The organism is Achromobacter sp. SIMBA_011 (genome assembly GCF_046535435.1).
GTDB lineage: Bacteria > Pseudomonadota > Gammaproteobacteria > Burkholderiales > Burkholderiaceae_B > Achromobacter > Achromobacter dolens.
Window position 1 is genome coordinate 1 of record NZ_JAWRWN010000004.1, and the last position, 54,041, is coordinate 54,041.

The 54,041-nt window shown below is 66.2% G+C and carries 56 protein-coding genes and 4 tRNA genes (1 of these 60 running past the window's edge); 29 read left to right on the top strand and 31 right to left on the bottom strand.

What is annotated here, in order from left to right:
• A partial coding sequence (locus SB816_RS15765) for an AzlC family ABC transporter permease (protein ID WP_410547269.1) occupies positions 1–676 on the top strand: 676 nt, incomplete at its 5' end.
• The gene (locus SB816_RS15770; RefSeq protein ID WP_006393180.1) at positions 673–1,008 is read left to right on the top strand and encodes an AzlD domain-containing protein; all 336 of its coding nucleotides are present in this window, start codon (positions 673–675) and stop codon (positions 1,006–1,008) included. The genes SB816_RS15765 and SB816_RS15770, both read left to right, overlap by 4 nt.
• Positions 1,009–1,014: 6 nt before the next feature.
• Here SB816_RS15770 and SB816_RS15775 read toward each other — a convergent pair whose 3' ends face one another.
• The 3 genes from SB816_RS15775 to SB816_RS15785 are packed head-to-tail and all read right to left on the bottom strand — an operon-like array spanning position 1,015 to position 5,516.
• Complete coding sequence (locus SB816_RS15775; RefSeq protein ID WP_410547270.1) at positions 1,015–2,181, bottom strand: FAD-dependent monooxygenase; 1,167 nt, start codon at positions 2,179–2,181, stop codon at positions 1,015–1,017.
• Positions 2,174–3,430, bottom strand: coding sequence for an MFS transporter (locus tag SB816_RS15780; protein ID WP_144655817.1), 1,257 nt, complete (start codon positions 3,428–3,430; stop codon positions 2,174–2,176). The genes SB816_RS15775 and SB816_RS15780 overlap by 8 nt, the downstream gene beginning before the upstream one ends.
• A 10-nt stretch (positions 3,431–3,440) precedes the next feature.
• Complete coding sequence (locus SB816_RS15785; RefSeq protein ID WP_410547271.1) at positions 3,441–5,516, bottom strand: TonB-dependent receptor; 2,076 nt, start codon at positions 5,514–5,516, stop codon at positions 3,441–3,443.
• A 107-nt stretch (positions 5,517–5,623) separates the two neighbouring features.
• On the opposite strand from SB816_RS15785, the gene SB816_RS15790 reads away from it, so the two are divergent.
• Both SB816_RS15790 and SB816_RS15795 read left to right on the top strand, forming a co-directional pair.
• Positions 5,624–6,598 carry a helix-turn-helix transcriptional regulator gene (locus tag SB816_RS15790; protein ID WP_231132886.1) on the top strand — a complete coding sequence of 325 codons (975 nt, stop codon included), beginning with the start codon at positions 5,624–5,626 and terminating at the stop codon, positions 6,596–6,598.
• A 242-nt stretch (positions 6,599–6,840) separates the two neighbouring features.
• The gene (locus SB816_RS15795) at positions 6,841–8,301 is read left to right on the top strand and encodes a DEAD/DEAH box helicase (RefSeq protein WP_155755479.1); all 1,461 of its coding nucleotides are present in this window, start codon (positions 6,841–6,843) and stop codon (positions 8,299–8,301) included.
• Positions 8,302–8,385: 84 nt separating this feature from the next.
• On the opposite strand, the gene SB816_RS15800 is transcribed toward SB816_RS15795, so the two are convergent.
• The gene (locus SB816_RS15800) at positions 8,386–8,769 is read right to left on the bottom strand and encodes a thioredoxin family protein (RefSeq protein ID WP_054501761.1); all 384 of its coding nucleotides are present in this window, start codon (positions 8,767–8,769) and stop codon (positions 8,386–8,388) included.
• 63 nt (positions 8,770–8,832) lie between these two features.
• On the opposite strand from SB816_RS15800, the gene SB816_RS15805 reads away from it, so the two are divergent.
• The 3 genes from SB816_RS15805 (at position 8,833) to SB816_RS15815 (ending at position 11,518) form a co-directional block, all read left to right on the top strand.
• Positions 8,833–9,636 carry an EI24 domain-containing protein gene (locus SB816_RS15805; RefSeq protein WP_064523861.1) on the top strand — a complete coding sequence of 268 codons (804 nt, stop codon included), beginning with the start codon at positions 8,833–8,835 and terminating at the stop codon, positions 9,634–9,636.
• A 46-nt stretch (positions 9,637–9,682) separates the two neighbouring features.
• Positions 9,683–10,495 (top strand): competence/damage-inducible protein A, encoded by an 813-nt coding sequence (locus SB816_RS15810; RefSeq protein ID WP_054501759.1) that lies wholly within the window; start codon positions 9,683–9,685, stop codon positions 10,493–10,495.
• A 159-nt stretch (positions 10,496–10,654) separates the two neighbouring features.
• Complete coding sequence (locus SB816_RS15815) at positions 10,655–11,518, top strand: IclR family transcriptional regulator (protein ID WP_054501758.1); 864 nt, start codon at positions 10,655–10,657, stop codon at positions 11,516–11,518.
• A gap of 133 nt (positions 11,519–11,651) precedes the next feature.
• Here SB816_RS15815 and SB816_RS15820 read toward each other — a convergent pair whose 3' ends face one another.
• A complete protein-coding gene (locus SB816_RS15820; RefSeq protein ID WP_049071679.1) occupies positions 11,652–12,629 on the bottom strand; it encodes a tripartite tricarboxylate transporter substrate binding protein BugD in 978 nt (325 codons plus the stop codon).
• 383 nt (positions 12,630–13,012) lie between these two features.
• On the opposite strand from SB816_RS15820, the gene phaP reads away from it, so the two are divergent.
• Positions 13,013–13,591 carry a TIGR01841 family phasin gene (gene phaP, locus SB816_RS15825; RefSeq protein WP_054501756.1) on the top strand — a complete coding sequence of 193 codons (579 nt, stop codon included), beginning with the start codon at positions 13,013–13,015 and terminating at the stop codon, positions 13,589–13,591.
• Between the two features lie 127 nt (positions 13,592–13,718).
• Here the strand turns inward: phaP and SB816_RS15830 are convergent, their stop codons facing one another.
• The 5 genes from SB816_RS15830 to SB816_RS15850 all read right to left on the bottom strand — a co-directional run bounded on the left by SB816_RS15830 (position 13,719) and on the right by SB816_RS15850 (position 17,961).
• A complete protein-coding gene (locus tag SB816_RS15830) occupies positions 13,719–14,759 on the bottom strand; it encodes a quinone-dependent dihydroorotate dehydrogenase (RefSeq protein WP_064523864.1) in 1,041 nt (346 codons plus the stop codon).
• 56 nt (positions 14,760–14,815) lie between these two features.
• Entirely contained in the window at positions 14,816–15,565 is a 750-nt protein-coding gene (locus SB816_RS15835) for an arginyltransferase (protein WP_054501754.1), read from the bottom strand.
• 116 nt (positions 15,566–15,681) lie between these two features.
• Positions 15,682–16,440 (bottom strand): leucyl/phenylalanyl-tRNA--protein transferase, encoded by a 759-nt coding sequence (aat, locus tag SB816_RS15840; RefSeq protein WP_054501753.1) that lies wholly within the window; start codon positions 16,438–16,440, stop codon positions 15,682–15,684.
• Positions 16,437–17,018 carry an NUDIX hydrolase gene (locus SB816_RS15845; RefSeq protein ID WP_054501752.1) on the bottom strand — a complete coding sequence of 194 codons (582 nt, stop codon included), beginning with the start codon at positions 17,016–17,018 and terminating at the stop codon, positions 16,437–16,439. Before SB816_RS15845 ends, aat begins: the two co-directional genes overlap by 4 nt.
• 10 nt (positions 17,019–17,028) lie before the next feature.
• Positions 17,029–17,961, bottom strand: a complete 933-nt coding sequence (locus SB816_RS15850; protein WP_054501751.1) for a LysR family transcriptional regulator — start codon at positions 17,959–17,961, stop codon at positions 17,029–17,031.
• Between the two features lie 123 nt (positions 17,962–18,084).
• Between SB816_RS15850 and SB816_RS15855 the strand changes: the two genes are divergently transcribed.
• Both SB816_RS15855 and SB816_RS15860 read left to right on the top strand, forming a co-directional pair.
• Positions 18,085–18,486 carry a DoxX family protein gene (locus SB816_RS15855; protein ID WP_054501750.1) on the top strand — a complete coding sequence of 134 codons (402 nt, stop codon included), beginning with the start codon at positions 18,085–18,087 and terminating at the stop codon, positions 18,484–18,486.
• Positions 18,487–18,583: 97 nt separating this feature from the next.
• Positions 18,584–19,036, top strand: a complete 453-nt coding sequence (locus SB816_RS15860; RefSeq protein WP_064523871.1) for a nuclear transport factor 2 family protein — start codon at positions 18,584–18,586, stop codon at positions 19,034–19,036.
• A 47-nt stretch (positions 19,037–19,083) separates the two neighbouring features.
• On the opposite strand, the gene SB816_RS15865 is transcribed toward SB816_RS15860, so the two are convergent.
• The 6 genes from SB816_RS15865 to SB816_RS15890 form a co-directional block, all read right to left on the bottom strand.
• Positions 19,084–19,674 (bottom strand): DUF2946 family protein, encoded by a 591-nt coding sequence (locus SB816_RS15865; RefSeq protein WP_116793593.1) that lies wholly within the window; start codon positions 19,672–19,674, stop codon positions 19,084–19,086.
• A 2-nt stretch (positions 19,675–19,676) separates the two neighbouring features.
• Positions 19,677–20,012: a hypothetical protein gene (locus tag SB816_RS15870; protein ID WP_054501964.1), complete on the bottom strand. Its 336-nt coding sequence runs from the start codon at positions 20,010–20,012 to the stop codon at positions 19,677–19,679.
• A gap of 92 nt (positions 20,013–20,104) precedes the next feature.
• A tRNA-Cys gene (locus SB816_RS15875) sits at positions 20,105–20,178 on the bottom strand.
• A gap of 54 nt (positions 20,179–20,232) precedes the next feature.
• Positions 20,233–20,308 (bottom strand) — tRNA-Gly (locus tag SB816_RS15880).
• Between the two features lie 85 nt (positions 20,309–20,393).
• Positions 20,394–20,672, bottom strand: a complete 279-nt coding sequence (locus tag SB816_RS15885; protein ID WP_175167764.1) for a hypothetical protein — start codon at positions 20,670–20,672, stop codon at positions 20,394–20,396.
• 4 nt (positions 20,673–20,676) lie between these two features.
• Positions 20,677–20,752, bottom strand: a tRNA-Gly gene (locus tag SB816_RS15890).
• A 207-nt stretch (positions 20,753–20,959) separates the two neighbouring features.
• Between SB816_RS15890 and SB816_RS15895 the strand changes: the two genes are divergently transcribed.
• Entirely contained in the window at positions 20,960–21,439 is a 480-nt protein-coding gene (locus SB816_RS15895) for a carboxymuconolactone decarboxylase family protein (protein WP_054501747.1), read from the top strand.
• A 57-nt stretch (positions 21,440–21,496) separates the two neighbouring features.
• On the opposite strand, the gene SB816_RS15900 is transcribed toward SB816_RS15895, so the two are convergent.
• The gene (locus SB816_RS15900; protein ID WP_054501746.1) at positions 21,497–22,912 is read right to left on the bottom strand and encodes a PLP-dependent aminotransferase family protein; all 1,416 of its coding nucleotides are present in this window, start codon (positions 22,910–22,912) and stop codon (positions 21,497–21,499) included.
• A 110-nt stretch (positions 22,913–23,022) separates the two neighbouring features.
• Between SB816_RS15900 and SB816_RS15905 the strand changes: the two genes are divergently transcribed.
• Together SB816_RS15905 and SB816_RS15910 are read left to right on the top strand one after the other, a co-directional pair.
• A complete protein-coding gene (locus tag SB816_RS15905; RefSeq protein WP_343719938.1) occupies positions 23,023–23,469 on the top strand; it encodes a GNAT family N-acetyltransferase in 447 nt (148 codons plus the stop codon).
• A complete protein-coding gene (locus tag SB816_RS15910; protein ID WP_410547272.1) occupies positions 23,466–24,146 on the top strand; it encodes an FMN-dependent NADH-azoreductase in 681 nt (226 codons plus the stop codon). The genes SB816_RS15905 and SB816_RS15910 overlap by 4 nt, the downstream gene beginning before the upstream one ends.
• Here the strand turns inward: SB816_RS15910 and SB816_RS15915 are convergent.
• Together SB816_RS15915 and SB816_RS15920 are read right to left on the bottom strand one after the other, a co-directional pair.
• Positions 24,143–24,475, bottom strand: coding sequence for a hypothetical protein (locus SB816_RS15915; RefSeq protein ID WP_410547273.1), 333 nt, complete (start codon positions 24,473–24,475; stop codon positions 24,143–24,145). The two genes, SB816_RS15910 and SB816_RS15915, sit on opposite strands and share 4 nt — an antisense overlap.
• 127 nt (positions 24,476–24,602) lie before the next feature.
• Positions 24,603–24,678: transfer RNA gene (locus SB816_RS15920), tRNA-Gly, on the bottom strand.
• A gap of 285 nt (positions 24,679–24,963) precedes the next feature.
• Here SB816_RS15920 and murB point away from each other — a divergent pair.
• Positions 24,964–25,998: a UDP-N-acetylmuramate dehydrogenase gene (gene murB, locus SB816_RS15925; protein WP_410547274.1), complete on the top strand. Its 1,035-nt coding sequence runs from the start codon at positions 24,964–24,966 to the stop codon at positions 25,996–25,998.
• Between the two features lie 58 nt (positions 25,999–26,056).
• Here murB and dapB read toward each other — a convergent pair whose 3' ends face one another.
• Together dapB and SB816_RS15935 are read right to left on the bottom strand one after the other, a co-directional pair.
• Positions 26,057–26,848, bottom strand: a complete 792-nt coding sequence (gene dapB, locus SB816_RS15930) for a 4-hydroxy-tetrahydrodipicolinate reductase (protein WP_054501741.1) — start codon at positions 26,846–26,848, stop codon at positions 26,057–26,059.
• A 16-nt stretch (positions 26,849–26,864) separates the two neighbouring features.
• Complete coding sequence (locus SB816_RS15935; RefSeq protein WP_006389038.1) at positions 26,865–27,401, bottom strand: outer membrane protein assembly factor BamE; 537 nt, start codon at positions 27,399–27,401, stop codon at positions 26,865–26,867.
• 156 nt (positions 27,402–27,557) lie between these two features.
• Between SB816_RS15935 and fur the strand changes: the two genes are divergently transcribed.
• Positions 27,558–27,977, top strand: coding sequence for a ferric iron uptake transcriptional regulator (gene fur / locus SB816_RS15940; RefSeq protein WP_006223539.1), 420 nt, complete (start codon positions 27,558–27,560; stop codon positions 27,975–27,977).
• A gap of 237 nt (positions 27,978–28,214) precedes the next feature.
• Here fur and recN read toward each other — a convergent pair whose 3' ends face one another.
• Together recN and SB816_RS15950 are read right to left on the bottom strand one after the other, a co-directional pair.
• Positions 28,215–29,876 carry a DNA repair protein RecN gene (recN, locus tag SB816_RS15945; RefSeq protein ID WP_144655831.1) on the bottom strand — a complete coding sequence of 554 codons (1,662 nt, stop codon included), beginning with the start codon at positions 29,874–29,876 and terminating at the stop codon, positions 28,215–28,217.
• A 13-nt stretch (positions 29,877–29,889) separates the two neighbouring features.
• Entirely contained in the window at positions 29,890–30,789 is a 900-nt protein-coding gene (locus tag SB816_RS15950) for an NAD kinase (RefSeq protein ID WP_054501739.1), read from the bottom strand.
• Between the two features lie 130 nt (positions 30,790–30,919).
• Between SB816_RS15950 and hrcA the strand changes: the two genes are divergently transcribed.
• From hrcA to dnaJ, 7 genes are all read left to right on the top strand, one after another.
• Positions 30,920–31,924: a heat-inducible transcriptional repressor HrcA gene (gene hrcA / locus SB816_RS15955; protein WP_049071722.1), complete on the top strand. Its 1,005-nt coding sequence runs from the start codon at positions 30,920–30,922 to the stop codon at positions 31,922–31,924.
• Positions 31,925–31,969: 45 nt separating this feature from the next.
• Positions 31,970–33,061 carry a ferrochelatase gene (hemH, locus tag SB816_RS15960; RefSeq protein WP_410547275.1) on the top strand — a complete coding sequence of 364 codons (1,092 nt, stop codon included), beginning with the start codon at positions 31,970–31,972 and terminating at the stop codon, positions 33,059–33,061.
• 12 nt (positions 33,062–33,073) lie between these two features.
• Complete coding sequence (locus tag SB816_RS15965; RefSeq protein WP_175188570.1) at positions 33,074–33,307, top strand: hypothetical protein; 234 nt, start codon at positions 33,074–33,076, stop codon at positions 33,305–33,307.
• Between the two features lie 214 nt (positions 33,308–33,521).
• The gene (grpE, locus tag SB816_RS15970) at positions 33,522–34,079 is read left to right on the top strand and encodes a nucleotide exchange factor GrpE (protein ID WP_049071727.1); all 558 of its coding nucleotides are present in this window, start codon (positions 33,522–33,524) and stop codon (positions 34,077–34,079) included.
• Between the two features lie 14 nt (positions 34,080–34,093).
• On the top strand, positions 34,094–34,498 hold the full coding sequence (locus tag SB816_RS15975; RefSeq protein ID WP_054419543.1) for a thioredoxin family protein: 405 nt from the start codon (positions 34,094–34,096) through the stop codon (positions 34,496–34,498).
• Between the two features lie 81 nt (positions 34,499–34,579).
• Positions 34,580–36,505, top strand: a complete 1,926-nt coding sequence (dnaK, locus tag SB816_RS15980; protein WP_020924906.1) for a molecular chaperone DnaK — start codon at positions 34,580–34,582, stop codon at positions 36,503–36,505.
• A gap of 109 nt (positions 36,506–36,614) precedes the next feature.
• Positions 36,615–37,745, top strand: a complete 1,131-nt coding sequence (gene dnaJ / locus SB816_RS15985; RefSeq protein WP_006389047.1) for a molecular chaperone DnaJ — start codon at positions 36,615–36,617, stop codon at positions 37,743–37,745.
• A gap of 130 nt (positions 37,746–37,875) precedes the next feature.
• Here the strand turns inward: dnaJ and SB816_RS15990 are convergent, their stop codons facing one another.
• The 5 genes from SB816_RS15990 to SB816_RS16010 form a co-directional block, all read right to left on the bottom strand.
• Positions 37,876–40,386: a TonB-dependent siderophore receptor gene (locus SB816_RS15990; protein WP_144655840.1), complete on the bottom strand. Its 2,511-nt coding sequence runs from the start codon at positions 40,384–40,386 to the stop codon at positions 37,876–37,878.
• Positions 40,387–40,521: 135 nt separating this feature from the next.
• A complete protein-coding gene (locus tag SB816_RS15995; protein ID WP_410547276.1) occupies positions 40,522–41,526 on the bottom strand; it encodes a FecR domain-containing protein in 1,005 nt (334 codons plus the stop codon).
• A 15-nt stretch (positions 41,527–41,541) separates the two neighbouring features.
• Positions 41,542–42,054: a sigma-70 family RNA polymerase sigma factor gene (locus SB816_RS16000; protein WP_196767524.1), complete on the bottom strand. Its 513-nt coding sequence runs from the start codon at positions 42,052–42,054 to the stop codon at positions 41,542–41,544.
• Positions 42,055–42,363: 309 nt separating this feature from the next.
• The gene (locus SB816_RS16005; protein WP_049071739.1) at positions 42,364–42,753 is read right to left on the bottom strand and encodes a DUF4148 domain-containing protein; all 390 of its coding nucleotides are present in this window, start codon (positions 42,751–42,753) and stop codon (positions 42,364–42,366) included.
• A gap of 285 nt (positions 42,754–43,038) precedes the next feature.
• Positions 43,039–45,792, bottom strand: a complete 2,754-nt coding sequence (locus SB816_RS16010; protein WP_116793601.1) for a M16 family metallopeptidase — start codon at positions 45,790–45,792, stop codon at positions 43,039–43,041.
• A gap of 110 nt (positions 45,793–45,902) precedes the next feature.
• Here SB816_RS16010 and SB816_RS16015 point away from each other — a divergent pair, with 110 nt between their 5' ends.
• The 3 genes from SB816_RS16015 (at position 45,903) to SB816_RS16025 (ending at position 47,826) form a co-directional block, all read left to right on the top strand.
• Positions 45,903–46,502 carry a GNAT family N-acetyltransferase gene (locus SB816_RS16015; protein ID WP_410547277.1) on the top strand — a complete coding sequence of 200 codons (600 nt, stop codon included), beginning with the start codon at positions 45,903–45,905 and terminating at the stop codon, positions 46,500–46,502.
• Between the two features lie 293 nt (positions 46,503–46,795).
• On the top strand, positions 46,796–47,176 hold the full coding sequence (locus SB816_RS16020) for a hypothetical protein (RefSeq protein WP_144655844.1): 381 nt from the start codon (positions 46,796–46,798) through the stop codon (positions 47,174–47,176).
• Between the two features lie 92 nt (positions 47,177–47,268).
• Positions 47,269–47,826 (top strand): GNAT family N-acetyltransferase, encoded by a 558-nt coding sequence (locus tag SB816_RS16025; protein ID WP_144655846.1) that lies wholly within the window; start codon positions 47,269–47,271, stop codon positions 47,824–47,826.
• Between the two features lie 66 nt (positions 47,827–47,892).
• Here SB816_RS16025 and SB816_RS16030 read toward each other — a convergent pair whose 3' ends face one another.
• Together SB816_RS16030 and SB816_RS16035 are read right to left on the bottom strand one after the other, a co-directional pair.
• Complete coding sequence (locus tag SB816_RS16030) at positions 47,893–49,065, bottom strand: vWA domain-containing protein (RefSeq protein WP_144655848.1); 1,173 nt, start codon at positions 49,063–49,065, stop codon at positions 47,893–47,895.
• Between the two features lie 19 nt (positions 49,066–49,084).
• Positions 49,085–49,966 (bottom strand): AAA family ATPase, encoded by an 882-nt coding sequence (locus SB816_RS16035; protein ID WP_064523891.1) that lies wholly within the window; start codon positions 49,964–49,966, stop codon positions 49,085–49,087.
• 178 nt (positions 49,967–50,144) lie between these two features.
• On the opposite strand from SB816_RS16035, the gene SB816_RS16040 reads away from it, so the two are divergent.
• Positions 50,145–50,498: a c-type cytochrome gene (locus tag SB816_RS16040; protein WP_054501729.1), complete on the top strand. Its 354-nt coding sequence runs from the start codon at positions 50,145–50,147 to the stop codon at positions 50,496–50,498.
• 15 nt (positions 50,499–50,513) lie between these two features.
• Positions 50,514–50,876 (top strand): c-type cytochrome, encoded by a 363-nt coding sequence (locus SB816_RS16045; RefSeq protein WP_054501728.1) that lies wholly within the window; start codon positions 50,514–50,516, stop codon positions 50,874–50,876.
• 77 nt (positions 50,877–50,953) lie between these two features.
• Here the strand turns inward: SB816_RS16045 and SB816_RS16050 are convergent, their stop codons facing one another.
• Complete coding sequence (locus SB816_RS16050) at positions 50,954–51,379, bottom strand: DUF1841 family protein (RefSeq protein ID WP_054501727.1); 426 nt, start codon at positions 51,377–51,379, stop codon at positions 50,954–50,956.
• Positions 51,380–51,584: 205 nt separating this feature from the next.
• Between SB816_RS16050 and icd the strand changes: the two genes are divergently transcribed.
• Together icd and SB816_RS16060 are read left to right on the top strand one after the other, a co-directional pair.
• On the top strand, positions 51,585–52,841 hold the full coding sequence (icd, locus tag SB816_RS16055) for an NADP-dependent isocitrate dehydrogenase (RefSeq protein ID WP_054501726.1): 1,257 nt from the start codon (positions 51,585–51,587) through the stop codon (positions 52,839–52,841).
• A 254-nt stretch (positions 52,842–53,095) separates the two neighbouring features.
• Positions 53,096–54,041, top strand: the 5' portion of a protein-coding gene (locus tag SB816_RS16060) for a glycosyltransferase family 9 protein (protein ID WP_144655850.1). Its footprint extends 32 nt past the window's final position; the window shows 946 of its 978 coding nt (coding positions 1–946); the start codon lies at positions 53,096–53,098; the stop codon falls past the right edge of the window.

A 54,041-nucleotide genomic window follows, 5' to 3' on the forward strand; every position in this document is an offset into this window, starting at 1 on the left:
CGCCGGCGTGCATGCCATCGTGCCCGCCCTCATCGCCACGGCGACGTGGGGCCTGGTGACCGGCGTGGCCATGGTCAAGTCGGGCCTGACCGAATCCATGGCGCTGGCGATGACCCTGTTGCTGTACGCCGGATCGGCCCAGCTCACGTCCCTGCCGCTGATCGCCACCGGTGCGCCGTTGTGGCTGATCTTCGCCGCCGGCTGCGTGGTCAACCTGCGCTTCCTGATCTTCGGCGCGGCGTTGCAACCCTATTTCCGCCACTTGTCCTGGCCCAAGCGCCTGGGGTTGGGCTATTTCACCACCGACATGGGCTTCGTGTTGTTCATGCCGCGCTTCGGCGATGCCGCCGAGCGTGGCACCCGTGAACAGCTCTGGTACTTCATCGGCACCATTGCCCCGGGCTGGTTCGTCTGGCAGACCTCGTCGATCGTCGGCATCTACCTGGGCACCATGGTGCCCACCGGCTGGTCGCTGGATTTCGCGGCGGTGCTGGCGCTGCTGGCCATCACGGTGCCGCTGGCCAATTCCAAGCCCATGCTGGTCTCGATGCTGGCCGCGGGCGTGGTCGCCTGGACCGGCCAGGTGCTGCCGCTGCGGCTGGGCCTGGCGGCGGCGGTCATCGCCGGCGTGGTGGCCGGCATGTGGGCCGAACGCTTCTTCAAGGCGCGCGCATGACCCTCTGGCCTTCCGAAATCTATGTCTACTCCGCCATTCTGCTGCTGGCGTTGTGCAGCGTGCTGACGCGCGCCGGCTTCATGCTGTTCGGCGACTATATTCCGCTGCCCGATGGCGTGCGGCGCGCCCTGCGCTATGCGCCGGCCGCCGCGCTCACCGCCATCGTGGTGCCCGATCTGCTGCCCTGGAAGGCGGGGCTGGGCCCCATTTTTGACTACAAGCTGGTGGCGGGCATCGTGGCCATCCTGGTCTTTCTGCGCACCCGCAGCGCCGTGCTGGTCATCGTGGTCGGCATGCTGGTGCTGTGGGGCCTGCGCTGGCTGGCGGGTTGAGGCCGGTCAGCCCAGCGCGGCGGCCGCTTCCATTTCGGACTTCAGGCCACTGAGGAAATAGCGCTTCAGGATCAGTCGGGGCAGCAGCCGCAGGGCCGTATTGCGCAGGCCGAAAGCGAATGCCGAGGTCGGCACGTAGACGGGCGCCAGCTTGCGGCTGCGCTGCTGCAGGCTGTTGATCACGGGCCGCAGCCGCCGTTCGTGGGCCGCCAGCGCCTCTTCAAGCGGCAGCCGGCCCAGTTCCTGGGCCAGCACGTAAGCGCCAGCCAATGCCATCCCCGCGCCTTGCCCAGAAATAAGGGACAGACTGTGCGCGGCGTCACCCGCCAGCAGGATGCGGCCCCGATGCCAACAGGGCACCTCGACCAGCGCCAGGTCGTCCATGACGATGGGGGTGTCCTGCGCCAGCATGGCCAGTTGCCGGCCGACTTCCGCGTGCGTGCCGCGGGACAGTTCGCGCAGCAGGCCAAGCCGCTGCGGCGCCTCGACCCAGCCGTGTTCATGGCTGCGCCAGACGTGCAAGGCCGCTTTGCGGCCGCCGCCGAGCCCGTGGTATTCCACCTGGTGGCCGGGCGCCGCGTAGGACACGAAGTCCCGCGCCATGCCGGTGTCGTCCTCGGTGTCGTAGGCGGCGTAGCGATAGCCCAGCGTGGACAGCGTGGGATCGTCGGCGCCGAACACCTGGGCGCGCAGCGCCGAGCGCACGCCGTCCGCTCCGATCAGGAGGGCGGCGCGCAATTGGCTGCCGTCCGACAGCGTGATGTCGACGCCGCCGAGGTCCTGGGCACAGTGGGCGACAGTGGTCGCCAGGCGGATCTCGGCGTGATCGCGCACCGCCTCATGCAGGACCTGCACCAGGTCCGTGCGGCGCAAGGTGATCCAGTCCAGATCCTTCAACAATTCGCGATAGCGGATCCGCATGACTTCGCGGCCCCGGCGATCGCGGTAGATGTTTTCGCCGATCTCGCGCTCCACCGCGCGCAGCGCCGGTACCAGGTCCATGCGGCGCGCGGTCAGCAGGCCCGGGCCGGACAGGCCCATCATGTAGCCGCCGTCGCGCAGATGCGCGGCGCGTTCCGCGATGACGGCGCGCCAGCCGTGCCGCGTCAGCCACCAGGCGCAGGCCAGCCCGGCAATACCGGCGCCGGCGATAACCACGGTGCGTTCAGACATGTTCGTTCTCCGGGGAAAAAGGCGGCGCCAGGCGCCGCATCAGGGCAGGGAGGGCGAGCACCCCGGCAGCGCCGAAGGCCGCCGCCGCGCCGAAGCAGACGCCATAGCCCCAGTGCTGCGCCAGCCAGCCGGCGGCCACGCCGCCGATCGTGGCGATCATGGCGTCCGCGCACTGGAACAGGGTGAAGTCGACGCCGGCCTGCGCTGGCGAGGCCCGGCCCATGAGGAACGCGTACAAGGCCACGAAGCCGGTTGCCGCCGTCGCCGCTTTCAGCAACGCCAGCGCCACCAGCCACTGCGTGCCGGCATGCGGCAGCCAGGATGACGCCAGCACGGCGGCCAGGAAGATGGCCAGCGCCGTGGTCTGCAGGGCCAGGGCCACGACTACCGCCCGCGCCGCCGCGAGGTGCTGCAGGATCAAGGCGCCGAGCAGGGTGCCGGCCAGGCCCGCCACGACCGCGCCGGCGCCATTGATCCAGCCCACCGACGCCAGCGGCACGCCGCGGTCGAGCAGCAGCAGGGGCGTCATGCCATAAGCCAGCCGGGAGCCGGCCTGGAACACGATCGTGATGATCAGGCCCAGGCGCACGTCGCGACGGCCCAGCGCGTGCGTCAGGCTGGGACGGTGCGCGGACGGGTGGGCCGCGCGCGCCGGCTCGCGCACCAGCGCGAATGGCAGCGTCAACAGCAGGACAAGTCCGCCCATGGTGGCCGCCGCCACGCGCCAGCCGTGGCTGCCTGCCAGGACGACGAACAGCCCGGCGCCCAGGAACATGCCCAGGTAGCTGGAGCCGACCTGGGTGGCGTTGCCCCAGCCGCGCCGGTTCTCTGCCAACTGTTCGACGGCGAACGCGTCGCCGGCGATGTCCACCGTGGCCGCGGTCAATGAGATCAGGCCCAGGATGGCCAGCAGCACGGGCATGGAGGGCTGGCCCAGGCCCGCCAGCAGGAACAGCAGCGCGGCTAGCAACCATTGCCCGGGCAGCACGATGCGGCGGGTGCGCCGCTCGGCCTGCCCCGCCGGCAGCCGGTAGCGTTCGATCCAGGGGGACCACAGGAACTTCAATGCCCAAGGCAGGAACGCCAGGTTGGCCAGGCCGATCTGGGCCAGCGGCGCGCCGCCGTCGCGCAGCAGCGCGGGCACGCCCTGGAAGGCGATGCCGCTCACCAGGCTCTGGGCCATGCAGATGCCGCCGATGGCGGCGATCACCTGCGCCGTCGGCAGGCGCGCGGGCACGTCTGGGCGCATGAAGCCGATCCTAGTATTCGAAGGCGAGGTTCAGGCCGACCGTCCGGCCCGGGTCGAGCTGGGCGAAGTTGCCCATCGGCCCGCCGGCGAAGGCGAAGGCGCGGTAGCGCTTGTCGGTGAGGTTGTTGGCATACAGCGTCGCCTCGACCTGCGGTCGGATGCGCCAGGCCAGGCTGAGGTCGACCAGCGTGTAGGCGTCCTGGCGCAGGGTGTTGGCGATATCGAAGAACTGCGCGCCGATGCGCCGCACGGCCAGGGTCGGGGACAGCCGCCCGATGCCTGTGTCGAAGCGGCCGCGGGCGCTGGCGGTCAGGCCGTAGCCCGGCGAGAACGGCACCCGGTTGCCGTCGCAGCCCTGGCAGGCGGAGGCATCGCTGAAGCTGCGGAACGTGGTGTGGTTGACGAAGCCGTCCAGGCCCAGCGTCCACTGCGCCGAGACGTCCCAACCCAGGTCGAACTCGACGCCCGTGGCGCGGGTATTGCCGACGTTCTGCAGGTGCTGCTGCCCCAATCCGCCGACGTAGAGTTGCGCGTCGCGGATGTCGGTGCGGTAGACGGCGGCGCCCAGGCGCAGCGTGTCGCCGTCATGGCGCGTGCCGACCTCGTAGCTCAGGCCTTTTTCCCTGCCATAGGGGCGGGCATCGCTGGGGTTGGATGGCGCCAGGTTGTAGCCGCCTGGCTTGTAGCCCTGCGCGGCGTTGGCGTACACGCGCCACTCGGGCGACAGCCGGTAGCCGACCGACAGTTTGCCGAGCACGCTATTGCCCGCACTGGTGCCCGAACCGCCGAATGGCGTCTGGCCGAAGGTGGAGAAATCCAGCGTCTGGCCGTCATAGCGCGTGGCGGCCTTGTCGCGGGAATAGCGCAGGCCGGCCGACAGGTCGAGCGCGTCGGTGGCGTGCCAGGTGGCGTCGGCATAGGCGGCGAGCGATTCGCTGGTGTTGCGCGAGTCGGACTGGTGCGTGTCCAGCGGCATCGGCCCCTGCATCTGGTTGAACACTGCGCGCGATTGGGTGACGCGCTGGCGATACAGGCCCAACACGCCGTCGACGGCGCGCTTGCCGGTGGTGGACAGGCGCAGCTCCTGCACCTGCTGGCGCCAACGCTCGGGCTGACTGGTGTAGCTGGGGCCGATGGGGTAGTGGCGCTCGTAGTGCAGGGCCTGCCAGGCCGCCACCGCGTTCAAGCGCCAGCCGTCGAAGTCGTAGCGGCCGGTCAGCGACTGGCTGTTGCCGCAGCGCTTCTGGTAGAAATCCGCCAGCGACGCCGGCATGCCCGGCGCGGTGTACGCGTGGCTGGCATGGAGATCGTCGAACGGGACGTAGGCGTCCTGGCTGGCGCGGGTGCATTCGCCGCTGACGGCCAGGCCCAGTTCCCACGGACTGCCGGCGGGCGCCAGCCGCAGCCGCGCGGCGCCCGCATTGGCCGAGGCCCCGCCGACGTGGCTGGCGCCGGTGGCGGAGTTGTCCAGCCGGCCGGGCGCGTCGTTTGCCACGGCGGTGACCGACCCGTACAGCAGGTTGTCGACCAGCGGCCCGCCGCCGCTGGCCTTGAACAGGTACCCGTCCCGGCTGGCGACGCCGGCGCTGGCGCGGAAATAGGGTTCGTCGCCCGGTTGCCGCGACACGATGTTGAGGACGCCGCCCATGGCGCTCTTGCCGTAGAGCGTGCCCTGGGGGCCCTTCAGCAGCTCGATGCGGTCGACGTCGGTCAGCAGTTGCGAGGTGAACGTCGGCAATTGCGGCACGCCGTCCACGTAGACCGTCAGGGCGGGGTTGTAGAAGTCCTGCGCGGACGTGATGCCGCGTACCGAGATCACCGGGTACAGGAACGAGCCGCTGCTGGACATCTGCACGCCGGGCAGCACGCGCGACAACTGCATGGTGTTGTCGACCTGCGCGGCCTGCAGCGCCTCGGCCGGCACGACGACCACGGCGCCGTTGACGTCGCGCAGCGATTGTTCCTGCTTGCTGGCGGTGACGGTGATGGGAGCGAGCTCGCTGACGGACTGTGCCGCGGCGGGCGCCGCGAAGGCGCACAAGGCGGCCGCCAGGGCGGTGTGTCGGAAAGGGAACGCAGTCGTCATGGTGTCGGCCCGGGCTTTCGGTAGAATCATTAATGAGAATTATTGTTGTTTGATGGGCGTCGCGCTGACGTTTTCGGTGCCGCCGTTGTTCAAATCGGGGTCTAAATTTGGATTTCGCCATCGGCGCTATCGCGCCCCCCGCCGCCGGGCCTATCGCGCGCGCCGACCATCCGTTGCTGTCGGCTGTGGCCATGCCGCCCGAGTGGATGACGATGCTGCGCATGGAGTCGCGTGACGACGACCTGGCCCTGACCGTCTGGAGCGGTACGCCCGCGGTCGGGCTAAACGTCAACGCCGAAGGCCCGCCGATGTTCTGCATCGCGGTTTTCCTGGATGGCCGTGCGCGCATGTCGATCCAGGGGGGAGAGCCGTTGGCGGTGGGGCCGGGCATGGCCGTGGTGCAAACCGGCGAGCGCGGGACACGCGGCTGGTTTCACATGCCGGGCAGGCAGAATGTCCGTCTGGTGGACATTCGTTATTCACCCGCCGGGCTGCTGCGCGCCGGCGGCAGGCCGCTGGCCGCGCTGCGCGGCGCTTTCGTGCTCGATCACAGCGTGCCGGCCACGGGATCGCTGATGGCGGGCTTTCCCGCGCCGCCAGGCTTGTTGCGGTTGGCGGCGGACGTACTGGACTGCCGCCACGAAGACGCCACCGCGCGCCGCTTGTACATGCGCGCCAAGGCGCTCGAAGCCCTGGCCATCGTGCTGGAAACCATGAGCGACGCGGCCGCGGAGCCGCCGGTGGCGCCGCGCGAACGGCGCCTGCTGGCGCAGGCGCGGCGCCTGATAGAAGCCCGCTACGGCGAGGAATGGACGGTATCGCGGCTGGCGCGCGAGGTTGGCCTGAGCGAAAAGAAGCTCAAGGCCGGCTTTCGCCAGGTCGCCGGCCGTTCGGTCCATGCCTATCTGAAATCGGTCCGGCTGGACGCCGCGGCGTCCATGCTGGAGGCCGGTTACAGCGTCACCGACGCCGCGCTGGCCACCGGATTCGGCAACCTGAGCCATTTCAGCAAGAGCTTCCGCCAGGCCAAAGGAGTCGCTCCCCGGCAGTGGCTTGACCGCCCCGGCGTCCGGCTGCGCTAAAATTAAGTTATCCACAGCAATCCGGGCCTGGTACTGCCCTCATAAGTATCGAAACCAGAATGCGCCACCTGGCCTGCAAGGCAGGGTGCCGATTGCCCGCGACGCGCTTGCGCTTCGGGTGGTTCGCACGTGGCCGCGCGAGCGTGGCGCGCGTTCCGGTTGTCCCGATGCATATGCAGTGCAGTGCTTGCAGCACTCTCGTTTTGTTCTTTTTCACTGGTCCCGGTACTTGCCTAACCCTGATGACTGAATCCACTCAATCCGCAGCACCCACCGCCGAAGCGCCCGCGCCGACGCCCACGTTCTCCGACTTCGGGCTGCATCCCCTGCTGTTGCAGTCGATCGCCGAAACCGGCTACACCACGCCCACCCCGATCCAGGCGCAAGCCATTCCCGTCGTGGTCGAGGGGCGCGACGTCATGGGCGCGGCCCAGACCGGCACCGGCAAGACGGCGGCCTTCACGCTGCCGATCCTGCATCGCCTGATGCCGCTGGCCAACACCAGCGCCTCCCCCGCCCGCCATCCGGTGCGCGCGCTGATCCTCACGCCCACGCGCGAGCTGGCCGACCAGGTCTACGAAAGCGTCAAGCGCTACAGCAAGCAGACGCCGCTGCGTTCCGCGGTGGTCTTCGGCGGCGTCGATATCGGTCCGCAGAAGGAAGCGCTGCGCCGTGGCTGCGAAGTGCTGGTGGCCACGCCCGGCCGCCTGCTCGACCACGTCGAGCAGAAGAACGTGAACCTGAGCCAGGTCGGCATCCTCGTGCTGGACGAAGCCGATCGCATGCTGGACATGGGCTTCCTGCCCGATCTCGAACGCATCATCCGGCTGCTGCCCGCGCAGCGCCAGGGTCTGCTGTTCTCGGCCACCTTCAGCAACGAAATCCGCAAGCTCGGCCGTTCGTACCTGAACCACCCGGTCGAAATCGAAGTCGCGGCGCGCAATGCCACGGCCAACACCATCACGCAGATCGCCTACAAGATGTCGGGCGACCAGAAGCGCGCCGCGGTGGTGCACCTGGTGAAGTCGCGCGGCCTCAAGCAGGTCATCGTGTTCTCGAACACCAAGATCGGCACGGCGCGCCTGGCGCGCGAGCTCGAGCGCGACGGCGTCAAGGCCGAATCGATCCACGGCGACAAGACCCAGGCCGACCGCATGAAGGCGCTCGAAGCCTTCAAGGCCGGCGAACTTGAAGTGCTGGTCGCCACCGACGTGGCGGCGCGCGGCCTGGACGTGGCTGGCGTGCCTTGCGTCATCAACTACGACCTGCCGTACAACGCCGAGGATTACGTGCACCGCATCGGCCGTACCGGCCGCGCCGGCGCCACGGGCGAAGCCATCGCCCTGTTCACCGGCGACGAAGAGCGCTTCCTGCTCGACATCGAAAAGCTGATCAAGCGCGAAGTGCCGCGCGGCACGCTGGAGCTGCCCGCCGACCTGGTCGCGCGCAGCCATCATGGCCATGGCCGCCGCGAAGAGCGCGCCGCGTCGCCGCGAGAAGGCGGCCGCGAGCGTGGCCGTTCGTCGGAACGCCGTTCGAACGGCGGTTCGTCGCGCCAGCCGGTGGACGATTTCTTCCTCAAGCCCTACGAGCCGTCGACGTCGTCGGCCCCGGCCGAAGAGCCCGACGCGCCGCGCCAGGGCGGCAACTCGTCCGCGCCCAAGCGCCAGATCGCCGTCCTGCTGGGCGGCAGCCGCAAGTAGTGGCGTCGTCGCGCACCCGCATTCCGGATGCGCGACGCGCGGACAAAAAAAGCGCCCGGGGCGCTTTTTTTTTCTGCGGGCCGTTCAGGCGGCGAGCAGCCGGGGCAGGTCGGGGAGCGCCGAGGTCACTGCGGCGCTCTGCGCGTCCAGGCTTTCCAACAGACGTTCCAGATGGCCGATGTGCGGCAGCATCGGGCCGTAGAACACCACGCGGCCGCCGATCTGGATGAGCAGAGTCGGGAAGTTCTCGACGTCGACTTCCCCCAGCAATTCGGCATGATCCTCGATGTCGATCCAGGCGAAGACATGCTGCGGCAGCGCGCTGGACAGCGCCCGCAGCTTGGGTTTGTATTCCTCGCAGGTGTCGCACCAGGCGGCGCAGAAACAGGCGACCAGCCAGGCATCGGGCGAGGCCGCCAATTGGGCGCGCAGGGCGGTGAGGTCGGAGCCGGGTACAAGTAATGTCATACGAGCGCAGGGGGGCGTGTTTGACTATCATACCCGGGATGACCACCTTCCTTTCGTCCTGCGATGACCGCCTTGCGCACTGATTCCCCGCCGCCCGAAGCCGGCCGCTTCGCCCGTGCCGCCACCGGCGTCGGGTTGGCGTTCAAGCGCGCCCTGGTGTCGCAATGCCATCCAACGATGCTGTTCGCGGTGCTGCTGCCGTTCCTGATTGCGCTGGTCGGGGTGGTGCTGCTGTTCTGGCTGTTCTGGACGCCCCTGACCGACTGGCTTGCCGCCCAGGCCTCGCATTGGGACTTCATCAACCGCACCGAGGAATGGCTGCTGGCGATGGGGCTGTTCTCGCTCAAGATCTACCTGGTGCCGGTGATCGCGGTGTCGATCCTGCTGCCGCTGTCGGGCGTGCTGGGCCTGGCGATCGCCGCCGTTTTCGTCATGCCGCTGGTGCTGCGCCACGTGGGCCACCGCGAGTACGCCGGCCTCAGCCGGCAGGGCAAGCTGGCGACCTCCGTCAGCGTCTGGAACGCGATCTGGGTATCGGGCGCGTTCGTGCTTGGCTGGCTGTTCACCATGCCGTTGTGGCTGGTGCCGCCGATGGCCTTGATCCTGCCGATCTTCTGGTGGACCTTCGCCTTTTCGCGCATGATGCGGGTCGACGCCATCGTCGAACACGCCAGCCCGGCCGAGCGCAAGCTCATCCTGGAGCGCCACAACGGCGGCTTCTGGATCATCGGCCTGATCTGTTCGTTGCTGAACCTGCTGCCGCCTGCCTGGATTATCCTGCCGGTGTTCTCGGCACTGGTCTACGCGCACTACGGCCTGGACGCGCTCCAGCGGCTGCGCCAGGAACGCACCATCGACGTCGCCTGACGCGGCGCCTTCGCCTTCATTCAACCGCCAATCTCTGGAACCGGACATGGCTGCAGAATCCGCCTCCCGCCGTATCGGCCTCATCATCGTCGGCGACGAAATCCTGTCGGGCCGCCGCCAGGACAAGCACTTTTCCAAGGTCGTCGAGCTGCTCGGCGCGCGCGGCATGCAACTGGCCTGGGCGGAGTTCCTGCCCGACGACCGTGACGTGCTGGTTGCCGCCTACCGGCGCAGCTTCGCCACCGGCGACGTGGTGTTTTCCTGTGGCGGCATCGGCGGCACGCCGGACGACCATACCCGCCAGGCCGCCGCGGCGGCCCTGGACCTGCCGCTGGCCCTGCATCCCGAGGCCGAGCAGGCGATCGCGCTGCGCACCGCCGAAATGGCGGCCAAGGGGCAGGGCACGGCCGACATGAGCGCGCCCGAGAACCAGCAGCGGCTGCAGATGGGCGTGTTTCCCGAGGGCTGCGAGATTGTGCCCAATCCGTACAACAGGATTCCGGGCTTCTTCATCCGCGACCATACCTTCGTGCCAGGCTTTCCCGTGATGGCCTGGCCGATGCTCGAATGGACCCTCGATACGCGTTATCGTGCGTTGCAGCATACGCGCCGCCACGCGGAGCATTCGTTCCTGGTGTTCAGCATGCCGGAATCGCGCATCACGCCGGCCATGCAAACCGTCGAGAGCCGCTGGCCCGGGGTGCGCGCCTTCAGCCTGCCGAGCGTCGGCGAAGCCGGCGGCACGCCGCACATCGACCTGGGCGTGAAGGGCGAGCCCGAGGCGGCGGCCGAGGCATTGGCGTTCCTGCGGGCAGAAGTGCTGCGCCTGGGAGGCAAGCTGGCGCCACCCGCGGGTTGAATCGGGAGCGCTAAGGAAAACGGGGCATGTCCCCGTTTCCAAGGCCAAAAAACGATTGCCAAACGGCCCGGTAAATTTCACAATACGGGAAAGAACTGTTTGCTGCGTTGCCGCAAGTCTGGTCTCTTTCGGTGGCGCCGCGCTTGCCCTTCCTTTCCTATGTCCCGTCCTTCTTCCACCCGTAATGCCCTGGACGCCGAGGCCGATGGCGCTTCGGGCAGTCCCATCGCCATTCAGGTCATCGAGCGCGCCATGCGCCTGCTCGATGCGCTGGCCGCGCAGCCCGAACCCGTCACGCTCAAGGAATTGTCCGCGACCACCGGCCTGCATGCCTCGACCGCGCACCGCATCCTGAACGACCTGGTCGTGGGACGCTATGTCGAACGTGTCGACAACGGCCTGTATCAGTTGGGCATGCGCCTGCTGGAGCTGGGCTCGCTGGTCAAGGGGCGGCTGAATGTGCGCGAGGCGGCCATTTCGGCGATGCGGTCGCTGCACAAGCTCACGGGTCAGACGATCAACCTGTCGGTGCAGCAGGGCGACGAAATCGTCTACATCGACCGCGCCTGGAGCGAGCGCTCGGGCATGCAAGTGGTGCGCGCCATCGGCGGCCGCGCGCCCCTGCACCTGACCTCCACCGGCAAGCTGTTCCTGTCCACCGGCGACGCCCGCCAGGTGCGCGCCTACGCCTTGCGCACCGGCCTGGCCGGCCATACGCGCAACAGCCTGACCGATCTCGACCGCCTCGAACGCGAGCTGGCGCTGGTGCGTCGCCATGGCTACGCCCGCGACAACGAGGAACTGGAGCTGGGCGTGCGCTGCATCGCGGCGGGCATTTTCGATGACACCGGCAAGCTGGTCGCCGGTCTGTCGATCTCGGCGCCCGCCGAACGCTTGCAGGACGACTGGATCAAGGCCCTGGTGGACACGGCCGCCAGCATTTCCGAGGCGCTGGGCTACGAGCCCTCGGTATCCAGCGGCTTCAACGGCCTGGGTATGGCGGCGGAAGCGATGCGCACCTGATCGCCTGCGTTGCCGCGGCCATGAAAAAGCCCCCCGGTTTCAGCAACCGAGGGGGCTTTTTCATGGCCGTGGCGAAACTATCCGCCAGGCGCGATGCACAGCGCAGGCCCCGCCCGGCGGGGCCCGCCCTGAATTACTGCTGTTCGACGCCGGCCTTCTTGAACAGCTCGGCCCACTGCGGGACCTGCTGCTTGACCTTGGCGTCCAGGGCCTGCGGGTTGGCGTCGGCGGTCAACACCGTGGCGCCCAGTTGCTTCATGCGTTCCTGGAACTTCGGATCCGCCAGGCCAGCCTGCAGGCTCTTGACCAGCTTGTCGACCACCGGCTTGGGCGTGCCCTTCGGCACCCACATCCCATGCCAGATACCCACTTCGAAACCCTTGAAGCCGGACTCGTCCATGGTCGGCAGCTTGGGCAGGGTGGGCACGCGCTGCAGGCTGGTGACGGCGTAGGCCTTGACCTTGCCGCTGTCGATCTGCTGCGTGGTGTTGGTGGTCTGGTCGCACAACAGGTCGACCTGCTTGCCCAGCAGGTCGTTCATGGCTGGCGCCGTGCCCTTGTAGGGGATGGTCAGCAGTTGCACGCCCAGGGCCTCGACCAGCATGGTGCCGCACAGGTGGCTGGCGGCGCCGATGCCGGCGTTGGCCAGCGAGACCTTGTCCTTGTTCTTTTTGACGTAGTCGGCCAGTTCCTGGATGTTGTTGGGCGGGAAGTCGGAGCGCGCGATGATGGTCATGGGCACGTCGACCACCAGGCCGATCGGCTCGAAGCTCTTGTAGGGGTCGTACCCCGGGTTCTTGTAGAGCGACGGCGCGGTCGAGAAGCCGGCGTGCATCAGCAGCACGGAATAGCCGTCCGGCTGCGACCGGGCCACCTGCGTGGTGCCGATCGTGCCGCCCGCGCCGCCCTTGTTTTCGACCACGACGGTCTGGCCCAGCGAATGCCGCATGGCTTCAGCCAGCGAACGCGCGACGTTGTCCGTCGGACCGCCGGCGGCGAAAGGCACCACCATGTTGATGGGGCGTTCCGGGAATTCCGCGTGGGCGGCGCCGGCCGCGAGCATGGCGCTGGCCGCGAGCAGGGCCGAAAGCGTGCGGGGGATGAGGGTCATGAAGTCTCCAATTGCAGGGTTTTGCTTGCTGCGATGTGTTTTTGACCGCTGACTTATCGTTTGTGTTTATCTGTCATCAGCGTGCAAGCAGTGTAGAAAAGAATTGATACGCCGTCATGTCCGGTATTTCCCGAATCATGGGAAATGCTTGCGTTGGATCAATCCTGCACCGGCGCCTGCACTGTTAATGTGCAAATAGTTGTTGCGTTGCACCAATATTGCTTGACAAGGTTTTTTAGGCCCGTAGAATATCAATTGTGCAGTGCATCAAACGGGCCGGCGGTAGCTTGTAGTACCAGTTTCCGCGCACGTTCCTTATTTCGTCGCAGACACCATCCTTACTCGCCGGACAGCCTCCGGCTACCCCTAAAAGGAGCAATTCTATGAGCGCTATCCCGCAACAAGTCCTGGACCGTCAAAAAGCCAGCATCAACACTTTCGTGGCCGCCCAGTCGGCCGTGTTCGCCGGCTTCGAAAAGCTGGTCGAGCTGAATCTGAAGGTCGTGCGCGCCACCCTGGACGAAGTCGCCCAGAAGTCGCAGCAAGCCGCTGAAGTGAAGGACCCGCAGGAAGCCGCGGCGTTCGCCTCCGGCCTGCTGCAGCCGGGCGCCGAAAAGGCCCTGGCCTACACCAAGCACGTGTATGACATCGTCGCTGGCGTGCAGGGCAATCTGGTCAAGCTGACCGAAGAACAGATCGCCGAAGGCCAGCAGCAACTGAGCGAAGCCGTCGAGCAGTTCTCCAAGAACGCGCCGACGGGTTCGGAAAGCGCGGTCGCCCTGATCAAGTCCTCGCTGGCCACCGCCAACAGCGCCTACGATTCCCTGACCAAGGCCGCCAAGCAGGCCGCCGAGGTCGCCGAGTCGAACCTGAATGCCGCCGCCAACGCAACCTTCAAGGCCGCGACGGATGCCGCCGACGCCGCCACCAAGGTTGCCAGCCGTAGCCGTCGCAGCGCCTGAGTATTTGGCGCGTGATGCTGCGCAAATCGCAGTAATGTAGTACTGTTGAGTGACAGAGCAGAGCTGGAATTAGGGCCACCCTTCGGGTGGCCTCTTTTTTTGCCCGTTTTCCGGGGCGCGCCGGCGTTCAGCGGGCGACGGCCCGCACGCACTCGCCCACCAGGGCCGGGCCGCGGTAGATCAGGCCGGTATATAGCTGCACCGCGTCGGCGCCAGCCTGCATTTTCTCCAGGGCCTGGCGGCCCGACAGCACACCGCCCACGCCGATGATCGCCAGGCTGTCGCCCAGGCGTTCCTTCAGCCTGCGGATCACCGCCAGCGACAGTTCATGCACCGGCGCCCCGGACAGGCCGCCCGCTTCCTCGGCGTGCGCCAGGCCGGTGACCGCGTCGCGGGATAGCGTGGTATTGGTGGCGATGACGCCGTCGATGCCATGGCGCGGCAGCGCGTCGGCGATGGCGTCGATCTGTTCGGTGGTGAGGTCGGGGGCGATCTTGACCGCCATCGGCACACGATGCTGGTGCTGGTCTTCCAGTGCGCGGCGCTTGTCCGCCAGTTGCGCCAGCAGGGCCGACAATTCGTCGCCGCCTTGCAGGGCGCGCAGATTCTTGGTGTTGGGCGATGAGATGTTCACCGTGACGTAGTCGGCGTGCGGGTACACGCCGGCCAGGCCGATCAGGTAGTCGTCGGCCGCGCGCTCGATCGGGGTGTCGGCATTCTTGCCGATGTTCAGGCCGAGGATGCCGCCCTGCTTGCGCCACTGGCTGCGCTGCACGTTGGCCAGGAACGCGTCCAGCCCCTGGTTGTTGAAGCCCAGGCGGTTGATCAGCGCGTTGGCGCGCGGCAGGCGGAACATGCGCGGCTTGGGGTTGCCCGGCTGTGCCCGGGGAGTTACCGTGCCGACCTCGACGAAACCGAACCCCAGATTGCCGAGCGCGTCGATATAGGCGCCGTTCTTGTCCAGTCCCGCCGCCAGTCCGATGGGGTTGGCCAGCCGCATGCCCATCAAGGTGCAGGGCGCCTTGGGCTGGGCGTGCAGCAGCTTGCGCGTGGCGCCGCAGTCATAGGCCCGCTGCAGTCCCGACAAGGTGACTTCGTGGGCGGTTTCCGCGTCCATGGCGAACAGCGCCGGGCGGGCCAGGGGATAGGCGTGGAAGAGGATCGACATGGAGCGGGATTGTAAAGCGTCTTTGGCCCGCCCTGCGGGCCAGGCTCGGTCGCGGATCAGGCCTGGGGACCGGACGCGGCGGGCGCGGGCGGCTCTCCCCAGGCGCCGTCGACCAGATACTGGGCGGGATGGAAGCTGGCCTTGTACGACATTTTCTGGCTGTCGGCGATCCAGTAGCCCAGGTAGAGCCACGGGAGATTGAGCGTGCGGCATTGCTCGATCTGCCAGAGGATGCTGTAGGTGCCCAGGCTGCCCGGCACGTCGGGGTCGTAGAAGGTGTAGACGGACGACAGGCCGTCGTCCAGCACGTCGATGATCGAGACCATCATCAGCACCCCCGCGGGATCGCGGAATTCGACAAGGCGGGTGTTGACGCGGCTGGTTAGCAGGAACTGCGCGTACTGCGTGCGGCTGTCCTCGTCCATGCCGCCGCCGGGATGGCGCCCCTGCTGGTAGCGGGTATAGAGCCGATAGTGTTCTGGCGACCAGGCCAATTCGGCCACGAACGACTGCAGGTTGCGATGGTCTCGCCACGCACGGCGCTGGCTGCGGTTGGGCGCGAAGCTGGCGGTGTCGACCCGCACCGGCACACAGGCGTGGCAGTTGTCGCAGTGCGGGCGGTAGGTGAACAGGCCGCTGCGTCGAAACCCTTGCTCGACCAACTGAGAGTAGGTGCCGGCGTTGATCAGGTGGCCGGGTGCGGCGACCTGCGACCGCGCCTGGCGTCCCGGCAGATAGCTGCAAGGGTAGGGAGCGGTCGCGTAGAACTGCAGCGTGGAGAAAGGTAATTCTTTGAGCTGGCTCATGTGGAATCCCGGCGTCCGGCGCCAAGTCCGTGACGGGGACCACTACATATTAACGCCTAACACGGCCGATGATGTGCGGGGAGGGCGGCGCGCGGCGCCACCCGGCGGGGAGGCCGTCAGGCCGGGGCGCCCGGCGCCAGGGGCAGCAGCCGCCCCCCGCTGTCCAGCCGTCCCGGACCCCAGGTCAGCGGCGGTTGCGCGGTGGCGGCGCGTATGTGCTCCAGGAAGCGCGAGCGCGGCACCGGCCGCGCGCCCAGGCTGGCGAGATGGCGGGTCTGCTGCTGGCAGTCGATCCATTGCACGCCCTGCGCGCTGACGTAGCGCACCAGGTAGGCCAGCGCGACCTTGGAGGCGTTGGGCACGCGCGTGAACATCGATTCACCGAAGAACATGCGGCCCAGGTTGATGCCGTACAGGCCGCCGGCCAGTTCGCCGTCGATCCAGGTTTCGATGCTGTGGACGTAACCTGCCCGGTGCCAGTCGAGGTAGGCCTGCCGCATGGCGGCGGTGATCCAGGTGCCGGGCTGGCCATCGCGCGGCGCGGCGCAGTGCGCCATCACCGTGGCGAATGCCGTATCGACCCGCACCTCGATGCGCGGCGCGGCCTCCTGCTCTTGGCTGGCGATCTGGCGCAGCAGCTTGCGCAGCGAGTGCGAGGGCGCGAAGTCGCGACAGGCCAGCACCATGCGCGGATCCGGGCTCCACCACAGGATCGGCTCGCCCTCGGAATACCAGGGAAAGATACCGTTCGAATAGGCCTGGATCAGGCGCGGCGTGGACAGGTCGGCACCGGCCGCCAGCAGGCCGTCCGGATCCGTCAGGGCGAATTCAGCCGGTGGAAACGGCGTGTCCGCGGCAAGCCAGGGCAGCTTCAACGGTGCGATTCTAGGGTGTAGTGGTGAGGGCCGAACGTGCCGCGCCTGCGGTCCTCGAAATAGCGTTGCAACGTGGTCGCCACGGTGCGGAACGCCAGGTCGTCCCAGGGAATGTCGGCCTCGTCGTAGAAGCGGGCTTCCAGGCTTTCCGGGCCGGGATCCAGCTCGGGGCCCAGCACCTCGGCCAGATAGAAGACATGCACCTGCTCGATCTGCGGCACGTCGATGATGGTGTAGATATCGCCCAGCCGGATGCGTGCGCCGGATTCTTCCAGCGTTTCGCGGCCGGCGCCTTGCGCGGTGCTCTCGCCCAGTTCCATGAAGCCGGCCGGCAGCGTCCAGGTGTTGTAGCGTGGCTCGATGGCGCGCCGGCACAGCAGCACGCGGTTGTCCAGAACCGGCACCGTGCCCACCACTAGCCGCGGATTCTGGTAGTGGATCGCGCCGCAGTGGTCGCAGATGTCCCGTTCGCGGTTGTCGCCCTCGGGCACCCGGCGGTTCACGGGCGAGCCGCATTGGCTGCAGAAATTCGCACGGCGCGGCGCGGGGAAGTATTCGAGGGGCGATTTGGCGGTCATGGCTACGATTCTAACGGCTGTGGCGCCGGCTGGCGCGCCGCGCGGGCGCCATCGGCGCGCGGGTGCCGAAGCGTTCTTCCAGGTGTTCGACGAAGGAACGCACCTTGGGCGAGAGGAAGCGCCGGTGCGGATAGGCGGCGTACATGGAAATCGGGGTGTGGGCGTAGTCCTGTAGCAGCGCGGTCAGGCGGCCGGCGCGCACGTCCTCGCCCACCAGGAATTCCGGCTGCAGGATCACGCCGTGCCCGGCCAGCGCCGCGGTGCGGAGCACGTCGCCATTGTTGGCGCGCAGGGCGGCGTTGATCCGCACCAGGTGGGTGACCCCGTCCTTCTCGAAATGCCATTCGTTGCCGGTGCTGGCGTAGGCGTAATGCAGGCAGCGGTGCTGTTTCAGGTCGTCCGGTGTCTGTGGCACGCCATGGCGTTCCAGGTAGGCGGGCGCGGCGCACACCAGCAACTGCTGCGGCGCCAGCGGTCGCGCCACCAGCGACGAATCCTGCAGCGGGCCGATACGCACCGCGACGTCATACCCATCCTCTACCAGGTCGACGACGCGGTCGTTCAGGTCCAGGTCGATGATGACGTCGGGATAGCGCAGCAGGTATTCGGCGATGGCCGGTCCCAGGTGCAGGATGCCGAACGAGACCGGCGCGCTGACGCGCAGGCGTCCGCTGGGCGCCTGGCCCTCGGCCTGCAGCGACAGCTCGAGGTCGGCCACTTCCGCCAGGATCGGCCGCACCCGCTCGTAGAAGGCGCGGCCGGCGTCGGTCATGCTGAGCTTGCGGGTGGTGCGGTTCAGCAGCCGCACGCCGTATTTTTCTTCGAGGTATGCGATCTGGCGCGTGACCACGGAGCGCGCCTGCCCCATCTTGTCCGCGGCGGCCGCGAACGAGCCCAGTTCCACGACTCGGGCAAAGGTCTGCATGGCAGTGTGGGTGTCCATGATTGTTACCTAATGGGGAACAATAAGTTGCGATTTTGCATGTTTATCTTTGTTTTTGGAATCGCAAGAATAGCGGCCATGAAGAATCTTCCCGTTCTGGGCGATTCGCTCACGGAGAATGAAATGATCGATACCCGTACCGCGCCTTATGCCGCGCTCCTGCTCCGCATCGCGCTGGGCGTGATGTTCCTGGCCCATGGCCTGACCAAGCTGCTGGTGTTCACCCTGCCGGGCACCGCGCAGTTCTTCGCCAAGATCGGCTTTGCCGGCTGGCTGGCGTATCCGGTGACCTTCTTCGAGATCGGCGCCGGCGCGCTGCTGATCCTGGGCGTGTGGCCGCGCTGGATCGCCGTGATCGCGGCGGTGCAGTTGTTCGTCGCTTCCACCGTGCACTTCGGCAACGGCTGGGGCTTCAGCAACCCCAACGGCGGTTGGGAATATCCGGTGTTCCTGTCGGTGGCCGCGGCGGTCCTGGCGCTGCTGGGTGACGGCAAGTTCGCGCTGCTCAAGAGCGGTCGCGGCTGACCGGGTCGCGCACCAAACTGTCAACTGGATTGGGCATCGCCCGCCAGGCGGCCGGCACCTAGAATGGGCCGGCCGCCTTGGCTTTTCTGGAGATTCCATGTCGTTCATCACGCGTGTCTTCGGCGCAGTCCTGTTTGCCGCCGCCCTGTCGCCCGCCGTCCAGGCCTCGACCGAACAAGAGGCCGCCAACAAGGCGGCCGTGTTGGCCTTCTATGAGAAGGGCCTGAACCAGAAAGACGCGGACGCCGCCGTGAAGTATCTGGGCGACCGCTACATCCAGCACAATCCCAACGCGGCCGACGGGCCCGACGGGTTCCGCAAGTTCATCGCCTTCCTGCGCGACAAATATCCGCAATCGAAAAGCGAGATCAAGCGCGTCTTCACCGACGGCGATTATGTGATCCTGCATGTGCACGCGGTGCGCGAACCGGGCACGCGCGGCAACGCCATCATCGACATCTTCCGATTGGAGCGCGGCAAGATCGTCGAACACTGGGACGCGGTGCAGCCAATTCCCGAACAGTCCGCCAACAGCAACGGCATGTTCTGAGGCGTGAGGCTTGCCGCTGGCGCGCCGTCTTGCGCGAACGCGCCGGATCAGGCGGTTGGATTGGCCTGGAAACCCAGGACGTCCGGCACTTGGGCGTGTTCGATCAGGCGCAGTGGCGCCGGGCCGTAGATACCCGGCAGCGCGATCCGCAGTGCTCGCTCAGGGGCCAGGCGATCGATGGCGTCCAGCAGGGCGGCGCCGTCTTCCGTGACGAGTCGCTCCATCAGGGGCGGCAGGTCGCGGTCCAGCACCACGCCGGGGCCCTGCGGCGCCATGGCGTACAACTGGCCGGCGTCATCCAGCCACCAGCCGCTTACCGCGCTCACCGCCTGGCCGGTGTGCGTGAGCAGGGCGCGGCCGGCGTCATCGAGACGCAGCACGTATGGCGCGGCATCGAGCCGCAGGAAGACGCGCTGAGGGCCGTTCTGGAAAAACCAGCGGCCTGCGTCGTCGCGTTCGTAATTGCGGTCGATGAAACCCTGGATCTGGGCATTGGTGATGGACTCGCCGGGCCCGCCCGCGGCGGCCTGCCCTTGCGGATGCAGACGCCAGCGGCCGCGCGGATCCAGCGACAGCCAGCCGAACACCGCAGGCACGTCGGGCCAGCGGGCGATGGCGTCTTTCACCGAGGCATCCATGGTCAGGGGCGGATGATGATGGGGGGCGGGTTGATGATGATGGCGGGCGCGGGCATGGCCGGCACCAGCACGGGCTGGGGGGCGTAGCCGTAGCGGTAGTCGTCGCGGCACTTGCGCTTTTCGCGGTAGTCGCCGTTGCGTTTCCACTTGCGCTCGACTTCACAGGCGCCGTCCCAATACTTCTCTTTATACTCGCCGCGGCCATGACCATGGCCATGGCGATGGTGGTGGCGGTCGGAGTCCGCCTCCGCGGCCAGCGGCGCCAACGTCATCAGCGTGGCCGCGGACAACGCCAGCAGGGTGGAGGAAGCGCGCCGCGAGGTTTGATTGTTGTACATGGGATCGTCGTCAAATGAAAACGGCGTCACCTTAGCAATCAAACGATTGACTGGGCGTAGGGATGGGTAACGAGATGCTGGGGAGGAAATACTGGAGGCGCAAGCCGGAATCGAACCGACGTACACGGATTTGCAATCCGCTGCATAACCACTCTGCCATTGCGCCAGTACTGCAAGAAAAAAGGAAGCTCGGTATAGGCCGGTGCTTCCTTTTTGTATTTGGAGCGGGAGACGAGTCTCGAACTCGCGACCTCAACCTTGGCAAGGTTGCGCTCTACCAACTGAGCTACTCCCGCGTGGGCACTGCGTTTGATGAACCTGTTTTGTCGGTCTCTTTTGAAAGAGGCCGTGTCCACCAAAGACAGCGATTATACACAGTTTTTAGGACTTGTGCGGGTCTGTCCGGGCGTCCGAGAAAAAAAGTTGCCAGATGGTGTCGAGCGCGGCACCTTGCGGGCGGCGCGGCAGCATCGTGCACTCGGGCTGGATGCGGGGCAATGACGATGCGGGCATCGAAGCGCACATCACGGCAATGTCGGGGGAGGCGACAGGAATCTGTCGAGAAGGCAAGCGGCGCCGATCAAGCCGATGGCGATCCGTTTTGGTCGGGAGATCCGGCGGTTGTTCCAACAATGCGGCGACGTTCGTGAAACGGCGCATCTGCTGGAGCGGGAGACGAGTCTCGAACTCGCGACCTCAACCTTGGCAAGGTTGCGCTCTACCAACTGAGCTACTCCCGCGCGGATACTGCTGTACTGCGAAGAGGCGAGAGTATACCGTAATTTGCGGCCAGGGCAAGCGGACGCGGCGCGAGGGAGCGCATGGCATGCGGCATCATGGCCCAGACCCTATGGCGATTCTTGGCGCTTTTGCGCCGCGGTTGCAGGCGGCACTATGTGGGTGTGCGGCGATGTCGTCCGCAATTCCCTCTACAAGGTGTCCGTGACATGACCCAGCGTCTGAATTACTTCCAGGTTTCCGCCGAACTCTCCAAGCATTACCTCGACTTCAGCGCCGCGCTGAAGAAGAAGGCCGTCATCCGGGAATTCAATGATCTCGTGACGATCCGCGCCTCGCAGCTCAACGGCTGCGGCTTCTGCCTGGACATGCACATCAAGCAGGCCAAGATCGGCGGCGAGCGCGAGCTGCGCTTGCACCACATCGCCATTTGGCGTGAATCCACGCTGTTCAGTCCGCGCGAGCGCGCCGCGCTGGAATGGACCGAGGCGTTGACCGCGCTGCACCCGCACGGCGTGTCCGATGCGGTGTACGAGCAGGTCCGCGGCCAGTTGTCCGAAGAGGAAATCTCGGACCTCACCTTCCTGGTGGTGGGCATCAATGGCTGGAATCGTCTGAACGTCGCCTTCCGCACCGAACCGGGTTCCGCCGACGCGGCTTTCGGTCTGGATAAGGCTGGGTTGAGGTAAGCCGGATTGAAGGGGGCGGCGGCGCCTTGTCCGCGGGCGGTTGCGCGCGTGCCGTCGCTACATCAGTTCCAGGATGCGGCGGCCGAGTTGCTCGGCGCGCTCCTGGGACTCGATGTTGGTGAAGCTCATCAGCAGGCCGGCGCCGCACGGCGCGCGGGTCGTCCAGCGCGACAGGGCGTGCGCGTAGATGCCGTGCTCGACCATGCGCTGCGCCAGTGGGCGGTCCGTCTGGTGGCCCTGCATCCGCACCAGCAGGTGCATGCCGCCCGGTTGCGGATTGATCGGCATGGCGGGGCCGAAGACCTTGGCCAGCCCCGCGGCGGTGGCGTTGCGGCGCTCTGAATAGAGCCGCCGCATGCGCTGGATGTGGCGCGCGAAATGACCCTCCAGCATGAAGGCGCTGACCAGCGCCTGGGTCAGGCCCGGAATGCCGTTGCCGAGCACCCGGTTCACGTCCTCGAAGCGCCGCACCTGGGCCTCGGGCACCACCAGATAGGCGAGGCGGATGCCGGGAAACATGACCTTGCTGAACGTCCCGGCATAGAGCACGCGCCCATGGCGGTCCAGGCTCTTGAGCGCCGGCAGCGGCCGACTGACGTAGCGGTACTCGCCGTCGTAGTCGTCTTCCACGATCCAGCGCTGATTGCGCTCGGCCCATTCCAGCAGCGCCTGGCGGCGCGTCAATGACAGCGTCACGCTCAGCGGGCTCTGGTGGGCGGGCGTGACGATCGCGGCGCTCGCCTCTGGCGCCTGCGCAATGCCTTGCGACACCACGATGCCTTCGGCATCGACTTCCACCGGCGCCAGCGCCAGGCCCGAGTGCTTCAACAGTTCGCGCGTCGGCGGGTAACCAGGGTCTTCCACCCAGACCTCGTCGCCGGGCTGCAGCAGCGCCTGGATCACCAGGTTAAGGCTCTCGCGATAGCCGGACGTGATGAACACCTGTGCCGGCGAGCAGTGGATACCGCGCGCGACCTGCAGGTGCGCGGCAATCGCGGTGCGCAGCGCGGGCAGGCCATCGGCCGGCGGGTAGGACAGGTCGGCCGCCTGCGTGGCGCGCAGGTGACGGGCGCCGAGCCGCGCCCAGATCTTGCGCGGAAAGGCGTCCAGCGCCGGCAGGCCCATCTGGAACGGCAACAGCGTCGGCGGCTGGCGCCAGGTGTCGGGGTCCGCCTTGTCGGGTGGCGGCAGCGGCCGGGGCGCGGCCTGCGCCTGCAGGCCGGGGGTGACCACGGTGCCGGCCTGGCCGCGCGGCTGCACATAACCTTCCGCGTGCAGCAGCGAATAGGCCATCTCGATGGTGCCGCGCGCCACGCCCAGGTCCTTGGCCAGTGCGCGCGCGGACGGAATGCGGTCGCCCGGCTTGAGGGTGCCCTGGGCAATCGCGCCGCGAAAGCGCTCGTAGACCTGCCGGTACAGCGGTTCGTCGCCGGAAGCGGCGGGCGGCAGGCTGGCAAGGGAAGCGGGCGTCATGGCCTAGTTGAAAGGTCAATTTATGGTTCTTCAAATTATGGCATGGCTTCCCTAGCATCATGGTTGTGCCTGCCCTGGCGGCGGGTGGTTTCTTTCAAGACAGGATCCTCATGAGTCAACCGGACATCCGCTCTATCGAATCAGCCGAGGCGCTGCGCGCCTGTTTTCCAGTCATGCGCGAATTGCGCCCGCACCTGGCCGACGAGCGTGATTTCGCCGAACGCGTCGCGCGCATGCGCGACGAGCGCTACGCCTTGCTGGCGGTGTGGGAAGGCGACGCGCCCGTGGCGCTGGCCGGTTACCGTTTCCAGGAAAACCTGATCTACGGCCGCTTCCTCTATGTCGACGACCTGGTCGTCACCGAGCACAGTCGCGGCGGGCGCCATGGCGCCGCCCTGCTGCAGGCGCTCGAGCGCATGGCGCGCGAGGCTGGCTGCGCCAAGCTGGTGCTGGACACCGGGCTGGCCAACGCGCTGGCACAGCGCTTCTACTTCCGTCAGGGGTTGCTGACCGGCGCGATGCGTTTCAGCAAGGTGCTGGGGGAGCAAGCGGCATGAGCGTCCTGCGTTTGACGTGCAGCCCGCGCGGCGCGGAATCGGAAAGCCACCGGCTGTCGCAGTTCATCGTCGACGGCCTGGCGCGGGCCGATGCCGCGCGTGGCCGCGACCTTGTCGAGATCGACGCCAACCGGCTGCCGCATGTGGATGCCGAATACGCGTGGGCGCTGGGATCGCCCTCCGACCCGGACGGCGATCCCGCCGGATCGTTGCATCAGTCCGACCAACTGATCCAGTCCCTGGTCGATGCCGACTACGTCGTCATCGCCACGCCGATGCACAACTACACCGTGCCGTCGGCGTTGAAGGCGTGGATCGATCACGTGGTGCGTGTGCGCAGCACGTTCAGCGTGACGCGCGAAGGCAAGGTCGGCGTGCTGGCCGACAAGCCGGTGTTCGTGGCGGTGGCGTCGGGCGGCCTGTTTTCCGGGGGCGAGGCGCGCCAGCCGGATTTCCTGACGCCCTACCTGAAGGCGGCGCTGGCCACCATCGGCCTGAAGCGCCTGACGTTCTTTTCGGTGGAGGGCACCGCGATGGGCGGGCAGGCGCTGGAGGCGGCCCGGCTGCGGACCCAGGCGGAGATCGCGGCGTACTTCGCGGATGCGGCTGACGCCCTGGCCGCGGTTGCCGTCCAGGCGCCGCGCGGGGACTCCCTTTCCGGCACAGATAGGCCCTAGGCGTCCAACCACACGTCTTCGTAGCCCTGGTCGTCGATGATGAACTTCGCGCCTGGCGGCAGGCGCAGGTAATCGACGACCCGCGGCAGCAGCGTCGCCAGGTGCGCGGTGTGAAGGGGCTGGTAGAAGTCGTCGGCGTCCGAGTATTCGCCGGCGTGGATGAACCAACTGACGGTGCCGTCGCGCGGCAACGCGATGCGCGTGCCGTAAATCGGCATGGCGCCAAGGGTATGCAGGGCGACCGCGACCATCTCTTCCGGCGCCATGCCCTGCATGCCGTATCGGGCGCAGATCTCGTCCTGTGCCGCCGTTCGCGGGGGTGTCGTCATGGGTGTCGTCATGCAGGCCATTTCCGGTTGTTCTCGCGAATGTGTGATTGTCGCCGCGGAAATGAAAAAAGGGCCCGCAGGCCCTTTCTTGCAACATGCGCAGTGTGAAGACACTGTCCATAAAATCTGGAGCGGGAGACGAGTCTCGAACTCGCGACCTCAACCTTGGCAAGGTTGCGCTCTACCAACTGAGCTACTCCCGCATGGGTCCGCAATCTCTGGCTTGGTGAAAATTCCACGCAGTGCCAGTGCAAACCATTTCTTATTGCCAACCACTTTCGTGGTTGCCTGATCAACTTGGTTATCGATCAGAAGGCGCGCATTCTACATGATTTTTTTCGATCGTGCTTGCCGCTGGCAGATTGCCGTGGCAGGCGGATCGCGCTGAACTTCGCGTGGCCAAGGCTGCAACTGAGTGCTGTCTGGCTGCCAAGCTCAATCAAGTAATATGAGCGAAGACAGAAAATATAGCATACCCGGTAGTATCCATGTCAAATTCCTCTGCCACCGCGGCTGTCCTCACTCCCGAGGCGCGGGACCTTTCCGCCTTGAACACCCTGGGCCTGGCGTCCACGGCCCCGGCCTGCGTCACGCTCGACGATGTGGCGCAACTGCCGGCCCTGTCGGCCCTGGCCGCGCGGCACGACCGGCTGCTGGTGCTGGGCGGTGGCAGCAATGTGGTGCTGCCCGAGGCCGTGCCGGGCCTGGTGGCGCGCGTGGCGCTGCGGGGCGTGCGCCTGCTGCGGGCCGAGCCTGATGCTTGGCTGGTGGAGGCGGCAGGCGGCGAGACCTGGCACGACTTCGTCGCCGAGTGCGTGAGGCAGGGCTGGGACGGCCTGGAAAACCTGGCGTTGATCCCCGGCACGGTCGGCGCGGCGCCGGTGCAGAACATCGGCGCCTACGGGGTCGAGCTGGCCGACCGCTTCGACAGCCTGACGGCCTGGGACGTGCAGGCGGGCCGGTATGTCGACCTGAGCGCGGCCGATTGCCGCTTCGCCTACCGCGACAGCATTTTCAAGCACCAGCCGCCCGGAAGTTGGGTGATCGTGGCGGTGCGCTTGCGCTTGCCGCGGCCCTGGCGGCCGGTGTTGTCGTACCCGGACCTGCAGCGTCATCCCGGCCTTATGGAAGAGCCGTCGGCGCGCGCCATCTTCGAGGCGGTCTGCGCGATCCGGCGTGCCAAGCTGCCGGACCCGGCGGTCACCGGCAACGCCGGCAGTTTTTTCAAGAATCCCATCGTGTCCGCGGCGCAGCGCGAAGCGCTCGTCTCCCGTTATCCCGGCCTGGTGTCGTATGCGCAGCCGAACGGCAGCTACAAGCTGGCGGCCGGCTGGCTGATCGACCAGTGCGGCTGGAAGGGGCGCAGCCTGGGCGCGGCCGGGGTGCATGACCGGCAGGCGCTGGTGCTGGTGAATCGCGGGGGCGCCACCGCCGCCGACATCCTGGCGCTGGCGCGCGCGATCCAGGATGCGGTCGCCGAGCGCTACGGCGTGGCGCTGGAGCCGGAGCCCGTGGTGGTGTGACCTGGTGCTGCATGAAAAAAGGACCCTCGCGGGTCCTTTTTTTCTGGGCGCTAAAGGATCAGAGTCCCAGCACCGCCTGCATGTCGTACAGGCCGTTGTGCTTGCCTTCCAGGAAGCGGGCGGCGCGCAACGCGCCTTCGGCATAGGTGGCGCGGCTGGCCGAGCGGTGGGTGATCTCGATGCGTTCGCCGATGCCGCAGAACGACACCGTGTGATCGCCGACGATATCGCCGCCGCGCAGTACCGAGAAGCCGATGGTGCCCGGCTTGCGCACGCCGGTGTCGCCGTGGCGGCTCCAGGTGGCCACGTCGGGCAGGGCCACGTCCCAAGCCGAGGCGATGGTCTCGCCCATCTTGAGCGCGGTGCCCGAGGGGGCGTCGACCTTGTTGCGGTGGTGGGCCTCGAAGACCTCGACGTCATAGCCCGAATTGAGGATGCGGGCGGCCATGTCCAGCAGCTTGAGCGTGGCGTTCACGCCCACGCTCATGTTGGGCGCGAACACGATGGCGGTTTTCTGCGCGGCCACTTCGATGGCGGCGCGGCCATTGTCGTCGAAGCCGGTGGTGCCGATGACGGCCTTCACGCCCAGCCTGGCGCAGACCTGCAGGTGCTCCAGCGTGCCTTCGGGGCGGGTGAAGTCGATCAGGCAGTCGGCGTTGGCCAGCGCGCCCAGGTCGTCGGTGATGGCGACGCCGGTCTGCTGGCCGAGCGGGGCGCCCGCGTCCTGGCCCAGCGAGGGCGAGCCCTTGCGGTCGAGCGCGACCGCCAGTTGCAGGCCGTCGGCCTTCAGGACGGCGTCGATCAGCATCTGGCCCATACGGCCGCTGGCGCCGGCGATAGCAATACGCATAAAGAAAATCCTTGGGTTAGCGCAGCGGCTCGGGCGCGTTGCCGGGCTGGCCGGGGTATTGGTTCATCGGGCTGGTGGGGGCGGCGGCGTCGCGTTTCTTCTGCTCTTCTTCCTGCTTGAGCCGGGCCTCGTCTTCGCTCAGGCGCTTGTCGGCCTTTTCATCGGCGGCCGCGCTGGGCGTGTTGATCTGGTAGGGCTGCAGGTCGGGCTGCTTGTCGCCTTCCCAGCGGGTCAGCCGGTCGTTCTCGAACCAGACCGTGAACTTGCGTTCCTGGGCCTCACCGTAGCCGGGCTTGTAATAGTAGGGGTAGTCCCAGCGGTTGGCGTGCAGCACGCTGGTCAGGGTGGGGCTGCCCAGCGCGAAGCGGACCTGTTCGCGCGTCATGCCCGGCTGCAGCAGCGCCACCTGCTCCTGGGTGATCCAGTTGCCTTGCTGGACACCGGCCTTGTAGGGGAAGCCCCACTTGTCCCCCGTGCAGCCGGCAAGGGCGACGGCCAGGGCGGCGATGGCCAATCCGGTCTTGAGCGAGCGGGAAGGAATTCGTGCAATCATGGACACTACGCGCCCCTATTATTTGGAAGCAGACAAAACCGTTATCATAAAGGTTTCATAAGGATAGTTCTGCGGGGCGGCAGGAATTCTGGGGAGCCGGCTCGCGGTTACCGAGTATCCTTGCCCATGCCAACGCGGACGGAGAGCGATTACACCATGAGCGACCAAAGCGAACTGAAAAACATGGGTTTGAAGGCGACTTTCCCGCGCCTGAAAATTCTTGATATCTTCCGTAAGTCGGACCAGCGCCACCTCAGCGCCGAGGACGTCTACCGTGCCCTGATCGGCGAAAACGTCGAAATCGGCCTGGCCACCGTCTATCGCGTGCTGACCCAGTTCGAACAGGCCGGCATCCTTGCCCGCAGCCAGTTCGACAGCGGCAAGGCCGTGTTCGAGCTCAATGACGGCGACCACCACGATCACCTGATCTGCACCAACTGCGGCAAGGTGGTTGAATTCTCGGACCCGGACATCGAAAAGCGCCAGCAGAAGATCGCCAAGGACAACGGTTTCGCGCTGGAAAGCCACGCCATGGTGCTGTACGGCATCTGCGGTAGCTGCCTGAAAGGCCGCTGAGCTTTCTTCGCCTCGGACCTGCCCACGGCCGCGCTCGCCGTGGGTAGTTGAAAGCAAAAGCCCCTTCTATAGGAAGGGGCTTTTTTTATTCTCGGACTGAATCCGGCTGCGGACCATCGCGATACGGCTGTCGGCACAAAGGCAGCCGGCGCCCGGTTTTTCTGGAGGCGCACGCGCCCCGGATGTGCTTGCGCCGCATCAGGCCCGCGAGGAGCGGGTTGCCTGGCCCCTGCAGGCTCAGGCCGGCGCGCGGCCGACGCCGGCCAGCATTTCGCGGGCGTGTTCGCGGGTGGTCGCGGTGAGCTTGATCCCGCCCAGCATGCGGGCGATTTCCTCGACCCGGGCGCCGTCGTCCAGTTCCTCGATGCGCGACCGGGTGGTGCCGCGCGATTCGGTCTTGCTGACCAGGAACTGGTTGTTGCCGCAGGCCGCTACCTGCGGTAGATGGGTGACGCACAGCACCTGGTGGCGCTCGCCCAGTTCGCGCAGCAGTTTGCCGACGGCTTCGGCCACCGCGCCGCCGACCCCGCTGTCGACTTCGTCGAAGATCAGCGTCGGCACGCGCGCGGCGCGGCTGGCGATGACCGACAGCGCCAGCGAGATACGCGACAGTTCTCCGCCGGAAGCGATCTTGGCCAGTGGCCGCGGCGTGGTGCCGGCGTGGCCGGCCACCAGGAATTCGACCTGCTCGTTACCGTGCGCCGACGGCGCGGCCGCTGCCAGCGTGGGCTCGAACTTGCCGCCTTGCATGGCCAGCGTCTGCATGGCCTGGGTGACCTGTTTGCCGAGGTCCTTGGCGACCTTGCGGCGCGCCGCCGTGAGCTTGGCGGCGGCGGCGTCGTACTGCGCCTGCGCCACCTGCGCCTGGGCGCGCAGCGCGTCGATGTCGGCGGCGGCCTGCAGGGCCGAGAGTTCGGCGTGCAAGCTGTCGCGCAGCGCGCACAGCCCGTCGGGTTCGGTGCGGAACTTGCGCGCCGTCTCGAATACCGCGCTCAGGCGCGCCTCGACGTCGGCCAGCCGGCGCGGATCGAGATCGACGCGGCTGACGTAGTTGTTCAGGTCGGACACCGCTTCGCTGATGGCAATGCGGGCCGATTCGAGTTCGTCGTAGATGCCCTGCAGGCCGGTGTCGTGCCGCAGCATCTGCTGGATGCGGTGGTTGGCCGCAGTCAGCCGATGGTGGGCCGAGTCGCCTTCGCCATCGAGGGCGTCGAGGATCTGGGTGGCGCCGTCCAGCAGCGACTGTGAATGCGACAGGCGGGTGTGCTCGGATTGCAGCGATTCCCATTCGTCCGGGGCGAGCCCGAGGCGATCGAGTTCGTCGACCTGCCATTGCAGCCGCTCGCGTTCGGCGGCCAGGCCCGCCGCGTCCTTTTCGGCCAATTCCAACTGGCGCGCCAGCGCGCGCCATTGCTTCCAGGCCTGGCCCACCGCCTGGCGCAGGTCGCCGTGGCCGCCATGCGCATCCAGCAGGTCGCGCTGAGCCTCCGCACGCATCAGGCTCTGGTGCGCATGCTGGCCGTGGATGTCGACCAGGCTGTCGCCCAGTTCGCGCAATTGCGCGACCGTGGCCGGGGTGCCGTTGATGTAGGCGCGGCTGCGGCCCTGGGCGTCGATCACGCGGCGCAGGGCCAGTTCATCGTCGGCATCGATCTCGCGTTCGGCAAGCCAGGCGCGCAGCGCCGGCGGCGTGTCGAAGACGGCGGTGATGTCGGCGCGCGCGGCGCCTTCGCGCAGCACGCTGACGTCGCCGCGCTCGCCCAGCGCCAGCGCCAGCGCGTCGATGAGGATGGATTTTCCTGCCCCGGTCTCGCCGGAGAAGACGGTGAAGCCGGGACCGAAATGGATCTCGGTCTGCTCGACGATGACGAAGTCGCGGATGTGCAGGGTGCGCAGCATGTCGGGGCGCTTACTACTCTACGTTGTCGGTGGCCTGCGGCATCAGGTTCCAGTGCAGCTTGCGGCGCAGGGTGGAAAAGAAGCTGTAGCCTTCCGGATGCACGAAGCGGATGGTATAGGGCGCGCGCTGCACGACGATGCGGTCGCCGGGCTGCAGGTCGGACCAGGTCTGCATGTCGAAATGCACGCTGGCGCCGACCTCGACCCGGCCCATGGCGGTGAGCGTCATGTTCAGCACGCCGGTGTCCGGAATGACGATGGGGCGGTTGGACAGGGTCTGCGGCGCCACCGGCACCAGCACCATGGCGTTCATGCCGGGGTGCAGGATCGGGCCATTGGCCGACAGCGCGTAGGCGGTCGAGCCGGTGGGGGTGGCGATGATCAGGCCGTCGGCGCGCTGGGTGTACATGAAGGCGCCGTCCAGTTCGACGCGCACTTCGATCATGCCGCCGCGTCCGGCGCGGTTCAGCACCACGTCGTTCAGCGCCGAGGCCGCGTACATCTGCTGGTCGCCGCGCCAGGCGCTGCCTTCGAGCAGCATGCGTTCCTCGATCTGGAAGTTGCCTTCCAGCACGCGCGTCAGGGCGCCATGCGCGTCCTGCACCGGGATGTCGGTGATGAAGCCCAGATGGCCATGGTTGATGCCGACCACCGGCACGCCGTACGGGGCGAGATGGCGCGCGGCGCCCAGCACCGTGCCGTCGCCGCCCATGACCACCGCGAGCGAGGCGTCCTGGCCGATCTGCGCGTAGGTGGCGACGGGATATTCCGTCAGGCCGGTGTTGCGAGCCGTGTCGGCATCGACGAGCACCTGCCGCCCGGCCTGCGTGAGCGCGTGCGCGAGCGCCCTTAGCGGAGTGGCCAGGCCGGCGTCCTGGTATCTGCCGATCAGCGCGACGGTAGGAAAGTGCATGGTGGCAAGGCGAATCAGAAAAAGCGAAATCGGTCCGGAATCGGGCCTGTTAGCCGATTATATGGGGCCGCATATTGGCTTGCGGGACAAAAATCGCCTTAATTGGAAAAGATTCCCTAAAATAGCCGCTATGGATGACCGCGCACGCGCATTACTGAAAGCGTTGATCGAACGCTATATCGCCGATGGGCAACCAGTCGGCTCGCGGACGCTATCGAAGGTTTTCGATCTGTCGCCCGCCACCATCCGCAACGTCATGGCGGACCTGGAAGAGCTGGGCCTGATCCACAGTCCGCACACCTCCGCGGGGCGCATTCCCACGCCCCGCGGCTACCGCATGTTCGTCGATTCGCTGCTGGCGGTGCAGTCCTACCAGCTCGAACCGCACAACATGGGCGAGATGCTGGCCGCGGCCGAGCCCACCCGCGCGGTCAATGCCGCCGCGGCGCTGCTTTCCAACCTGACCCAGTTCGCCGGCGTGGTGCTGACTCCCAAGCGCGCCCAGGTGTTCCGCCAGATCGAATTCATCCGCCTGTCGGACAAGCGGGTGCTGCTGATCATCGTCACGCCAGACGGCGACGTGCAGAACCGCATCCTGTTCGTGCAGCGCGACTACGCCGAGGCCGAATTGCTGGAGGCCGGCAATTTCTTCAACGTCCACTTCGCCGGCAAGTCCTTCGACGCGGTGCGGCGCACCCTGTCCACCGAACTGGCGCAGTTGCGCGAAGACATCTCGCGGCTGATGCAGGCGGCGGTCGAGGCCAGTGCCGAGGCCGCCGAGGACGGCGATGCCGTGGTCATCTCCGGCGAGCGCAAGCTGCTGGACGTCACCGACATCGCTTCCGACATGGACCGGCTGCGCAAGATGTTCTCGCTGTTCGAGAAGAAGACCGACCTGCTGCAACTGCTCGACGTGTCCAGCCGCGCGCAGGGCGTGCAGATCTACATCGGCGGCGATTCCCAGTTGGTGCCGATGGAAGAAGTCTCGGTCATCACCGCGCCCTACGGCGTGGACGGCAAGGTGGTCGGCACGCTCGGCGTGATCGGCCCGACCCGCATGGCCTACGAACGGGTGATTCCCATCGTGGACATCACGGCGCGTCTGCTGTCCAACGCCCTTAGCCACAACCAGTAGTTCCATTCGAACCGACATCCTCCTCGCGGAGGAAGGGGAGTTTTTGTGTTTCTTCGCCTGTTCAAGTATCTCTGGCCTGAACGCTACCTGCCCGAAGCCGAGCAGGACGACCCTTTCAATGAAGACCCGCCGCCGCGCGCGCCGGGCAAGGTCGGCGTGCTGCTGGTGAACCTGGGCACGCCCGACACACCGGGCAGGAAGGACATCCGCAAGTACCTGGGCGAGTTCCTGTTGGACCCGCGTGTGATCGAGATTCCGCGCTATCTGTGGAAGCCGATCCTGCACGGCCTGGTGCTGACGCTGCGTCCCAAGAAACTGGAGCCGCGTTACGCCGGCATCTGGCTCAAGGACGGCTCGCCGCTGATGGTCTACAGCCGCCGCCAGGCCGAAGGCGTGCAGGCCGCGTTGACCGCGGCCGGGGTCGAGGCGGTGGTGGAGCTGGGCATGCGCTACGGCAACCCGTCGATTCCCGACGCCATCTCGCGCCTGCGGGCGCAGGGCTGCGAACGCATCCTGACCGTGCCGCTTTATCCCCAATACGCCGCCAGCACCACCGCCACGGTGGTCGATGCCGTCACGCGACATGCCGGCCGGCTGCGCGACCAGCCGGAAATGCGCTTCATCAAGCGGTTCCACGAGGACCCCATCTATCTCGATCCGCTGGCCGCCAGCATCGAAGCGTACTGGCGCGAGCATGGCAAACCGCAGAAGCTGGTCATGAGCTTCCATGGCCTGCCGCGCTACTCCATCGAGCTGGGCGACCCGTACTACCGCGACTGCATGGAAACCGCGCGGCTGCTGGCGCAGCGCCTGTCGCTGCCGCGCGAGCAGATCGAGGTGACCTTCCAGAGCCGGTTCGGCACGGCCCGCTGGCTCGAGCCCTACACCGAACCGACCCTCAAGGCGCTGGCCGCCTCGGGCGTCACCGAGGTGGATGTGGTGTGTCCGGGATTTGTGGCAGACTGTCTGGAAACCCTGGAAGAGATCAGCCTGGAGTGCCGCGACGCCTTTCTCGGCGCGGGCGGCAAGCAGTTCCGTTACATCCCGGCGCTGAATGATGATCCGGCCTGGATCTCGGGGTTGGCCACCCTGGCGGAACGCCACTTGCGGGGATGGCCCACACATTCACGGACTTGAAGGAGAGGGCGCATGCACCATGATCCCAAGACGGGCAAAGTTGTGAAAAAGGGGGACGTCAGCACCCCGGTGGACGAGGATCAGGTCGAGCACGAGCTGGACGAGGCACTGGCCGAAACCTTCCCCGCCAGCGATCCCATCGCGATCAATCCGGAACCGGACGATGATCCACGCGTCGACCGCGCCCTGAAAGAGAGCTTTCCCGCCAGCGACGCCGCCGCCCCGGCGCAGCCGCACAAGAAATGACCTGTCCCTGACATCGTCCGGAGTGTCGAAAATGCCGACTGCCGGAATCTTCGTGGTTGGAGCCGATTTTCAGGCACGAATTTCCGGATTTTCATGGGTGGCTGCCGGTTGCCCCGGCGGTGCGCGACGGGGAATATTTGCTTTCCCGGGCTTGAAATAGGGGTATTGGCCCCCATTCATGTCTGCGAAAGCCATTCTTTTTGGAGGATTCCCCATGACGGCACCCAACGAGCCTGTAGATCAGACGCCCGGATTCGGCGACGACGCCGATGCGGCCCCAGCCGCCCAGGACGCCGCGCAGGCCGAGCTGAACGAGTTGCGCGCCCAACTGGACGCGGCCCAGGCTACCGTCAATGAGCAGCAGGACCAGCTTCTGCGCATCCGCGCCGAGGCCGAGAACGTGCGCCGCCGCGCCCAGGAAGAAGTGTCCAAGGCACGCAAGTTCGGCATCGAGTCGTTCGCGGAAAGCCTGGTGCCGGTCAAGGACAGCCTGGAGGCCGCGCTGGCCCAGGCCGACCAGACCGTGGACACCCTGCGCGAAGGCGTCGAGGTCACCCTCAAGCAGCTCGCGGCCGCCTTCGAGCGCAACATGCTCAAGGAAATCGCGCCGGTCCAGGGCGACAAGTTCGATCCGCACCTGCACCAGGCCATTTCTTCGATTCCGGCCGAACAGCCCGCCAACACCGTGGTCCAACTGCTGCAGAAGGGCTACGCCATCGCCGACCGCACCCTGCGTCCGGCCCTGGTGGTGGTGTCCGCCGGCCAAGGCTGACCGGACCGCGCGCCATGACCGACCCCAGGTTCGATCCGGCCCAGGTTTTCGCTGTGTTCGGCATGCGGCATGTCGACACCGCGGGATTCGACGAGGCCGTGGTCCAGGCGCCGGGATCGGACTTGCGTTGCGTGTTCCTGTGGGGCCAGGATTGCTATAACTGCAATCTTTTCAAGCAGGCGGCGTTGCTGCACCAGGACACCCTGCTGGGCCTGGGCCTGACTTGGTTCGAGGCCGATGTCTACGCCGACGAACCCCTGGGACGCCGCTTCTCCCTGCATGGTGTCCCCACTTTTGTGCTTTACCGTGCCGGAAAACGGCTCGGCCGCATCACCGGTTGGCCCGGATTGCCCCAGTTCACGGCGGCGATCCGGCGCCTGCAGGAAACCCCGGCGGAAAATTCCAGCCAGGCGTCTTGAAAAACCCTGTGGGCAGCCCCAGTTATGTGGGGACAGGAAATTTCTCTCCAATTTCATAGATTTATCCAAGGTAACCCGACCATGAGCAAAATTATTGGCATCGACCTGGGCACGACCAACAGCTGCGTGGCTGTCATGGACGGCGGTCAGGTCAAGATCATCGAAAACGCCGAAGGCGCCCGTACCACCCCGTCGATCGTCGCCTACATGGACGACGGCGAAACCCTGGTGGGCGCGCCCGCCAAGCGCCAGGCGGTGACCAACCCCAAGAACACCCTGTACGCGGTGAAGCGCCTGATCGGCCGCAAGTTCGAGGAAAAGGCGGTGCAGAAGGACATCAACCTGATGCCCTATGCCATCGTCAAGGCCGACAACGGCGACGCCTGGGTGGAAGTGCGCGGCAAGAAGATGGCGCCTCCCCAAGTGTCGGCCGACGTGCTGCGCAAGATGAAGAAGACCGCCGAGGACTACCTGGGCGAGGAAGTGACCGAAGCCGTCATCACGGTGCCGGCCTACTTCAACGACAGCCAGCGCCAGGCCACCAAGGACGCCGGCCGCATCGCCGGCCTGGAAGTCAAGCGCATCATCAACGAGCCGACCGCGGCCGCGCTGGCCTTCGGCCTGGACAAGACCGAAAAGGGCGACCGCAAGATCGCCGTCTATGACCTGGGCGGTGGCACGTTCGACGTGTCCATCATCGAAATCGCCGACGTCGACGGCGAAAAGCAGTTCGAAGTGCTGTCGACCAACGGCGACACCTTCCTGGGCGGCGAAGACTTCGACCAGCGCATCATCGACTACATCATCGGCGAGTTCAAGAAGGAACAAGGCGTTGATCTGTCCAAGGACGTGCTGGCCCTGCAGCGCCTGAAGGAAGCCGCCGAAAAGGCCAAGATCGAGCTGTCGTCGAGCCAGCAGACCGAGATCAACCTGCCGTACATCACGGCCGACGCCTCCGGTCCGAAGCACCTGAACCTGAAGATCACGCGCGCCAAGCTGGAAGCGCTGGTCGAGGAACTGATCGAACGCACCATCGAACCCTGCCGCGTGGCCATCAAGGACGCCGGCGTGAAGGTTTCCGACATCGACGACGTGATCCTGGTCGGCGGCATGACCCGCATGCCCAAGGTCCAGGAAAAGGTGAAGGAATTCTTCGGCAAGGATCCGCGCAAGGACGTGAACCCCGACGAAGCCGTCGCCGCTGGCGCCGCCATCCAGGGTTCCGTGCTGTCGGGCGACCGCAAGGACGTGCTGCTGCTGGACGTCACCCCCCTGTCCCTGGGTATTGAAACCCTGGGCGGCGTGATGACCAAGATGATCCAGAAGAACACGACCATCCCGACCCGGTTCTCGCAGACCTTCTCGACCGCTGATGACAACCAGCCGGCCGTGACGATCAAGGTGTTCCAGGGCGAGCGCGAAATCGCCGCGGGCAACAAGGCCCTGGGCGAGTTCAACCTCGAAGGGATCCCGCCGTCGCCGCGCGGCATGCCGCAGATCGAAGTCACGTTCGACATCGACGCCAACGGCATCCTGCACGTGTCGGCCAAGGACAAGGGCACCGGCAAGGAAAACAAGATCACCATCAAGGCCAACTCGGGTCTGTCGGAAGACGAGATCCAGCGCATGGTCAAGGATGCCGAGGCCAACGCCGAGGAAGATCACCGCGTCGCCGAGCTGGCCCAGGCCCGCAACCAGGCCGATGCGCTGGTGCACGCCACCCGCAAGTCGCTGACCGAGTACGGCGACAAGCTCGAGGCGTCCGAGAAGGAAAGCATCGAAGCGGCCATCAAGGCGCTGGAAGACACGCTGAAGGACGGCGACAAGGCCGCCATCGACGCCAAGGTCGAAGCCCTGTCGACCGCCTCGCAGAAGCTCGGCGAAAAGATGTACGCCGACATGCAGGCGCAGCAAGCGGCCGGCCAGCAGCAGGCCGCCGACAACGCGAAGCCGGTGGACGACAACGTCGTCGACGCCGACTTCAAGGAAGTCAAGCGCGACCAATAATGGCCGGGCGCTGACCTGCCTCTGCCGCCCGGTAGCCGGAGAAATCCGCCTACCGGGCGAACTCATTCTGTAGCACTGAAAAGAAGGCTCTCCCCCGAGCCCACCGATCATGGCAAAACGCGACTATTACGACGTCCTGGGCGTGGCGAAAAACGCTTCGGACGACGAACTCAAGAAGGCCTATCGAAAGCTGGCCATGAAATACCATCCGGACCGCAATCCGGACAGCAAGGAAGCCGAAGAGAAGTTCAAGGAAGCCAAGGAAGCCTACGAGGTCCTGGGCGATGAACAGAAGCGCGCCGCGTACGACCGCTACGGCCACGCGGGCGTCGATCCCAACGCCGCGGGCATGGGCGGTGGCGGCATGGGCGGCGGGTTCGCCGACGCCTTTGGCGATATCTTCGGCGAGATCTTTGGCGGTGGCGGCGGTGGCCGTCGCGGCGGCGGTCCGCAGGTGTATCGCGGCGCCGACTTGAAGTACGCGCTGGAGATCACGCTGGAGCAGGCCGCGGCCGGCTTCGACACCGAGATCCGCGTACCGAGCTGGGAAAACTGCGACACCTGCCACGGTTCCGGCGCCAAGCCCGGCACCTCGCCCAAGACCTGCCGCACCTGCGGCGGCTCTGGCGCGGTCCGCATGCAGCAGGGCTTCTTCAGCGTGCAGCAGACCTGCCCGACCTGCCACGGCAACGGCAAGGAAATCACCGACCCGTGCGTGGCCTGCGATGGCGTCGGCCGCATCCGCCGCAACAAGACCCTGCAGGTCAAGATCCCCGCCGGCATCGACGACGGCATGCGCATCCGCTCCAGCGGCAATGGCGAGCCGGGCATCAATGGCGGCCCGCCGGGCGACCTGTATGTGGAAATCCACATCAAGCAGCACAAGATCTTCCAGCGTGACGGCGACGACCTGCACTGCGAGTTGACCATCCCGTTCACCACGGCGGCGCTGGGCGGTGAATTGCAGGTGCCGACCCTGGGCGGCAAGGCCGAGATCTCGATCCCCGAGGGCACGCAGTCCGGCAAGACCTTCCGCCTGCGCGGCAAGGGCATCCGCGGCGTGCGCGGCAGCTATCCGGGCGACCTGTACTGCCACGTGGTGGTCGAGACGCCGGTGCGCCTGAGCGACGACCAGAAGAACATCCTGCGCCAGTTCGAGGCCTCGCTGAACGACGGGGGCGACCGCCACTCGCCGCAAAGCAAGTCCTGGACCGATCGCGTCAAGGAATTCTTTAGCTGAATCGGCTGACCTGACCGCGCCGCCCGCTGGCGGACCACGGCCCGGGGCCCGGATCTCGCATCCGGGTCCCGGGCCGTTTGCTTTGGCGCCGCATGGATGACGCCCAGCGCAGGCGTCGCGCTATCGGCGCCTAGAAGTCGCCGCGCAGGGTCAGCATGACATTGCGCGGCTCGCCATAGAAGTTGCCGTTGTTGCTGCCCACACTGGTGTAATACGTCTTGTCGAACAGGTTGTTCAGGTTGACCGAGGCGGCCCAGTGGTTGTTGATCTGGTAGCGGGCGTAGGCGCTCCAGATGGCGTAGCCGGGGCTGTTGACGCGGATCGTGCCGGCGTCGTAGCTGCTGGTCTGGGCATTGACGCCGCCGCCCAGGGTCCAGCGGTGCGCGGCGCCCGCCAGCTTGTAGGTGGTCCAGACGCGCAGCATGTGCTTGGGCGTCAGCGAATTCAGCGGCTTGCCCTGGTTGGTCTCGTCTTCCAGATAGCGGGTGGTGTTGAAGGTATAACCGGCGAACAGGTTCCAGCCGCGCAGGATTTCACCGCTGATCTCGGCGTCCACGCCCTGGCTGCGGACCTTGCCGGCCGCGATCGAGCAATACCAGCCGGCGTCGCAATCGGGGCTGCTGCGATAGTCGGTCTGGGCCCGGTTCTTCTGGTCGACGCGGAACAGCGCGATGGCGGTGTTGATGCGGCCGTCCAGCAGTTCGCCCTTCAGGCCGATCTCGTAGTTGGTGCCCAGCAGGGGATCGAGGGGCCTGCCGCTGCTGGACTTCTCGCTTTGCGGCTTGAAGATATCGGTGTAGCTGGCGTATGCCGTCCATTGCGGGCTCAGGTCATAGAGCAGCCCGGCGTAGGGCGTGAACTTGCCGTTCTCGCGGCTGCCGTAGGTCGAGTTCTCGCTGTAGCGGCTGCCTGTGGTGCGGGTGTCCCAGATCGTGTCGTACCAACTGACGCGCCCGCCCAGCACCAGCTTGAGCGGATCCGCCAACTGCAGGCGGGCGGCGCCGTACACGCCGTACTGCAGGCCGCGGCCGTCGCGGTGCTCGCGGAAGTTGGCGTAGAGCTGGCCCTTGGTCGGCTCCGGAATCGAGCCGGGCCGGTAGTCATAGACGTTGCCGACCCAGTAGTCGTTGATGCTGCCGTAGTCGGTGTTGACATCGTTGCGCGCGTAGTTGGCGCCCAGCACCAGTTCGTGGGTACGGCCGAAGGCGTCGATCTTGCCCAGCAGGTTGGCGTCCACGCCGGTGATGCCGATGTCGGCTTCGGTGATGTCCGCCGCTGTCGCGCTGATGTTCGTGCCGACGGCGGCCTCGCGGATGGGGCTGTTGAACTTCATGTCGTGGCGTTCGCGCAGGTGGATGGCGGCGACACGACCCTGCCAGTTGTCGTTGAAGCGGTGCGACAGGTCGAAGTAGAACGTCTCGGTGGTGGACTTGCGGCGATTCCAGTCGGCGCCCATGTAGTACGCGCGCGACACGTCCAGGGGCGAGCCGTCGTCATAGGCGGGGAAACCGCGCATGTTGGGGCGGCCGCGGCTGGTTTCGGAACTGAAGCCGACGCTGGCGCGCGTGTCGGGCGTCAGGTCGTATTCGAGGGTGCCATAGAAGGTCTGGTCGCGGTTGTTGGCGTAGTCCACATACGACCCGCGGGTCTCGTAGTCCACCACTGCGCGGCCGCGCAGGGTGCCGGATTCGTTCAGCGGGCCGCCGCCGTCGAGCTGCATGCCGTAGTGGTCCCACTGGCCGGCCTTGGTGATGACGCTGAAGCCCGCTTCGGGCAGGGCGCGCTTGCGTACCAGGTTGACCGCGCCGCCCGGTTCGCCGCCGCCTTGGAGCAGGCCGGCCGCGCCGCGCAGCACTTCGACGCGGTCATAGATGGCGGTGCCGCCGCCGAAATTGCTGGCGCGGCCGTACATACTGCGGTCGAGCGGGATGCCGTCGTATTGGTAGGAGGTATTGCGAAAGCCGCGCGAATACACGTACTTGCCTGCCTGGGGGCTTTGCTGCAGGGTGATGCCGGTGGTGTTTGCGAGAGCGTCGTAGATCGAGGTGAGCGATTGTTCGTCCAGCCGTTGGCGCGTCACGACGCTGATGGACTGCGGAATGTCCCTGAGCGATTGCGCGCCCTTGGCGATGCTGGTCGCGCCGCTGGTGTAGGAGCCCGTGCCCTCGGTCGTCACCTCGTGGCTGCCCACCACCATCACCGGCTCCAGCACCGAGGCGTCGCCTTGCGCGACCGGCAAGCGGCGCAACAGGTAGCCGCCGGCCGGCGCCGGCACGGCCATCAGGCCCGTGCCGGACAGCAGTTGGCGCAGCCCTTGGTCGATCGGATAGCGGCCTTGCAGGCCGGCGGTGTCGCGGCCCGCTGTCAGTTCGGGATCGGCCGCGACATTGATCTGTGCGGCCCGTCCGAAGGCGCCGAGCGCGGTGTCCAGCGGACCCGGCGCGATGGTGAAGGCGATCTCGGCGACGGGCGCGGTTTGTGCCTGGGCTTGCGCCCCCGTCGTCAGCAGGGCGGCGCCGGCCGTGGCCGGCAGGGCGCGCAATGCCAGGGTCAGCGCGGAAACGAGGAAGGGCTGCGGACGCGCGCGGCGCGCGGCGGATGGGCCGCGCCGGGATGCGCGCGGGTGTTGCGGTGTGGCCATGATGGTCGGAGGTCCTGTCTCGTGGAAGGGCGAAGGGAACGCGTGCGCCTCGCGTCCGTCTACCTGTCTTTCGAACGAGACTGGAAAATCTGCCGGGCGGTTACAAATTTGTTTTCTGCGCGGGCCGGCCGCGGATCAGGCCGGCACCACCGTGACCCAATACCGCGTGCGGTAACGTACCCGCACTCCCAGCACGCGCGCCAGCAGCGCCAGGGCCTCGTCGGTATTGTCCAAACGAAAAGCGCCCGTGACCAGCTTGCCGGCCAGTTCGGACTCGCACTGCACCAGGCCCTGCCGATAACGGCCGAGTTCGGCCAGGAACCGATCCAGTCGCATGCGATTGGCGACCAGCATGCCGTCGGTCCAGGCCGCGGTCGCGGTGTCCAGCGGCGCGACGGCGGATGTGCCGGCCGGGCCGAACAGCGCCTGTTCGCCGGCCCGAACTACGCGCTCGACCCCGCCGGCGTGGATCGCCACCGCGCCTTGTTGCACCGCGACCAGGCTCTGGCGGCCGTTGTCGGCATGGTCACGCACGATGAAGCGGGTACCCAGCGGCACCAGCTCGCCATTGTGGGTGACCACCTTGAAACCGCGGCCTTCGGGGTCGGGCGCGGTGGTGACCTGGATCTCGCCTTCGCGCAGCAGGATGCGGCGTTCGTGGCGCGTGAACTGGACGTAGAGATTGGTGCCGGTGTTCAAGGCCAGCGCGCTGCCGTCGGACAGCGTGACCTCGCGCTGTTCGCCGACGGCGGTCTGGTAGCGGTCGCCGTCGGTCCAGAGCGCCTGCGGATCGCGGTACAGCCACAGCGCCGCGCCGCCGGCGCCGATGCCCGCGAACATCCATTTGAGACTGCGGCGGCGCGCCTGATCGGCGCCGGCCGCCAGCACCGTTCTTGACGCCGCGCCGGCGGGCGCGCGACTGCCGACCCGGTTGAAATCCCGGCTCATGGCGCTGAGCCGTTGCCAGGCCAGTTCGTGGCTCGGATCGGCCTGACGCCATTGGTCACAGGCGCGGCGGGTGCGCTCGTCGGCATCGCCATGCAATCGCACCAGCCATTCCGCGGCCTGCGCCACCACGCTGGCGTGCACCGCCACGCGCTTGTCGGCCCGCAGTGGGGCAATCAGGGGTTGCGTGTTCATCGTCGGCGCGGGCGCTCAGGCGTACATCACTTGGTAGCAGCGCTGCCAGGTCTTGATCATGTCTTTCTGCACCACGTTGACGGACACCCGCAGCGCCCGGGCGATCTGCTCGTACGGCATGCCGTCGAGCTGGGCCATGAGGAAGGCGGCGCGGGCGCGCTGCGGCAGGCCGTCGATCATGGCGCACAAGGTGTCCAGCGCTTCGAGCACCAGCGCCAGTTCCTCGGGCGAGGGGGAGATGGGTTCGGCCTGCTGGGCCAGCGCATCGAGGTAGGCGCGTTCCAGCGACGCGCGCCGGAACTGGTCGATGGCCAGCCCCTTGGCGATGGTGGTCAGGTGCGGGCGTGGCGCCAGCAGGATGGGGCGGATGTCCTGCCGCAGCACCCGCTCGAAGGTGTCGTGAGCAAGGTCCGCCGCGTTGTCGCGGTCGCCGTTGAGTTTGCGGCGCAGGAACGACAGCAGCCAGCCATGGTGATCACGGTAGAGGTCCGTGACGGGATCCGGCGGGGCGATTGGGAGGCAACTCAAGGCGGACTCATTTATTTGCTAATGAGAATTATTATATTGAATTGCGGCAATCGCGCACCGGCGTGCAGTTGGACGGACAAAAAAAACCGCGGCTTGCGCCGCGGTTTCACTGCAGGTACTGCAACTTCTTGCTTCAGACTTCGTACTGCGAAACGTACTGCTAACTACAGGTGCTGCTTCTTCCAAACAGACTTCGTACTGCTGACTACAGGTACTGCTACTTCCACTGCTAGGTCCGCCGCTGTAACCTGAAAAAACCGACCCCGAGCCATGATGCCGCCCGGGGCCGGCCGGGCTACAGCAAGCAGCTCACCGGGTGATCGGCGGGTATTCGAGTTCGCCGAACGTGTATTGGCCGCTGGCCTTGGCCTGGGCAAGTTCCTGCTGGACTTCGGCACGCGACTTGACGCCGGCCGCGGCCGCCTTGACGGGCGGGTACTGCAGTTCGCCGAAGGTGTATTCGCCGCTGGTCTTGGCTTGTTGCAACTGGGCCTGCACTTCCTGCGAGCTCAGGCTGGTGGCCTGGGGCAGGGCGGGCGGGTAGTCCAGTTCGCCAAAGGTGTATTGGCCGCTGACCTTGGCCTGTTGCAGTTCGGTCGCCACCTGGGCGCTCGACTTGGCTTGTTCGACACCGGCGGCTTGCGCGCCGGCGCCAGCCAGGGCTAGGGAAATCAGAAGGGTAGTCGTCAGGGTTTTCATAATGACCTCCAATGTTGTTGGACGGGGCCGAATCCGGCGGCCCTCCGTCGTGGTTCGTTGTTTGTTCCCGATGACTGAATTGTGCGCGTCATCCCACCTGGGATAAACCCGTATATCTTGAAAACATCTTTCCAAATGGATGGGTAATAAACATTTGGATAAGATATTTCCCCGTCTATGGCATGGTTATGCAGGTGTCCCGTCCCCATGAACGGCGCGAGATGCGCTTTGGGGCAAAAAAACCCCTGCCGAGGCAGGGGCTTGGGATGCCAGGAAGACCTGGCTTCAGGGCGTCTTTTTCTTGAAGTCGCCGGCGACCGCGGTGCTGAAGCCGTCGGGACGCAGGTACTTGCGCAGGGCGGCGTTGACCGTGTCGGGCGTGAGCGCGCTGATCTTCTTGTCCATCTCGGCCGACCATTCGAAGGTGCGACCGCGCTGCAGGTAGTCGAGCCAGGTGCCGGCCAGCACGTCGTCCTGGGCGCGGGCCAGGTTGCGGTAGTTCAGCAGCGCGGTGATGCCGTCGGAAATCTCCTTGTCGCTGAAGCCGTCCTTGAGCACGCGGGCCAGTTCCTCGCCGATGGCCTTTTCCAGGCGCTCGCGGTTCTGCGGCGCGTAGATGGCATACATGGTCCAACTGGCGCTGGGTTCGAACGACGAGACCGACAGCGAGCTGCGCACATTGTAGGACAGACCCTCGGTTTCACGCACACGGTTCCACAGGCGCGAGGTTTCCGAGGCGCCGAACAGGTAATTGGCCAGGTACAGGGCCGGGTAGTCCGCGTCCGTATCCTGCAACTTCAGCGGCATGCGCGAGATGTAGAACGCATTGGCCTTGTCCGGGGTCTCGATGTCGAACTGCTTGGCGGGGATGTCGCGGTACGGATTGCCGACACGGGTGTAGGCGGGGGCGCGCTTCCAGCCGGCCAGGCCATCCTTGACGGCCTTTTCGACGGCTTCGGGCTCGAAATCGCCCACGGCCGAATATTCGATCTTGCCGGCGCCATAGAACTTGGCGTGGAACTTGACCAGCGCATCGCGGTTCAGCGCGCGCACGCCGGCCAGCGATTCCTCGAACGTCGGCACGTAGCGCAGGTCGTCGGCGGGCCACGGATTGTCCTGGCGGGCCAGGGCGCGTCCGGCCAGGGCCTGCGGTTCGGTCATGGCGTTCTGGATCGAGGTTTCGAGCTGGCGCTGGTATTCCTCGAGCTGTTCCTTGGGGAAGTTGGCGTTGCGCACGATGTCCAGCGCCAGGCGGGTCAGTTCGGGCAGGTTTTCACGCTTGGTCGACATGGCGATCTTGAGCGTGGTGCCGCCACCGCTGAAGCCGAGCTCGGCCTGCAGCTTGTCGAGGCGGTCCTGGATGTCCTGGCGCGACAGCTTGGCGGTGCCGCGCGTCAGCAGGTCGGCCACGGCGCTGGAATTCACCCGCTGGCCGAGCAGGTCTTTCTCGTTGCCGAACTGGATCAGCATCTGCGCCTGCACGCGGTTGCCGCGCGTGGCCTTGGGCAGCAGCGCCAACTGCACCGGCCCGTTGGGCAGGTCGAGCGTCTTGCGCTGGGTCAGGCGGTCGATGTTCTGCGGGGTGGGATCGAAGGCGGACGCGGCCTTGAAGTCGGGATCGCCCTTGTAGTCCTTGAACACGGCCGTCAGATCGACGCGCTGGGTCTGCGGCGCGCGCACCGGTTTGTCGGTCGGGATGTAGCGGCCTTCGATGCGGTTGCTTTGCACCAGGTAGGTGGTGGCGGCCCGCTGCACCTCAGCCAGCGTGGCCTTGCGGGCGCGGTCGCGCTGCAGGAAGAACAGGCGCCAGTCGCCGGCGGCGATGGCCTCGGATAGCGCCACGCCGACCTGTTCGGGATCGCTGTAGGTCTGCTCCCAGGAGGTCAGCCATTTGCTGCGCGCGCGGTCCAGTTCCTGCTGGGTGAAGGGCTTCTTGCCGAGATCTTCCAGCGTGCCGGTCAGCGCCTTCATGGCGGCGTCCTGGTTCTTGCCCGGGGTCAACTGGGCGGCGAACATGGCCAGGCCCGGATCCAGGTTTTCCATGGTGAAGCCGAACACGCCCGAGGCCAGCTTGGTTGGCACCAGCGCGTGGTAGAGGCGGCCCGACGGCGTATCGGCCAGGATGGTGGTGGCCAGGTCGAACGGCACGAAGTCGGCGCTGCCCGCGGCCGGGATGTGGTACATCGCGGCGACCAGCGGCGTGCCGCCGGTGCGGCGCAGCGTGACGGCGCGTTCGCCGTCCTGGGCCGGCTCGACGGTGTATTCCGGCGGCAGCTTGCGCTCGGGCTTGGGCAGCTTGCCCAGCGTGGCCTCGATGTCGGCCAGCGTGGCCTGCGGATCGAACTTGCCGGCCACGATCAGCACCGCGTTATCGGGCTGGTAGTACTCATGATAGAACGCGCGCAACTGGCCGATGTCGACGTTTTCGACGTCGGAGCGGGCGCCGATGGTGTTCTTGCCGTAGCTGTGCCACTGGAACGCGGCCGCCTGCATCTTCTGCATGAGGATGCGGAAAGGGCTGTTCTCGCCGCTTTCCATCTCGTTGCGCACCACCGTCATTTCGGAATCGAGGTCTTCCTTGGCGATCAGGGAATTGACCATGGCGTCGGCCTGCCAGCCGAGGTACCACTTGAGGGTGTCGGGATTGGCGGCGAAGCTGGCGAAATAATTGGTGCGGTCGCTGGAGGTCGAGCCGTTGGCCTGCAGGCCGCGGCGCGAGAATTCGCCCATGGCGTTGCGGGTGGTGGAAGTGCCCTTGAACAGCATGTGTTCGAGCAGGTGGGCCATGCCGGTCTGGCCGTAGTTCTCGTTGCGCGAGCCGACCAGATAGGTCATGTTGACCGTGGTCGAGGGCTTGGATTCGTCGGGCACCAGCAGGACGCGCAGGCCGTTGCTGAGGCGGTATTCGGTGATGCCTTCAATCGAGGCGGCCTCCGTGACGCCGGCCGGCAGGCTGGCGGCTCCGGCCTGGAAGGCCAGGAAGGATGAGAACAGCAGCGCGCCCAGGGGGCGCGGCAGCTTCGATATGGACAGGCGCATGGCGGACTATTCCTTTGGCATGGCAGAATCCGTTGGAGTGTATACGGTGTGAATGGTTCAGGGCTGCGACCCTGGCGCGCCGGCCCGTCGTTCCGTCCGGAAAATCTTGTATGTCGCTATCCCTTGAAATCGAGACTCCCCGCCTGGTTCTGCGGCAGTGGCTCGCGGCCGACCGCAAGCCGTTCGCGGCCATGAACACCGATGTGCGCGTGACGCGCTACCTGTTGCCGCTGACCGCGCCGGAAAGCGACGCGCTGGCCGATCGGCTGGCCGCCGGCATCGATGAATACGGCTGGGGCTTCTGGGCCGTCGAGGCGCCGGGCGTCGCGCCGTTCATCGGGTTCGTCGGCATCAAGGCGCTGGCGCCGACGCTGCCGTTCGCGCCCGGCGTGGAAATCGGCTGGCGCCTGGCGGCGCCCTACTGGGGCAGGGGCTATGCCAGCGAGGCCGCGCAGGCGGCGCTGCGGGTGGGGTTCGAGCAGATCGGCGTGCCCGAGATCGTGGCGTTCACGGTGCCGGAAAACGAGCCATCGCGCGCGGTGATGCGGCGTCTGGGCATGCGCGAAGACGCACAGCGCTTCGAGCATCCGGGGGTGCCGGACGGCCATCCTTTGAAGACGCACGTGCTGTACCGGCTGGCGCGAGAGGCGTGGCATGCACAAAAAAATGGTGACGCAGGCGCAGGCAGGGAGCCGTTTGCCGCTGCATAAGCGTCGGCCGGCCCCGTCATGCCGATATGTTGCGATGCAACATCCTGGCGTGGCGCGGCCGATTTGAGATCGGGACGGGCGCGGGTGTAAGCTTTGCGGAACGTAGTTGCTGTTGTCGACGGGATGCGCGACAGCCGTCTACAGGTTTCCCGTCCAACGCCAGCCGCCGCCCCGCCGGGCCGCATCGGCAGCATGCCGGAACGCGCGTCCCCGCCACGCGGGCGACGACGGTGCTTGTTGTTCGCGCCTTCGCCGCCGGCATCCTGCCGGCGCATCTTTCGGAGGAACGACCCATGCTGACCGAGATCGTCACGCGTGCCTTGTCCCAGTTGACCGGCAGCCCCATGAGCGGCGACCGCATCAAAGGGCAGTTTCAGTACGCTTATGCCAGTGATGACGGCCAATTCGTGGCCATACTGACCCATGACATGACCACCTACGTGGTGGACCTGAGCACGCAGCGCTATTTCGCCGAGTGCGGAGGGTCGCCGCGAGGCTTTGCCGGGCACGTGCTCGAGATGGAGGGCGCCGAGGCGCGCCAGCATCCGTGGCCCGCGGCCAATGACCTGTTCGACCTGGACATGGATGCGGACGAATTGTCCTGGCGCCAGTGTCCCGGGATGCGCAGCATGGCCGACAGTGCCAGCCGATCTGTGGAGAGCCGCGCCGCCTGAGAGTGGCCAGAAGCGGCAGTCCCCTCACTGAACCGGCGAGATCGCCGGTTTTTTTTATCTTGCGATCGGGGTGGCTCGCTACAATCCGAAGCATGACTTCCCACGCTGATAACCGCGCCCCGGACGGCGCCATCCTGGTCGACTGCACGCACGAACGCCATGCCGACCAGATCCTGGCCATCTTCAACGAGGCCATTGCCACCTCGACCGCGCTGTATGACTACAAGCCGCGTCCGCGCGAGGCGATGCAGGGCTGGTTCCAGGCCAAGGCCGGGGGAGGTTTTCCGGTGGTGGGGTTCGAGAACGCGGCGGGCGAGCTGATGGGGTTCGCCAGCTACGGCACGTTCCGCGCCTGGCCGGCCTACAAGTATTCGGTCGAGCATTCGGTCTATGTCGACGGCCGCTTTCGCGGGCGGGGCTTGGGCGAGGCGCTGATGCGCGTGCTCATCGAACGCGCCCGCGCCAACCAGGTGCACCTGATGATCGGCGGCATCGACGCGGCCAACCTGGGCAGCATCAAGCTGCACGAGAAGCTCGGATTCGTGCATGCCGGCACCATCCGCGAGGCCGGCTTCAAGTTCGGCCGCTGGCTCGACCTGGCGTTCTACCAATTGACCCTGGATACCCCGGCGCGGCCGGTGGACGGCTGAGGCCGGCGCAGCCGGTGGACGGCTGAGCGCGTCGCCGGGACCGCGTCTTGCTGCGTGGCCGTCGCGCTACTTCGACAGCACCCGCATCGCCTGCTCCAGTCCGGCGACCGTCACGGGGTACATGCGGTCCTGCATGATGTCGCGCATCAGCGCGATCGACTGGCGGTACTGCCACGACGCGGTGGGCTCGGGATTGAGCCACACGGACTTGGGCCAGGCATCCAGCAGCCGGCGCATCCACTGTGCGCCCGGTTCCTTGTTGTAGTGCTCGACCGAGCCGCCCGGCTGCAGGATCTCGTAGGGGCTCATGGTGGCGTCGCCGACGATGATCAGGCGCCAGTCGGGGTTGTACTTGCGCAGCACGTCCCAAGTGTCGAAGCGTTCGTTCTGGCGCCGGCGGTTGCTCTGCCACAGGCTTTCGTACGGGCAGTTGTGGAAGTAGTAGACCTCGAGGTTGCGGAACTCGCTGCGCGCCGCGGAGAACAGTTCCTCGACGCGGCCGATGTGGTCGTCCATGCTGCCGCCGACGTCCAGCAGCATCAGCACCTTGACCGTATTGTGGCGCTCCGGGACCATGCGCAGATCCAGGTGGCCGGCATTGCGCGCGGTGCTGGCGATGGTGTCGTCCAGGTCCAGTTCGAGTTCGGCGCCTTCGCGCGCGAAACGCCGCAGGCGGCGCAGCGCGACCTTGAAATTGCGCGTGCCCAGCTCGACCTGATCGTCGTAGTCCTTGAACTGGCGCATGTCCCAGACCTTGACCGCGCTGCGGTTGCCGGCCGACTGGCCGCCGACGCGGATGCCTTCTGGGTGGTAGCCGCCGTTGCCGAAGGGCGAGGTGCCGCCGGTGCCGATCCACTTGCTGCCGCCGGCGTGGCGTTCCTTCTGCTCTTCCAGGCGTTCCTTGAAGAGCTCCATCAGCTTGTCCCAGCCGTGCTTCTCGATGGCGGCCCTTTCTTCTGGCGTCAGGCTCTTCTCGAACTGCTTGATGAGCCAGTCCAGCGGGATGTCCTTGCCGGCCGGCAGCGCGGCCTCGATGCCCTTGTAGTAGGCGCCAAAGGCCTTGTCGTAGCGGTCGTACAGCGATTCGTCCTTGACCAGCGCGGTGCGCGCCAGGAAGTAGAAGTCGTCCAGCGTCGGCGTCATGACGTCCTGGCGCAGCGCGTCCACCAGCGTCAGGTATTCCTGCACCGAGACCGGCAGCTTGTGTGCCCGCAGGTGGTAGAAGAAGTCGATCAGCATGATGGCCGCGAGGAGGGCGTCAGCGGCGCTGGGTGCCGCGGGTCATGGCGGCGAGCCGTTCCAGCAGGTGCACGTCCTGTTCGTTCTTGAGCAGGGCGCCAGCCATCAGCGGCACCGCCGTGGCGGTGTGCGCGTCGATCTGCGCCGCGCTGACGTCCTCGGCCAGCAGCAGGCGCAGCCAGTCCAGCAGTTCGGAGGTCGACGGCTTTTTCTTCAGGCCGGGCGCGTCGCGCAGGCTGAAGAAGGTGTCGAGCGCCGCGCGCAGCACGTCCTGCTTGAGTTCGGGGAAGTGCACCGCGACGATGTCGCGCATGGTCTCGCGGTCGGGGAAGCGGATGTAGTGGAAGAAGCAGCGGCGCAGGAAGGCGTCGGGCAGGTCCTTCTCGTTGTTGGAGGTGATGATGACCAGCGGGCGGTGGCGCGCGGCGATGGTCTGGCGCGTTTCGTACACATGGAATTCCATGCGGTCGAGTTCGCGCAGCAGGTCGTTGGGGAATTCGATGTCGGCCTTGTCGATCTCGTCGATCAGCACCACCACCGGCTGCTCGGCCTCGAAGGCCTGCCACAGCGTGCCCTGCACGATGTAGTTGCGGATGTCGCGGACCTTTTCGTCGCCGAGCTGCGAGTCGCGCAGGCGCGACACCGCGTCGTATTCGTAAAGACCCTGATGCGCTTTGGTGGTGGACTTGATGTGCCACTGCAGCAAGGGGCGGTCCAGCGCGCGCGCCACTTCCTCGGCCAGCATGGTTTTGCCGGTGCCGGGTTCGCCCTTGATCAGCAGCGGGCGCTGCAGTGTGAGCGCGGCATTGACGGCGAGCTTGAGGTCATCGGTGGCAACGTAGCGATCGGTGCCATCGAAGCGTGTTTGCGGTGCGGAAGGAGCGGTCTGGGCAGCGGACATGGATCGGCGGACTTCTCGGGGTTGATGGGGATCAAGGCCATTTTCGGGTATTAATCCTAGACAATTATCGTACAATCAGGCGGTTTTGCAGTTGGGTTCGACCCGCAACGTGTTTGCCGGGGGCCTTTTCGTGTGAGCAGGCCCTAGTCCTCAAGCCATACCAAGAAGAGCCATCCCAATGAAGTTGCGATTCTCTCTGAAGTACTCGGTTTCCCTGCTGGCCGCATTGGCATCCTGTGCGATCACCGGCCAGGCAGCAGCTGCGGATGCAGCGCCGGTCGGTAATGTCCAGAACGCCCGCGACAAGGTTTCCATGTGCATCGGTTGCCATGGCATCGAAGGCTACAAGGCGACGTTTCCCGAGCTTTATCACGTTCCGATGATCGCTGGCCAGAACGCCAAGTACATCGAGACCGCCCTCAACGAGTACAAGAAAGGCGCGCGCAGCCATCCCACCATGGATGCCATTGCCGGCAGCCTGTCCGACCAGGACATCGCCGACCTGGCCGCTTACTACTCGAACCTGAAATAACCGGGGGCAATCACAATGAACCGCATCATGCTTGCCCTTGCGGGCGCGACGCTGGCCATTTCGGGCGCGACTGCCCAGGCCCAGGACCTGGCGGCCGGCAAGGCCGTCTTCGACAAATTCAATTGCGCCTCGTGCCACGGCGCCGATGCCAAGACAGCGGTGGACCCGGCCTATCCGACGCTGGCCGGCCAGCACGCCGACTACCTGGTGCATGCGCTCAAGGCCTATCGTCGCGGCGCCTCGGGCAGCGCGGCCACGGCCAACGTGCGCAAGAACCCCATCATGGGCGCCTTCGCCACCCAGCTCTCCGACCAGGACATCAGCAATGTGGCCGCCTGGCTGGCGTCCCTGCCCAGCGACCTGGGCGTGCGCAAGTAGCGGGACGGTCCGGCCCGCATGTAAAAAACCCTCGGGAGACCGAGGGTTTTTTACATGGGCTTTCGCGTTGCGTAAGGCTAGCGCTCGGCGCGCTGGCGGATCAGGTCGATGTAGGTATCGCTGTCCAGCGGAGTGCCCAGGCGTTGCGCTTCCCAGACGACCCGGCCCAGGCATTCCATGATCTCGTGCGCGGCCTGGTGCGCATCGGTGCGCGCCACCAGGCGCTGGTAGGCGCTGCGGATGCCGGGCGGATGGTCGATCGACAACTGCTCGGCGATGGCCAGGTGCATCGACAGGTGCAGGAACGGGTTGGTGCGGCCCTTTTCCACCGCGTATTCGGCGGTCATGGCCTCGGGGCTTTCGAGGTCGCCGTGGTATTCCGGATGCTCGATGATCCAGTCCAGGGCCATGGCCTCCAGCGGGGTCAGGACCTCGTTGGCGCGGTGCTTGCGCCAGGTTTCGATGAAGAATTCGCGGACTTGGTCGCGGGAGGGGTTGAACATTGTCAGACGGATGCCATGCTGGCCAGAGAGGGCTTTATTTTACCGCCCGCCGCCACGGCGCCCGCCCGCCGGCCGCAATGCGATATAGAATTGGTTGCTATCCGCTATCCAGTGTGCGTTTCGCCAGGGCCGCGCGGCCCGCGGACCACACGCCAGCCGATGCGGCGCGCGTGCAGAAAAACCACTCGGAGCAAATGGAGCATTCATGTCCTATCAACATATCAAGGTGCCCGCTGGGGGCCAGAAGATCACGGTCAACGCTGATTTCTCGCTGAATGTGCCGGATCAGCCCATCGTGCCCTACATCGAGGGCGACGGCACCGGCGCCGACATCACGCCCGTCATGATCAAGGTGGTGGACGCCGCCGTGCAGAAGGCCTACGGCGGCAAGCGCAAGATCCACTGGATGGAGGTCTACGCCGGCGAGAAGGCCACCAAGGTCTACGGACCGGACGTCTGGCTGCCCGACGAGACCCTGGACGTGGTCAAGGACTACGTGGTGTCGATCAAGGGTCCGCTGACCACGCCCGTGGGCGGCGGCATCCGTTCGCTGAACGTGGCGTTGCGCCAGCAACTGGACCTGTACGTCTGCCTGCGCCCGGTGGCGTATTTCAAGGGCGTGCCCTCGCCGGTGCGCGAACCCGAGAAGACCAACATGGTGATCTTCCGCGAGAACTCGGAAGACATCTACGCCGGCATCGAATACATGGCCGAAAGCGAGCAGGCCAAGGAATTGATTCAGTTCCTGCAGACCAAGCTCGGCGTCAAGAAGATCCGTTTCCCCAACACCTCGTCGATCGGCATCAAGCCGGTGTCGCGCGAAGGTACCGAGCGCCTGGTGCGCAAGGCGGCGCAGTACGTCATCGACAATGACCGTACCTCGCTGACCCTGGTGCACAAGGGCAACATCATGAAGTTCACGGAAGGCGGCTTCCGCGACTGGGGCTATGCGCTGCTGCAGAAGGAATTCGGCGCGCAACTGATCGACGGCGGCCCGTGGTGCAAGTTCAAGAACCCCAAGACCGGCCGCGAGATCATCGTCAAGGATGTCATTGCCGATGCGTTCCTGCAGCAGATCCTGCTGCGCCCGGCCGAATACGACGTCATTGCCACCCTGAACCTGAACGGCGACTACATTTCCGACGCGCTGGCCGCGCAGGTGGGCGGCATCGGCATCGCCCCGGGCGCCAACCTGTCCGATTCGGTCGCCATGTTCGAGGCCACCCACGGCACGGCGCCCAAGTACGCGGGCAAGGACTACGTCAACCCGGGTTCGGAGATCCTGTCGGCGGAAATGATGTTGCGCCACATGGGCTGGACCGAGGCGGCCGACCTGATCATCTCGAGCATGGAGAAGTCGATCCTGTCCAAGAAGGTCACGTATGACTTCGCCCGGCTGCTGGAGGGCGCGACGCAGGTGTCGTGCTCCGGTTTTGGCCAGGTCATGATCGAGAATATGTGACCGGGATTATCGGGCTCGTCACCGGAAAGCCCGTGAGCCGCAAGGCTTGCGGGCTTTTTTGAGGGGCGAGGGGATGTAAATATCTCTATCGAAATAGGGGAAGCCCTCAGATCTTGGCGTGCCAGATTAAGACAAAACGAATCCAATTGTTATCGTGCCGACGCTATAATTTCGATGTTTAGAAATCCTGCATTTCTCCCCGTCCTGCTGATACTCTAGGTTCAGTTTTACTGACCGGTTCGCTGATACTCGACATGGCCCAACCTGCTCCCGATATGCCGCCATACGACGCGCTGACGTGCGTTCGCAGTCTGCGAGACGCCAAGCGGGTCGCATTATTGATGGCGCCCAGGCTGGGAGACACGCTGCTGATGATGACCATGGCGTTCAACCTCGTTGCGCATGGACGCCAAGTCACCGTTTTTGGTGATTTCGCCTACGGCCTGCGCAGCTGGTTCCCCGGCATGGATATTCAGCCGTCGCTGCCTCGTGAACAGGCACCCGCAGTGCTGGCCGATTACGATTGTGCGGCGCAGATGCATGTCGGTTGGCCGTATGCCCTGCATGATTGTGCAGCCTCCTACTTCTATTACGATGCCCACGTCGTGATTACCGGCAAGGGGTTCATCAAACTCAACCAGATCCGGGATTATTGCCGCGATGCGCTCGGGTTATCGCTGGCCGGTACCGATATTGGCCTGCGCCCGCCAGTCGCAGGGCGTCACCGTGTGTACGAAAAAAGGGTAGCGGTGCATCCTTCGTCCACCGGCGCGCAGCGCTGCTGGGCGCCGCGGCACTTCGTTGAGCTGGGCTTGCGCCTGCAGCGCCAAGGCTATGAGCCCGTTTTCATCCTGGCTCCCCATGAGCGCTCTGAATGGACCTGCCTGATCGACGCTGGCTTGGCGATTCAGCAGTCGCCCTCGTTGGCCGACGTGGCAGCGTTCATTCATGAATGCGGTTGGTTCATCGGCAATGAATCTGGCATCGGCCATCTGGCCTCCAGCGTGGGCGTTCCGACGCTGACCCTCACCGGCCGCCCGACCCGGACCAAGGCTTGGCGCCCGGGCTGGTCGATGTCGCGCATTGCGTACCCCGTCTATATCCCCGGCGGCCGCTGGCGTGACCGTCTGTGGCGGGAATGGCTGCGGCCGGGCAGCGTGATGTCGGCGTTCGAGAGCCTGACACGGGATTACAAGAAAT

What these genes read in the sequence shown, in the direction of transcription:
- SB816_RS15770 (WP_006393180.1), top strand. Translation starts at nt 673, where the DNA reads ATGACCCTCTGGCCTTCCGAAATCTATGTCTACTCCGCCATTCTGCTG.
- SB816_RS15775 (WP_410547270.1), bottom strand. Translation starts at nt 2,181, where the DNA reads ATGTCTGAACGCACCGTGGTTATCGCCGGCGCCGGTATTGCCGGGCTG.
- SB816_RS15780 (WP_144655817.1), bottom strand. Translation starts at nt 3,430, where the DNA reads ATGCGCCCAGACGTGCCCGCGCGCCTGCCGACGGCGCAGGTGATCGCC.
- SB816_RS15785 (WP_410547271.1), bottom strand. Translation starts at nt 5,516, where the DNA reads ATGACGACTGCGTTCCCTTTCCGACACACCGCCCTGGCGGCCGCCTTG.
- SB816_RS15795 (WP_155755479.1), top strand. Translation starts at nt 6,841, where the DNA reads ATGACTGAATCCACTCAATCCGCAGCACCCACCGCCGAAGCGCCCGCG.
- SB816_RS15800 (WP_054501761.1), bottom strand. Translation starts at nt 8,769, where the DNA reads ATGACATTACTTGTACCCGGCTCCGACCTCACCGCCCTGCGCGCCCAA.
- SB816_RS15805 (WP_064523861.1), top strand. Translation starts at nt 8,833, where the DNA reads ATGACCGCCTTGCGCACTGATTCCCCGCCGCCCGAAGCCGGCCGCTTC.
- SB816_RS15810 (WP_054501759.1), top strand. Translation starts at nt 9,683, where the DNA reads ATGGCTGCAGAATCCGCCTCCCGCCGTATCGGCCTCATCATCGTCGGC.
- SB816_RS15815 (WP_054501758.1), top strand. Translation starts at nt 10,655, where the DNA reads ATGTCCCGTCCTTCTTCCACCCGTAATGCCCTGGACGCCGAGGCCGAT.
- SB816_RS15820 (WP_049071679.1), bottom strand. Translation starts at nt 12,629, where the DNA reads ATGACCCTCATCCCCCGCACGCTTTCGGCCCTGCTCGCGGCCAGCGCC.
- phaP (WP_054501756.1), top strand. Translation starts at nt 13,013, where the DNA reads ATGAGCGCTATCCCGCAACAAGTCCTGGACCGTCAAAAAGCCAGCATC.
- SB816_RS15830 (WP_064523864.1), bottom strand. Translation starts at nt 14,759, where the DNA reads ATGTCGATCCTCTTCCACGCCTATCCCCTGGCCCGCCCGGCGCTGTTC.
- SB816_RS15835 (WP_054501754.1), bottom strand. Translation starts at nt 15,565, where the DNA reads ATGAGCCAGCTCAAAGAATTACCTTTCTCCACGCTGCAGTTCTACGCG.
- SB816_RS15845 (WP_054501752.1), bottom strand. Translation starts at nt 17,018, where the DNA reads ATGACCGCCAAATCGCCCCTCGAATACTTCCCCGCGCCGCGCCGTGCG.
- SB816_RS15850 (WP_054501751.1), bottom strand. Translation starts at nt 17,961, where the DNA reads ATGGACACCCACACTGCCATGCAGACCTTTGCCCGAGTCGTGGAACTG.
- SB816_RS15855 (WP_054501750.1), top strand. Translation starts at nt 18,085, where the DNA reads ATGATCGATACCCGTACCGCGCCTTATGCCGCGCTCCTGCTCCGCATC.
- SB816_RS15860 (WP_064523871.1), top strand. Translation starts at nt 18,584, where the DNA reads ATGTCGTTCATCACGCGTGTCTTCGGCGCAGTCCTGTTTGCCGCCGCC.
- SB816_RS15865 (WP_116793593.1), bottom strand. Translation starts at nt 19,674, where the DNA reads ATGGATGCCTCGGTGAAAGACGCCATCGCCCGCTGGCCCGACGTGCCT.
- SB816_RS15870 (WP_054501964.1), bottom strand. Translation starts at nt 20,012, where the DNA reads ATGTACAACAATCAAACCTCGCGGCGCGCTTCCTCCACCCTGCTGGCG.
- SB816_RS15885 (WP_175167764.1), bottom strand. Translation starts at nt 20,672, where the DNA reads ATGCGCCGTTTCACGAACGTCGCCGCATTGTTGGAACAACCGCCGGAT.
- SB816_RS15895 (WP_054501747.1), top strand. Translation starts at nt 20,960, where the DNA reads ATGACCCAGCGTCTGAATTACTTCCAGGTTTCCGCCGAACTCTCCAAG.
- SB816_RS15900 (WP_054501746.1), bottom strand. Translation starts at nt 22,912, where the DNA reads ATGACGCCCGCTTCCCTTGCCAGCCTGCCGCCCGCCGCTTCCGGCGAC.
- SB816_RS15905 (WP_343719938.1), top strand. Translation starts at nt 23,023, where the DNA reads ATGAGTCAACCGGACATCCGCTCTATCGAATCAGCCGAGGCGCTGCGC.
- SB816_RS15910 (WP_410547272.1), top strand. Translation starts at nt 23,466, where the DNA reads ATGAGCGTCCTGCGTTTGACGTGCAGCCCGCGCGGCGCGGAATCGGAA.
- SB816_RS15915 (WP_410547273.1), bottom strand. Translation starts at nt 24,475, where the DNA reads ATGACGACACCCCCGCGAACGGCGGCACAGGACGAGATCTGCGCCCGA.
- murB (WP_410547274.1), top strand. Translation starts at nt 24,964, where the DNA reads ATGTCAAATTCCTCTGCCACCGCGGCTGTCCTCACTCCCGAGGCGCGG.
- dapB (WP_054501741.1), bottom strand. Translation starts at nt 26,848, where the DNA reads ATGCGTATTGCTATCGCCGGCGCCAGCGGCCGTATGGGCCAGATGCTG.
- SB816_RS15935 (WP_006389038.1), bottom strand. Translation starts at nt 27,401, where the DNA reads ATGATTGCACGAATTCCTTCCCGCTCGCTCAAGACCGGATTGGCCATC.
- fur (WP_006223539.1), top strand. Translation starts at nt 27,558, where the DNA reads ATGAGCGACCAAAGCGAACTGAAAAACATGGGTTTGAAGGCGACTTTC.
- recN (WP_144655831.1), bottom strand. Translation starts at nt 29,876, where the DNA reads ATGCTGCGCACCCTGCACATCCGCGACTTCGTCATCGTCGAGCAGACC.
- SB816_RS15950 (WP_054501739.1), bottom strand. Translation starts at nt 30,789, where the DNA reads ATGCACTTTCCTACCGTCGCGCTGATCGGCAGATACCAGGACGCCGGC.
- hrcA (WP_049071722.1), top strand. Translation starts at nt 30,920, where the DNA reads ATGGATGACCGCGCACGCGCATTACTGAAAGCGTTGATCGAACGCTAT.
- SB816_RS15965 (WP_175188570.1), top strand. Translation starts at nt 33,074, where the DNA reads ATGCACCATGATCCCAAGACGGGCAAAGTTGTGAAAAAGGGGGACGTC.
- grpE (WP_049071727.1), top strand. Translation starts at nt 33,522, where the DNA reads ATGACGGCACCCAACGAGCCTGTAGATCAGACGCCCGGATTCGGCGAC.
- SB816_RS15975 (WP_054419543.1), top strand. Translation starts at nt 34,094, where the DNA reads ATGACCGACCCCAGGTTCGATCCGGCCCAGGTTTTCGCTGTGTTCGGC.
- dnaK (WP_020924906.1), top strand. Translation starts at nt 34,580, where the DNA reads ATGAGCAAAATTATTGGCATCGACCTGGGCACGACCAACAGCTGCGTG.
- dnaJ (WP_006389047.1), top strand. Translation starts at nt 36,615, where the DNA reads ATGGCAAAACGCGACTATTACGACGTCCTGGGCGTGGCGAAAAACGCT.
- SB816_RS15990 (WP_144655840.1), bottom strand. Translation starts at nt 40,386, where the DNA reads ATGGCCACACCGCAACACCCGCGCGCATCCCGGCGCGGCCCATCCGCC.
- SB816_RS15995 (WP_410547276.1), bottom strand. Translation starts at nt 41,526, where the DNA reads ATGAACACGCAACCCCTGATTGCCCCACTGCGGGCCGACAAGCGCGTG.
- SB816_RS16005 (WP_049071739.1), bottom strand. Translation starts at nt 42,753, where the DNA reads ATGAAAACCCTGACGACTACCCTTCTGATTTCCCTAGCCCTGGCTGGC.
- SB816_RS16010 (WP_116793601.1), bottom strand. Translation starts at nt 45,792, where the DNA reads ATGCGCCTGTCCATATCGAAGCTGCCGCGCCCCCTGGGCGCGCTGCTG.
- SB816_RS16015 (WP_410547277.1), top strand. Translation starts at nt 45,903, where the DNA reads ATGTCGCTATCCCTTGAAATCGAGACTCCCCGCCTGGTTCTGCGGCAG.
- SB816_RS16020 (WP_144655844.1), top strand. Translation starts at nt 46,796, where the DNA reads ATGCTGACCGAGATCGTCACGCGTGCCTTGTCCCAGTTGACCGGCAGC.
- SB816_RS16025 (WP_144655846.1), top strand. Translation starts at nt 47,269, where the DNA reads ATGACTTCCCACGCTGATAACCGCGCCCCGGACGGCGCCATCCTGGTC.
- SB816_RS16030 (WP_144655848.1), bottom strand. Translation starts at nt 49,065, where the DNA reads ATGCTGATCGACTTCTTCTACCACCTGCGGGCACACAAGCTGCCGGTC.
- SB816_RS16035 (WP_064523891.1), bottom strand. Translation starts at nt 49,966, where the DNA reads ATGTCCGCTGCCCAGACCGCTCCTTCCGCACCGCAAACACGCTTCGAT.
- SB816_RS16040 (WP_054501729.1), top strand. Translation starts at nt 50,145, where the DNA reads ATGAAGTTGCGATTCTCTCTGAAGTACTCGGTTTCCCTGCTGGCCGCA.
- SB816_RS16045 (WP_054501728.1), top strand. Translation starts at nt 50,514, where the DNA reads ATGAACCGCATCATGCTTGCCCTTGCGGGCGCGACGCTGGCCATTTCG.
- SB816_RS16050 (WP_054501727.1), bottom strand. Translation starts at nt 51,379, where the DNA reads ATGTTCAACCCCTCCCGCGACCAAGTCCGCGAATTCTTCATCGAAACC.
- icd (WP_054501726.1), top strand. Translation starts at nt 51,585, where the DNA reads ATGTCCTATCAACATATCAAGGTGCCCGCTGGGGGCCAGAAGATCACG.